Genomic DNA, 57,671 nt, shown 5'->3' with positions numbered 1-57,671 from the left:
CCGTCGACCACTTCGTTGTGTAAAGTGTCTACGAAGTTTTCCTCCACCAATTTTTCGAATTGCATCAATTGCTCATCATCAACCTCATCAATACCTTCTTCGTATTTATGCCAATTGAAATCTTCAAGAAATTGTTTCGGGTTTTCTTGTTGTTCAGAAGTAGCTGCTTTTTGAGTTTGCTCCTCTGAATTTGCAACAGATTGTTGCTCGTTTGTTTGTTTATCTTCAGCCATATGCTGATTAAAAATTTGTATTCTGTTTGTCCAGGAAACTCAAGCAAACTCACAGAAGAGATTAAATTGTTTAAAATCAACCTTTTAAATGTTTCCTGTATTGCGTATAAAAGGATTGCAAAAATACAGCTATTTTTTGATAATCAAAAGTTTAGGGAAAGATTTTAAAGATTAATCTTCGACTTCTATTTCTTTAACTTTTACAGCTTGTGCTTTTGCTACCACTCCTCCCCCTATTTGTTCAGCGACATAATAAGTGATTTGAGCTCCAAATAGAAAAATGACCACTGAGTAATACACCCAAATAAGAAGGATAACTAGGGAACCCGCTGCACCATAAGTAGAACTTAGGTCGTTTGTACTCATATACAGACCTATAAGGAATTTCCCAGCAATAAATAAGATCGCTGTTATGATGGCACCAGTCCACGTATCTTTCCATCGAACATTAGCATCTGGTAGAATTTTATACATCAACGCAAAAATGACAATAAGAATAAGTTGAGATGTTATAATCTGAACAATAGAAATCAATTCGATATTAAGGTCAGGAAAAACACCGTCTAATTTTCCAAAGGTGTAGGAGACTATGGCATCCAACACAAGGGAAACGACCAATATAAAACCTATAGAGAGGACAACAGAAAAGCTCAAAAGCCTATCGATAGCAAGTTTTAACCAACCTCTATTTGGTTTCGGTTTGATATGCCAAATATGATTAATGGCTTTTTGAAGGCTAATAAAAACAGTAGTTGCACTAAAAATAAGTATTAAAATCGCTACAGTCGCAGATATGGCACTATCTGAATTTAGAGCAAAATTTTCTAAGATGTTTTCTAGGGTTTGCCTAGACTCCTCACCTGCCAGATTGGTGATTTGAGCAAAAAGCTGTTCTTTAATTTCCGCTCTTTGATATAGGCTTGCGCCAAGGTTAAGGATAATGATCAGAAAAGCAGGTAAACTAAAGATGGTGTAAAATGCTGTTCCTGCCGCAAAATTCAAAGACTCATTAGACGTAAAATCCTTTATAGCATCTACTAAAATTTTAGGATACTTTAATTTTAAAAAAGATTTTATTTTTTTATTCATTTAATATTGATCGATGCTAATTAGCAAAAGAAAAATCTATCTTATACTTTGCGCATTTGGTTTTATAAAATTAATACTACTAAATTAAGTTTATAATGTCGTATACATAAATTGAATTATAATACGACGTTGCTCAGCATATGTTTTTGATTGATTGAAGTTAAAAATAGTTAGTATAGCCTTAGTTACGGTAATTATTTTTGATAAAAAGCAAGCTAAAATAAACGATTCATTGCGACATTATTGGTTTAAGTAGGTATAAGATGCGAAGGTAAATCTCTTTCACCCAATTTGTTACTTTTAAATTCCTTATTTTTCTATAAAATAACTAATCTCTTCTATGTATTTTAGTGAACATAAAAACATGCTCTAGTATGCCTTTATCTAGTTCAGACAGGTGTATGCCGCGTCTCTGCATTACTAGTTCTGTAACTTCAAACACCTTCTCCAATTTATAAGTCATGGTCCCTTGACTTCCACCCCAACTAAAGCTAGGAATAAAATTACGTGGAAATCCAGATCCAAAAATATTGGCACTCACGCCAACAATAGTTCCGGTATTAAACATCATATTGATACTGCATTTGGAATGGTCTCCCATTATCAATCCACAAAACTGAAGCCCAGTGTCTTTAAACCTAGAGCTTTGGTAATCCCATAATTTTACATTTGTATAATTATTTTTGAGGTTGGATGTGTTGGTATCTGCGCCGAGGTTACACCATTCACCAATAACAGAATTACCTAAAAATCCATCATGACCTTTATTAGAATAGCCCAGAATCATTGAATTACTTACCTCTCCACCTACTTTGGAATGTGGACCCACAGTAGTTCCTGTATAAATTTTAGCTCCCATTTTTATAGTGGAATGTTCACAAAGTGCAAAGGGTCCTCTAATGGCTGAATTCTCCATTACCTCTGCGTTTTTACCGATATAAATTGGGCCTTCTGTTGCGTTTAGTGTACCATTATAAAGCGTTGCTCCTTCTTCTATAAAAATGTGTTCCTTGTTGAAACAGGTCACCGTATCTGGGATAGGCTGTGAAGTTCTCCCTTCAGTCAATAATTTAAAATCTGAACGTATCGCAGTATGGTTTTTTGAAAACAGGTCCGTAACAGTTTCAATACAATTTACGTCAAAATCGACTTGGACGACTTTAAAAGTAGACAGGTCAATACTTTCTTCCTTCTTCAATAAATAGGCAAGAACAATGCCTTTGTGTTTTAAAACTTGACCGAATTCCAAGTTTTTAATAGCCGTTAACAATGCTTCTGAAGGTAAATATCGAGAGTTTATATACAGGTTTTCACTCTCTACATGTTCCGTGTATTTTGGGGCCAAATAGGCTTCAGTTTTATATGAAATTGAGGTCTTTAAGTAGTGTTCCCATTTTTCTTTAAGGGTAAGAATTCCCAAACGAAGCTCCGATACTGGTCTAGTATAAGTTAAGGGTAAAAACTGTTGATGAAGGTGATCGTCAAAGAGAATATAATTCATAGGAAGAAGGTTTTAAACCAAGTTAAGAAATCGTTTGAGCCTGAGATTAAAAATAACTAAATTAGCTGTCCAAATAAAATTAAAATTATGTCAGTAGCCAAAAAGCAATATAAGAGAATTACTGTAAAGTCTTTAATAGAAATGAAAGCGAATGCTGAGAAAATTTCAATGTTGACTTCTTATGATTTTACCATGGCCCAAATTGTGGACCAGGCAGGAATTGATGTTATTTTGGTTGGTGATTCTGCTTCCAACGTGATGGCTGGTCATGAAACTACTTTACCAATAACCTTAGACCAAATGATCTATCATGCTTCTGGAGTAATTCGCGGGGTTAAAAGAGCTTTGGTAGTCGTAGACCTTCCTTTTGGAAGTTATCAAAGTGATCCTAAAGAGGCATTGCGCTCTTCCATAAGAATCATGAAGGAAAGTGGAGCTCATGCTGTCAAAATGGAAGGAGGCAGTGAAATAAAAGATTCCATAAAACGTATTTTGAAAGCGGGGGTTCCCGTGATGGGTCATCTTGGGTTAACCCCACAATCTATTTATAAATTTGGCACTTATACCGTAAGAGCTAAAGAAGAGTATGAAGCTCAAAAACTGAAAGAAGATGCTTTAATGCTGGAAAGGGTAGGCTGTTTTGCGATAGTTCTTGAAAAAGTTCCTGCCAAATTAGCTAAAGAAGTTGCTGAAAGTGTTCAGGTCCCTGTTATTGGCATTGGCGCAGGAGCAGGTGTCGACGGCCAAGTTCTCGTTCTACACGACATGTTGGGCATGAATAAAGAATTCAGTCCTCGATTTTTGCGTCGTTATGCCGATTTAAATACGGTAATGACAGACGCTATCCAACAGTATAACAGCGATGTAAAAGCTGCAAAGTTTCCTAGCGATCAAGAACAGTATTAGCTTTAGTTTTTTAAAAAGGGTATCCTATAGCAAAGTTGAGCACTGGGCTTGAAGCATCAAAATTCCAAGATGCAGTTGGTTCTTTTATAGGAGATGCTAAATCTAGCCTTATCACAAAGCCTTGGATATCTACTCTTAACCCAAAACCTACTCCAGCTCCCAACTCATTGATGAAACTTGAAGAAAACCTTCCTCCTGGAAGAGCTTCGTTCTCCTGCATAAGCCATACGTTTCCTGCATCTGCAAAAAAGGCGCCGTTAAGATATTCAGTTATAGGAAACCTATATTCCAAGTTGGCTTCCAATTTAATATCTCCAGATTGGTCGAAAAAGGAGTTAGACCCATCCTCTGGAGAATAGGTTCCCGGTCCTAAAGAGCGTATTCTAAAAGCTCTGACACTATAAGGACCTCCAGAAAAAAATTGTTTTACAAAAGGTAAAGATTGAGTGGTTCCTAAGGGTTGACCGACTCCACCAAAAATTCTACCTACCAGTTTTTGACGATCATTATCCAACTTCAAATGGTATCTGAGTTCTAAATCGGCTTTGATGTAGTGCGCATATTCTAAACCTAGAAAAGTATTTTTGCCTTGTTCATTTTCGGACCCTAAAAAGTTTAAACCGTTGCCTGCCATATCGTAGTTTGCTCCAAAATAAAGACCTCCACTTTTAGATTGATCCACAATTTCGTCGTAAGTAAAGTTATAGGTTAACCCAGCAATAAACTGTTGATCGAAACTTCGTCTCAAAAATGGATTTTCATCTAAGATTTGATCAAATTCATCTGAGGTTTTACCCAAGCTCACATATTGAATATTAATAGGTCTTAATTCGTGAGTAACATAGGTGTTTCCTTCCCACAAATAGCCAAAGGATGAGGAAACAGAATTTAACGTATAAAGCTGAGTCCTGTTTAAATGATCCAAACTAAGACTAACTTTGGTTTTGGGAATAGCATATTCAAAACTCTCACTAAGATCTATCGGAAAAATTAATCTTGGAAACAAAATTGAGGCATTTAGACCTAGTTGAATACTGCTTAATCCTTGATCATCAGTTTTACCAAAAAATTGCTGCTCGTATCCGCCACTAGCCGATAACCGGAGTAGTTCTCCTCCTTTAAAGAGATTTCTATTGGAGTACACCACACTTAAGTTTGGTCCAGAAAAATTATTAGACTTAGTGACTGCCTGTAATTCCAACCTTAATGATCTCTTATTCAAAGGAGATAAGTAGATATCTGCTTTTAGATGCCTGTTCCCCACATTATCTTCAACCGTATCTGTTTCTGTATAATTGATATTCACAAATTTATAGGTCTGTATAGAAGATAATCGCCTACTGGTATATTTGGAAGTTTTAGGATTGTAAGCCTTATCTGGCTCAATCAAAATATAAGGCTCCAAGCGCTTTGGTTTAAAAAAAACGCTGTCCTGAATAAAATTATAACCCATATAATTTGTAGTATCTTTTATCTCTGTTTCACTGGACAGCGAACGATTGGGGTAGATATTAACCTCATCGACAACATAAGGAACCAATGATTTTTTGGGAACTTTAGTTTTAAGTCTCAAAAATAAGTCGAAGCTTCGTTGATCGTACCGATTTGTATCTGCTTCAAAAATTAAAAAATCTGAATTAAAATTATAGTACCCCCGTTGCTTCAAATATAAATCTATCCTATCTCGTTCTGCCTTTAGTTGAGTCAAATCAAAAAGACCATTTTCTTTTATAATAGAGCTTTGTAATGAGGATTGTATGTCCTTGTATATAGTTAGGGTATCCTCTAAAGTCTTTTGGAGTGAATAAGACTTCAATCGGTAGGGTTTTACTAAATCAATACTATACTTCACCGATGTAGACCTATCTGTAGAATCTCTTTCTACAGTAGAGGTAACCTTACTTCCAAAATAACCACTATTCTGTAATCGATTAGTAAGAATATTTTCATCTGCATCAATATCAAAAGATTCAAAATAATATGGATCCTCTCCTATCTGTTTATTGAGAAACTTATTAATAAAACCAGGGTTTTCTCTTTGGGCTTTAAAATGGTAATAGAGACCTGGACGCATCCCCAAAAACTTGGAGTTAGTATTTCTTTCTATTGCTGAATTTAACTTCGATTTTAATTCGGATATCTCCTTATCCTCCTCCGTATTAACTTCTATTTCTGCTCCTGTAAACAAAGTTTTGTCTTCAGGTAAAAACTTATTAACACTACATGAGGAAGTCAACACTACAAGAAGAATGAAGTATAGATATAATAATAGTGTTGATTTTTTTCTGAGCATAGTCATTTTTACTGTTTATCGGGTTCTTGGTCTTTAACCTCTTCTTCTTTATTTTTTACTCTTTTATTTTCGACAGACTTTGCCTTTAAAGATTTCCTGTAGGCTTCATCCCAAAGTACTTTAAACTTATTAAACTCTCTGGTAAAAATTAGAGCAATACCACTTACAAAGACTTGACCATCGATAACATTTTCATACTCGCTTTTTCTGAAGCCTCGTAATTTCCATCGCCCATCTTCTGTCAATAAATACTCTATACTTACATTTCCTAGAGCAGCTTGACTTTCCCCTGGCCTTTGGCTACCTTGAACGTTCATTTGGCTCCCTGCCTCCACTACTAGCCTATCATCCAATAATTTCTTTTGGGCTGTAACATCAAGGTCGGTCCTTCCCGTGGCATCACTACCTTGATAATCTGTATAACTATTGAGATCAAAATTGAGATTTATACCTGTATTCCCCGTCAGTTTATCGGAAAAGGTATTGAGTTGATCGGACAAAGCTTGGTTTAGATTGTCTCTAGCCATAGATGTAGCACCCCCTTGGCTTCCATCACTGCCAGATTCTGGATAAAATTTATTAAGCACCAGTAACGAGAAGACCTGTTTGTTGAGTTTATCCTCTTGTTGATTGATTTGTGATATTCTACCGTATACAGAACCATTTATGGCACCCTGGCTCTCCTCGGGCATGTCTAGTTGAAAAGATAAGTCTGGCGACATCAATTCTCCTCCTACAGCCATATACACCATAAAAGGAAGTTGCTGTTTGTATCGATTTTGTATGATTGCATTTTCTCCAGCAGTTTGTGAAGCCATTAGGGAACTTGCAGACGTTTCGATATTGTAAATAGCTCTCAAATCTAAATCCGCATTATAAGGATTGCCATTCCAAGAAATAGAACTTGAGGGAGCTATTTCAAATTTTCTCTTCACAATATTGTAAAAGTTGAGTTCTACGCTCCCTTCAGAAACTTCATATTTTCCAACCAAATTCATATCCCCATTTCTAGCAATATCAAATTTAAAATCACCACCCCCTTTTATACTTACATTATCATCAGTTCTTTTATTGATGACTACTTTGACTCTAGATTTCTTCTGAATTTTAATAGTGCTCTTTAACTCAATTCCAGAAATAACAGCATCTGTAGCATCTTCTTTTTGCTGTGTTAGAATATCGTCTGGATTTTCTTTATTTACAAAAATCACTATACCATCGCGTTCTACTATAGAAGCCCGAGATTCTGGAACTATATATGTTAGATCCGACTTCCCATCTACCGTTAGGTTGAGATCGACCTTAGGAAAATCCAAGTCGCCACTAAGCTTTGCAGTGGCGTCAAATATGAGTTTACCGAAGTATAAATCGTTGTCCTCACTGGTAGAATTTAAAATTTGGAAGTTTTTAACATCAAAGCTTAAATTGAATTTTGGATTTGTGAACTCTTCCAAGCCCACACTGCCATTGGCTGTAAATTTATTCCCATCTTCATCCTGAATAGTGAAATTGGATAGACTCACTTTTCCATTCTTTAGATCGATTCTTTCATCTTTAAGTTTGAATATAGTATTCAATGTCTTGGGATTGAATTGAGCATCTTTAAAGGCTAAGAAACCAGCATAGTTTATATTATCCAGTTTACCATTAATCTTGAACTCTCCTTCAACTTTCCCTTCTGTATCTTTCAAATAGTCTGGAGTAAATTGTTCAATAATATTAAGTTCGAGTTTATTGAGAACAAAATCGAAGTCAACATTGGACTCCTTGGCGTCGGTATGATAAAGACCGTCCATATTAAAATCTATACCGCCATCCTTTAAGCTGACATTAAGCTCATAATCTTCTTCAGACCTTGCTTCCGCTTGAAGATTAAAATTACCTATCGGGACTTGAATGATCTTAAAGTCTTCAATTTTTAAGTTAGAAAGCAAACCTTTAGAAGTAAATGGCTCAATGATAATAAACTTACCACTCAACTTCCCGCTTGCCAAAGTTTCATCTGGATTTAAGTAGCTGGTAATACTAGACAATTTGAAATTTTTAAAATCGATACCTACATTGGTTTTTTCCACATCAAAATTATCATCGATGACAATTTCTTGTGCATCTCTACTCAGCTTAAAATCAGCTATTTTTAGACTGTCTTGCTGATAAACGATTTCATTGTTTTCTAATATAGACCATGAGGATCCATTTAAAATTAAATTTTCTGGAGACACAGACAAACGGTAAAGACCATTCTCTTCAAAATCGATATGTACTGTAGAATTGAAAAAATCTTTTTCGTCTTTAAAGGCCTTAAGGTCTAAATCCAATTTTTTATCCAAAAATTTACCTGAAATCTCAGTTGCAGCAATATCTAAAGGCCCAGCAAGAATATTATCGAAATTCAAATTGAACTCGGCAGTCGTTTCTTCAGAATTAAAATCAAAAGTAAGTCCTTGAATTTCGTTCCCCTGATAATTGATATGGGGCAAATTCAGATTGGCTGTTAATTTCTCGTTGCTCTCGTTAAAATTAATTGTAGATCTCAAGGTGTCCATTTCTTGGATACCTTCTAGAAAGATATCGGAGAGTATGGGGGACTCTATAAAAGACAGATTAAGTTTCAGTTTTACAGGTTTTTTTGGGTTCTCCATTAATAAGGAATCTTTAGCATAGCTTTCGAAATGATTCCCCAATGCTTTTGAAATTCGATTTATACTTGCGTTAGCCTCTAAACTTCCATTTAAGAATTGGCTAGATATATCTGCAGTGGTTTTTGTAGAATCCACTGCAGATGTAAATTCAAAATTCCCTAAATAGTATGGCTTCTGGTCATAAACAACTAAGCCATCTTTCAATTGTGCATCGAATTCAAATTGAGTGGAATTTCCTTCAAATTGGATATTGGCTAAAACTTTTGCTCTTAGGTCCTTTTCTGTAAGCCCCAGATTTTGAGTTCTTATTCCCTCTAAATCAAAGACAATATCAACTTTTGAAGAAATGGAGTCCAACTCTAACTCTGAAACGAACTCCATTTGAAGATTTTCATCACTGTAGTCAAACTTTACATCACCTTTACCTTTTTTAAGCACGCCTTCGATATTTAATCCTGAAAAGGTGTAAGTATTCCAACGGATGCTGTCAATAGTGGAAGTTAACTCCGCAGTAAGATCATTTATGGTTTGGCCTTGGCCTTTAGAGGATAGCCTTAAAGAAAGATTGCCCACGTCTGGATTTTGCAATAATTCACCAAGCTTTAAAGAGTTAACCTCTAGATCTATTGCATATTTTAAAAGGGGCTCACTTTGGAAATTACCATTGAGTTTGATAATTCCTTCTGGGATGACAAATTGACTGTTTGTTGAAAATCCTTTAGACTCTTTTTTTAAACTTCCCTTTAATAAGACCCTTTTAGGGATCGAAATTCCTAACTCTTTAGCTGAAATGAATTTAGAAATATCAGCTTGAGAAGATTGTGCCGTATACCTTTCAAAATTAAAGCTCAATTGATCAATGTCCGTTACATTCTCTAAGGTTCCAGCTAGCTTCACTCGCGTATCCTTTCCCCAGTTGAGGTCAAAAGTTGAAATAGTCATCGCCTTTGGACTCCCGTTTACTTCAAAATTTCCTTTAAAATTGTGACTGGCCAGTGCTTTAATTTGAGCATTGGATTTCAATTCTGGTGAAAACAGATAAGCATCTGTAACATTTAATTGTAAATCGGAAACCTTAAGATTAAAAGTAGATTGTAAGGGATCGTCAATTAAGGCTTGGATTGAAGCGTAATTCAAGATTAAATCCGCATAAACTAAACTTTTATTGACTTCGAGTTTTAAATCATTGAGTTCAATTTCATTTGAATTTAAGTTAGCATCCACTCTAAATTCCTTTAATTCAATTCCACTTTCTTCCTTAAATTGAAAATTATCAAGACTAAAACTGAGTTTTTCTTCTTCAGAAAGTAGAATGGATTCGGCATTGAAATTCAAATCTTTAATTGAAATAGCTTCTGCAGAAAATTCACCTTTAACGGGCTGTTTTCCATTTTGAAGGAAGCTTATATTATTATTCACAAAATCAACTTCATCAACTTCCACAGTCCATTTTGGCCATGAAAACAATTCATTGGGTTTTGGGGGCGTTTCAGTAAGCTCAACCTTAGATTCAGAAAGATTTGAATTCACTTCCAAAGCAAACTGACTGTCTCGTAACACAAGATTTTGAAGTGAAATAGTTTGCAGATTTAAATTGGCGTCTAAATTTGATAAGGCAAATTCATCCAAAAAGACGTCAGCCTTGGTGTCTTCAGGAATAGAATTATACTTCAAATCGACTTTTTTTATACTTAAATCATCAACAATAATCCAAGGCAGAGCCGACTCCTCTTGAGTATTCTCGCTTACCAAGGGTTTGAATTGGTCGTAAGTAATACTCGTATTCTCCAAATTGAGTTCAGACAAATGAAACTTCATCGTTTCTAGATCAATTGATTTACTCTTTAAAGAAAATTTGCCTAAGATGAGCTCTGTATCAATCCCTGTTACCTCATCTTGATAGGACAATTGAAATTCTTCAAAAGAAACAACTCCTATAGAAATATCCAAAGGGGCTGCTTTCTTCTTATTTGTTGGTTTCTCTTCTGAAGATGACGCAAAAGCATCGATAATAAATTGAAAATTAAAGCCTTCAACAGTGTCTTTTCGACTCACATTGGCTTTTAAGCCTTTCCAATCCACTAAATCAACTTTAAATTGGTTCCCAAAAACAATTGGGTAAATAGGAACATCTGCTTCTAGATACCTTGAATAGATAAGAGTATCCTGAGACGTATCTTCCAAAAGAAGATCTTCTAAAGTTAAGTTTCCAGAAAACGTCAGATAGAGTTTACCTATTTCAAATTTAGCATCGATTTTCTCACTCACATAGTGAGTCACTTTCTCAATAATAATGTCTTGCCCCCAAGGGCTTCTCACAAACAAGATAAGTAGAATAAAAAGGATAAGAATAGATAGAACTATTCTAGCAAAAATTCGGAGAATTTTTTTAAGTAAGGGTTTTGAAGTTGAGATTTTCGAAGTCACTGTATAAAATAATTGCCAAATTTAAAATATCAAGTGATTCTTGGGTCGCTTATTCCATTTAATTTTAGGTGAATAGCTTAATTTATACTTTGAAGCAAAATTTAAAACAGAGTATACGAAATCGATTAAGAAATATAAGATTGGTTTTGTATTTTAGCAGTTCAACCAATATTGCCCAATTCATGGATATAAAATTTAATAAAAACGAGGATCACAACAAGCTTTTAGTTTCTGACTTAAGAAGCAGGTTTGCTAAAGTAAGTTTAGGTGGTGGTGAAAAAAAGATAGAAAAACACCACAGTAAAGGAAAAATGACTGCCCGAGAACGTATAGATTTTCTTCTAGACGATGCTAAAGACTGTATTGAAATAGGAGCCTTTGCTGGAGACGGAATGTACGAAGATCATGGGGGTTGTCCTGGTGGCGGCGTTGTGGTTAAAATTGGCAAAGTTTCAGGCAAGAAGGTCATAGTTGTAGCCAACGATGCAACAGTAAAAGCAGGTGCTTGGTTTCCTATTACAGGAAAAAAGAATTTGAGAGCTCAAGAAATTTCAATTGAAAATAGACTGCCAATTATTTATTTAGTAGATAGCGCTGGAGTTTACCTCCCCATGCAAGATGAAATTTTTCCAGACAAAGAGCATTTTGGAAGAATCTTTAGGAACAATGCGGTGATGAGTAGCATGGGAATCACGCAAATTTCTGCGGTGATGGGAAGCTGTGTTGCTGGCGGGGCTTATTTACCCATTATGAGCGATGAGGCAATGATTGTAGATAAAACAGGTAGTATTTTCTTAGCCGGGAGTTATCTTGTAAAAGCAGCTATTGGTGAAAGTGTCGATAACGAAACCTTAGGCGGAGCAACAACACACTGCGAAATTAGTGGAGTTACAGATTACAAAGCTAAAGATGACAAAGATGCACTCACAAAAATTAAAAGAATTGTTGATAAAATTGGTGATTTCGATAAGGCTGGTTTTAACCGAAAAACACCAAAGAAACCAAAATTAAATCCGAAAGAAATCTATGGTTTGCTTCCTGCTAAAAGAAGTGACCAATACGATATGACGCCTATAATAGAACGTCTTGTAGACGATTCAGAATTCGATGAGTATAAAGCCGGCTACGGCCAAACTATCATAACAGGATACGCCAGAATTGACGGCTGGGCCGTTGGTATTGTTGCCAACCAAAGGAAGCTAGTGAAAACTAAAAGTGGGGAGATGCAATTTGGAGGTGTGATCTATAGCGATTCTGCCGACAAGGCTACACGATTTATAGCCAATTGTAATCAGAAGAAAATTCCCTTAGTATTTGTCCAAGATGTGACTGGATTTATGGTAGGGAGCAAAAGTGAACATGGTGGAATTATAAAAGACGGTGCCAAAATGGTAAATGCGGTGAGTAATTCTGTAGTGCCAAAATTTACAGTCATCATTGGTAATTCTTATGGCGCAGGAAATTATGCCATGTGTGGAAAAGCTTATGATCCAAGATTAATTTTTGCATGGCCGAGTGCAGAATTGGCTGTGATGAGTGGAAACTCCGCAGCTAAAGTCCTATTATCTATCGAAACCTCTCGACTAAAAGCTAAAGGAGAGAAAATTACCGAAGAGAAAGAAAAGGAACTTTACGATAAAATTAAAAATGATTACGATACCCAAACAAGTCCATACTATGCTGCGGCAAGACTATGGACAGATGCCGTCATTGAGCCTTTAGACACTAGAAAGTGGATTTCGAATGGAATAGAAATCGCCAACCACTCCCCTATTACTAAAGATTTTAATTTAGGGGTGATTCAGACTTAATTCTTCTAAAATTTTTAAACAAAAAAGGCGCTACGATTATTACCGGTAGCGCCTTTTTTATGGATTTTATTTAAAGATTTACTCCACTACAAATCTTTCGGTGAATAATTTTGACTCGGTGTTTACTTTTAAAATATAGAGTCCTGAACTTAGATTATTGATTCCTATATTTAATAAGTCATTTTCACTTTTGATTAAAGTGTCAAAAACTAACTGACCGTTCATATTAAATATTTTCATAGATGTATTTTCATCTATAGATAATCCAAGTAATTCCAAAGAAATAAAACGAGAAGCTGGATTTGGATAAACTGTAATATTTCCATCTGGATTTATGTTAGAAATTGTTAAGAAAACAGTTCCTTCATAGGCACCAAGATAAGTCTCTACATCTTCTCTGAGATTACCCAATATATCCTGGTCGATTTCTTCCAGTCTAGGTACAATATAGTCTAGAGGATTATCTACATCAGGTGAAATACTAAAATCATTTGATGCTATATCTTGAAACACAGGAGAAAAGCTTACGCTATTTTCATTGGTTTCAGAAAAACTAATAAATTCTGCTAGGTCATTCGTGAATTGCTCAGTTTCTCCCAATCGACGACCGATACTACCTAGGAAACCATTCACACCATCTGCAAATAAAAGGTTGTAATCTGATACCAAAAAACCTCTGTCACTATTACCGTCTACTAAAGCATAAGACCTATACGCTTCATCTTCAGTTGAAATAGAATTTGTAATAATATTATTGAACACTTCTGCTGGAGGTTGACCAGAAGATCCGCTTCTTAACTGTATTCCTGCGGAAGGATAGCTCACGGCCTCCTCCGCTTCCAATACTATAGTGTTATGTAATAACCTTGTTAAACCTACATTTCCATCTTGTTCGAAAACCCAAACTCCAAATAAATATAAACTAGGATCTGATGTTGAAGCTGTGAAATTACTCCTCACAAGTCCAGAAATTTTATTATTGGCAATTACTGTTGAATCTCCGGAAATAGTACTTACTTTCATTCCATAAGTAGAACCTATAGTTCCTTCATATTCCACATAGTTTATTGTATTCTGACTAATTTCTCCTGAGCCTGAGTCAATACTTATAGCGCTTGTGCTCACAGGAAGAACAGGAGAAGCATTTAAGTTGGTAATACTTTCAAAAACATTATTTTGGATTAACATATCCTTATTTCCTAGAGTATTAATCCCAAAAGAACCACTACTTAAATCGTGACCTAAGCTTGTATTACTTCCGAATGAACTATTTATAATTTGATTATTTGTGTCTTCAAAATCAACTCTTCCGAAAAAGTCCGCGGAAGCTAAAATTTGAATACCACTACCAGAATTGTCTATAGAAACATTGTCAATAAGGTTATTGCTATTAGTAGCCTCTTGGCTACTTGCATCAGAGACAAAGCGAATTCCTCGTGTTGAAGTTAGTGGTCTTGCACCATTTGCCCCTAAAAAAATAGAACAATCTCTTACGATATTAAATGAGCATCCCTCAGAAGAGGATCCTACAAAACTAAAACCTCTTTCCAGTTCGTTGCCTGCATCACTTATATCTCTAATATTTAAATTCTCGAATGTAATGTAACTTAAGGCATTAATCGTAAAAGCGGCATCTGTTGAAGAGGAAGTTCCAATAATTTCAAAAAAAACTGAATCTGGTTCTGCTGTAATAATTAAAGGTGAAGTCTCAGAAAGCCCTGGTATTGACTCTAAAGTCAATATATCGGAATAAGTTCCTGGAACTATTGTAAAAGTAGCACCTCCATCTCCAACACCTTCTGCTTGTAGGTCAACTATCATTTGAGTAAAAGTTTCATAGTCAGAATTTAAATCTCCAACTGTAAATTCTCCTGTTAAGCCTTGTGCTGAGGAGATAAAACTTCCTAAAAGGAATAAATAAAAGTAAAAATATCTCATGGTTATAAATTTATGATTTTCTAAAGCTAAATATTACTCGCTTAAGGTATAACATAGGGTTTATTAAATAATTCATAAAATATCCGAGCATTGTTTAGGATTTAGCTTTGTTATTTGCTTATTTTCCGATAATGTACAAGAAATAATTCGGCAGATTCATTTCAGCCCAACACCCTTAAAGTCTCTCATGAAGAAAGCCAACTTATTTTAATGAAAAGACTTTAATATCAGCATTACATAAAATCATCATTTCGAAAGATTAAAACCAGTGGCAATAGTTGAAGCTAATAAATATTAGAAAAGCAAAAAATCTAATTCAATGTTAGCTCAGCTAAGATGTTATCCACAAACTGAAAAGCCAATCACACAAACAGCACAATTTTTTTTTCACTAAAGAAAACGCAAGGTAAATAGAGCTATTTTTTTTCCATAACGATAAAAAAAAATGAAATTATATGGGAAACAGTGATGAAAATTAATATATTTAAAATTATGTTAAGAGTTTCAAACCAATAGAAAAAATATGGAGCTAATCCAAAATAATCCTTATCGAATTGCAGGTATTCTGTCAAACTTTACTGAACGAGAATTACAGAAGCAAAAAGCCAAAACTAGAGCCTACTCAAAGGTTGGAAAAGAAACTAAATCTGAATATGATTTCCAAATTCTTGATAATATTACAAGAACAGAAGAGTCAATAAATAAAGCTTTTTCTCATATTCAGCAAAACCAAGACAAGGTAAACTTCGCTTTATTTTGGTTTTTAAATGCAAATCCTTTTGACAATGCGGCAATTGCATATCTTAAAAAAGGTAATGAAGACAAAGCAGTAGAGATTTGGGAAAAGGTAACCCTAAATAAGGAAGTAAATTCTAAAAACTTCTCTGCGTTCAACAATTTGGGAACTTACAAATTATTAAGCCAAGACCATATAAAACAAGGCATTGAAGCCAAGATCAAACTAATTGAATCTGACTACTTTGAAAACTTTGTTCATTCTGTAGCTGATAAAACATTTACGATTGACAATGAAAAACAAATTGAAATATTGGTTGATGAATTGCTAATGCAATTCAAAAACCAATATTCTAGTTCTGAAACATTGCAATTATTTAGCAATTGTAACGGTTCAACACAAAAATATCTTTCAAAAAAATTCACAGAAGAACCAATACATGAAATTGAAAGCAAAATTGAAATTAACAAAAAGAAACGCAAAGGAAACAGAAGCGGTGCTTATGAATTTGGTTCAAGGCTTTTCACAAATACAAAAGAGAACTTATCTCTTCTTAAGTCCATACTTGGAACAAATGACCTAAAATACAAAGCAGTTGCAGACCAGTTAGCAAATGAAATATTGCAATGTGGAATTGATTATTTCAATGAAAGTAAAAAAAATAATTCGATTGTAAACTATCTTGAATCAGCTAAAAAGCTAATAAAATTAGCTGATTCAATTAAGGTAGGTAAATTAACCGAAGAGAGAATCCAGGATAGTCTTACTTCAATTGAAGAACTTGAAGATTCGGAAATTAAACAACTTATACAACTATTTCATTCGATTAAAAATGCATTCAGAACTAATGGTGATCTGATTTTACTGAATGTGAATAAATTAATTTCGGAAGACATTGATTTAAAAGCAGGAAAGAAGGGGTTAAATATTAAAGCAATTAATGAAAATATTGAAAACTGTATTGACTGGGAAAAAGCTAATAACTTAGTTATTGATGCACTGGATGAAAAAAAAATATTTAATTTAAAATATAATACAAAAAAGAAGCTAAAAGACGAATTAATAGGATTGATTAAATGGTATGAAAGGTGTAGCCAAGTTAAATCTGATATTAGTGATATTATAGAAAAATATAATAATTTAAAACCTAAAATACCTTTTCAAATATTATCATCAGAAATCATTAATATTTATAATAACCCATTTTATTATAAATATTTAGATGATATTAAGATAGTGCTGAAATTAGAAGTGTTTGAGAGTTCAATAATTGACTTTAATGTTAACAAAAAAACAAAATTTGATCTCTTAAATAAACTTTTAGAAGATGCTGATTTGCCAAAGATAAATATTTATGACAGTCATAGTTCTTATGATCTATCTCCTGCTCCTGTCGACAATGTTAAAGTTTATAATAGGGCTAAAAACAACTTAAAATATAAATTAAAAATTCCTGGTACTGAAATTAAGTATTACCATAAAGAATCAATAAAACTAAATGAAGGCCTGACAGAAGTAGTTCTTCCATGTTATAAATGTAACAAGATAAATGAAAACATGTTTGAAGTCATAGAGGCACCATCAGCAAAAATTCGCAGAGAATTATTAGTTGCTGAAGATGATTTAGAGTTAATTAATCAAGCGGATTTTTTTGCTACAGAAATTGAGTCTGCTGAAAAAGGAATGAATGTAATTAAAATATTTAAGTTTTTCAGACCGAAAGCTGAAAAAATCGCACAAATTAAATCGCAACAAAATAAAATTGAACAACTTATAGAGAAGTCAAAAAAAGAAAAAAAGAAAAACTCAAGAGGAAAAGATTTATAAATTAAAGATGGAGCTTTCAGTATCAAAATATTAACAATGAAAAAAACACTACTAATAATTACGTTTCTAGGAGCCACAAGCCTTTTTGCTCAACAGCAACAAGATTCTATTTTAGAGAATAAAATCAGAAAAATTGAAGCCCAAGTCAATAAACAAGAACAAGATATAAAACAAATATCTTTAGAATTGGAAAAAGATTATTGGACGTATAGAGGAGTCAAAAAAGAAACGCAAAAAAAGATCACCCAGCAAAAAAAAACAATTGATAGTTTAAAGCAACTTATCAATATGAGTAACCAAAAGTTGGTGCTAGTTAACGATAATCTCGACTCTAAAATTAAACAAACAGATGAAACAGTGTTTTCCAACAATTCAAAAATATCTGAACTCGATAATAGTTTAGATAAAAATCAATTATATTGGATTATTGCCACTTTAGGTACTCTTTTATTAGGCGGTTTATTATTTTGGTTATTGGGAAAACGTATCAAGACAAGCAAAACAGATGTTGAAACTCAAATAAAGAACACAAAAACGGCATTAGAAGAAGAAAGCGTGAAGTTGGATAATAAGTTAGTGGAAGTTTTGGAAACTCAATTAAAACTAAAGCATGAAGAAAGCAAATCACAACCAAGTATTTCAAATAAAAAAGCAGACCATTCTTTGGCTTTAAAAGTAGCTGACGAAATCATACGAATTCAGAAGAATTTAAGCCGAATGGACGAAAGTACAAAAGGATTAAAGCAGTTGAATTCTTCTGTCCAGCGTATTCAAGATAACTTTGCAGCTAACGGTTATGAGTTGGTCGAAATGATTGGTAAAGAATATAATGAAGGAATGAAAGTTACAGCAAATTTTGTTCCAAGTGAAAACATAGAAACAGGGAACGAAATTATTACACGAATCATAAAGCCCCAAGTAAATTATAAAGGCACTATGATTCAATCAGCTCAAATTGAAGTAAGCATAGGAGAATAAAAAAACATCAAATGGCTAGAACAAAAATAGACTACGGAATTGATTTAGGAACTACAAATTCCGCAATTTCTAGAATGGAAAATGGAGAAGCAACCATTAAAAAAACAGACACATTAAAAGACACAATGCCTTCTTGTGTTTACATTAATAAAAAGAAAGCAATACAAGTAGGAGATAGTTCATATAACGCTTTAGAAAGAGACCAATTAAGAGCAATGCTCAATTGGGATAACTCAAAATCAAATGCATACATCGAGTTTAAAAGAACAATGGGAAGTGATAAATCATACTCAAGTTCAAATCTTGGAAAAGATTTAACTTCAGAAGAATTATCAGCCGAAGTTTTAAAGACTTTAAAATCTTTTGTAAAGGATGAAAAGGTAAATTCTATCGTTATTACAGTTCCTGCAGCTTTTAAAAACAATCAGAAAGAAGCAACAAGAGAAGCAGCAAAATTAGCAGGTTTTGACCATATCGAATTATTACAAGAACCTGTTGCAGCAGCAATGGCTTACGGATTAGATTCTGACAAAAAAGATGGTTTTTGGCTTGTTTTTGATTTTGGCGGTGGAACTTTTGATGCAGCACTTTTAAAAGTTGAAGAAGGCATTATGAAAGTGAGAGATACCGAAGGAGATAATTATCTTGGTGGTAAAAATTTAGATTATGCAATTGTTGATGAAATTATAATTCCATATCTAAAGGAAAATAATGCAATAGACTCTATTTTATCTGACGATACTAAAAAACAGATTCTGCGAAACGCAATGAAATTTTATGCTGAAAAAACTAAAATTCAACTTTCTTTTAACGATACGCATAATATTCTTTCTGAGCTTGGAGATATTCCTGGAGAAGATGATGAAGGAGTTGAGTTTGAATTAGACATTACAGTTACACAGGAAATTATCTCACAAGTTCTTTCACCTATTTTTCAAAAAACAATTGATGTTAGTAAAAACCTTTTAGGAAGAAATAATTTAAAAGGCTCGTCATTAGATTCATTAATACTCGTTGGTGGACCAACATTTTCGCCTGTGTTACGAAAAATGTTAGAAACTCAAATTTGTAAACCAGATACGAGTGCTGACCCAATGACAGTAGTATCGAAAGGTGCCGCCTTATATGCTTCTACAGTTGATGTTTCGGAAGAAGTAAGAGAGCAAACAAAGGATAAAACTAAGATTCAGTTAAAAATTGCCAATGAATCTTCAACAGTAGAAACAGAAGAGTTTGTATCAATCAAAATTTTAGCAGACAAAACAGAAGGCGATATCCCTGAAAAAGTACTTACAGAAGTTACAAGAGGTGATAAGGCTTGGTCAAGTGGAAAAGTAGAAATAAATACTATTGGTGATGTTATTGAAATTCAACTGAGCGAAGGTAAAACCAACGTTTTTAATGTTGTTCTTTATGATGATAAGGGTAATATTCTAGAATGTGAACCAAGTTCATTTAATGTTATTCAAGGTTCAAAAATAGGTAGTGCAACATTAGCTTATAATTTTGGAATAGAACTAAAGGATCGAGCAACAGGCAAGATTAAGTTTAGGACAGTAAATAATTTAGAAAAAAACATGTCCATTCCAGCTGTGGGTACAAAAAATGGTTTAAAAACGCAAAAACAAATACGTCCAGGAATGGACACTGACTTTATAAGAATACCTGTTTATGAAGGAGGACACGATGCAGAAGGAACTAGAGCTATATATAATGAGCATGTAACAGATATAAAAATCAGCGGAGCAGATATACCTTCTTTATTACCTGAAAATAGTGATGTAGATTTAACCGTAAATATTGATAGGTCTGAAAAAATTACAGTTACTGCCTATTTTCCTTACTTGGATTTTTCATATGAAGTAACTGTTGAAAGGACTATTTCATCTATTGAAACTGATTGGTTGGCAAACGAAATTAGAAAAGCTAAAGGCAGTATTGCTGAACTGAAGCAAGATGAAAATTCTAATAATGACAAACTTCAACAAATTGAAAATGAATTAAAGCAGATAGAAAAGTCGTTTAAGAACAATGAGAATGATATTGATGGCAAACAAGAAGTTTTAACTAATTTAAGAAAGTCATTAAAAGAGATTGATTTATTAAACGAAACAACGGAATGGCCAAAATTAGAAGAGGAACTCAAAGAAGAGTTTTACAGATTAGAAAAAGTCAACAATGATTTAGGAAATGATAAAACCACTCAAATTGTTAATGAGTTTCGGGTACAATTAGAAGAGGTTATAAAAGCAAAAGACGTAAAACTTGGTAATGTTTTATTTGAAGACATCAATAGTTTCTTTATTCAATTAACATTAATCTATCAGCTTATCAATTTTATTAGAAGTCATAACGAGCATTTCGGTTCCTATAACTGGAAAGATAGCGGAAGAGCAAGAACTCTTTTAAACAGAGGCTTACAAGTTATAGGAGAAAATCCAGCTATAGATGAACTACATCCTGTGGTTATTTCATTAATAGACTTGTTGCCTAATGTCGAAAGACCAAGTGGTGATGATTCAGTTTTAATTGGGAAAAAATAATTATGAAGAAAAAGAAAAGAAAAATGCTTGATGAGTTCTATAATTATAAATACTGGAGAGACATACAAAGAAATCAACTGTCCATAAGTAGTAATATATTTTTCACATTTAATGTAGTGATTTTAGGTTTTGTTGTAGATTATTTGGCAAATGATGACAATCATTGTGGGATGAATTTAGTAATCAAGAATCTTTTTTTGGTAGCCATGGTTTTTCTCATATTGTCAATCGTCAGTTATGTGATTTTTAATATATTAAGATTAATTGATTATAGAAATACTGCACAAATTATACTTAGAGAAAAGTCAAATCACTATGTTAGTGCTAAAACAAAATATATGGGGCAAATAAATTGGATCCTGTTTATTTGCCAAATAACATTATCCGTTTTAGGCCTTTTAATTATTCTTTTCTCTTTCTATCAAATAATATTTAGAGACTAAAACAAAAAAAAAATGAAAATAGCCATACTAGGATGGGGATCATTGATTTGGAGCCCTACGACTTTACAGTACAACAAAGAAATAGGTTGGGATAAAGAAGGTCCAAAACTTCCTATAGAGTTTTCCAGAATTTCTCAAGATGGGAGATTAACTCTTGTTTTGGATAAAAATGCTGATAATGTTCAGACGTTTTTTACAACTTCATCATACCAAAAATTAGATGAAGCGGTTTTGAATTTGGCTGAAAGGGAGAGGTGTAGTACTAGAAAAATAGGTTATTATGAAAAGATTAGTGGTGAATTTAATCCGCATGATTTTTTATATAAAGAGAATATTAAAGAGTGGATGAATTCAAAAGATTTTGATGCTGCAATATGGACAAATTTAGGGAAAAAATTTAAGGATGAAATTGGGTTTTCCCACAACGCTGAAAATGTCATCAAATATTTAGAAAACTTACCGGAAAAAGTAAAAAATACTGCCGAAGAATACATTAGAAAAACTCCAGGAAATATTAAAACTCCAATAAGGCAGGTAATTATAGATAGGTTAAAGTGGACTGAAGTACAATTAAAACCTTAAATGAATAGAAATAAACACATATTACAAAAAGGTCAAACGATTGGCGATAAATATAAGGTAACGTTCTTCCTTAAAAAAGGAAGTTATGCGGAAACCTACCGTGTAAAAGACCAAGAAGGAAAAAACCAGTTATTGAAGCTGTTTTCCTATTCCAAACTGGATAGAACGCAGTTTAATGAAAATGGATATATCCTTGAAATTGAACTTTTAAGGAAAATCAAACATCCAAATTTGGTCAAGTATCGTGATAATGGAGATTTACTTATTGAAAATCAAAAATATGCTTTTGTAGTTCTTGATTTTATAAGTGGCGAAACATTGGCCGATAAAATGAAACGAGACCATACTTTTAATCCTTATGAAGCTAAAGATATAATTTCAGGTGTTTTAAATGGATTGAATTACTTGCATAATCTCGAAAATCCAATCATACACAATGATATTACAAACCTGAATATTATGACTGATTTGTCAGGAAAAGTAACTATTCCGAAAATCATTGATTTTGGTTATGCACGATATTTAAGTCAATCAAACAAAGACTTTTTAAAAAATGGATTAAATCCATTTTATCAAGCTAACGAAAGTTTCAACAAGGTGTTTTCTGTGCAAAGTGATGTGTTTTCTGTTGGAGCCTTATACTATCATTTATTATTTGGTTTACCTCCTTGGTTTGTAGAAATATCAAAATACAAATCGGACAAAATAAAGTTAGAAGATGCTGTTTTGGAAGAACGTAAGAAACCGCTGAAGTTTGAAAAAAATATAGATGAACAAACACAAAACATCATAACCAAAGCTTTACAACCAAATTCAGAAAACCGTTTTAAGAGTATAAAAGAATTTATTCAAGCTATTAATGGAGAATTAGAAGTTCAACAACTTTCAGTTACACAAGAAAAATCAATACCAAAACTCAAAGAAATAAAAAACGGGCAAGGATTTTCAGCAATTGCAGGAATGCAAGAGTTAAAAGACACGATACAATTAGATGTTATTGATGCTTTAAACGAAAAAGAGCGATATGCTGAATATGGTTTGACTATTCCAAACGGAATGTTGTTGTATGGTCCACCAGGCTGTGGAAAAACATTTTTTGCAGAAAGAATGGCAGAAGAGGTCGGATTTAACTTCTATCAAATAAAACCTTCTGATATTCAAAGTAAATTTGTAAATGAATCACAGGAAAAAATTAAAAATCTTTTTAATAAGGCTCGTGAAAATGCACCGAGTATTGTCTTTATTGATGAATTAGATGCTGTTGTTCCAAATAGGGATAACTCAAACGTAAATCATATGAACACGAGCGCTGTTAACGAATTTTTAGCACAAATGAATAATTGTGGAGATGATGGTGTTTTTGTAATTGGAGCAACAAATAGACCAAATTCAATTGACCCAGCAATTTTGAGAGCAGGTCGTTTGGATAAAGTAATATATTTGCCACCACCAGACTTTGAAGCTCGTGAATTAATGTTTAAATTATATTTAGAAAAACGACCTAGAGAAGTTGGTTTAGATTATTCAGTTTTCGCAAAATCAACAGAAAACTATGTTTCAAGCGATATAAAATTCCTATGTGACGAAGCTTCAAGAAAAGCACTAAAAATGAAGTCGAGAATTTCAAAAGAAACCTTATTAGAAACTATTACTAATAATCGACCTTCAATTTTTCTTAAAGAATTAAACAGTTACATAGCAATAAAGGCAAAAATGGAAGGATTAGCAGAAAACACAAAAGAACGACCAAGTATTGGTTTTAAAAACAATTAATATGGAAACAATAAACTTTGACCAGTTATTATTAAAGACTGCGTTTTCCTGTATGGCTTGTGATGGCGATATTGATAAACGTGAAGTAAAATTGATAAAGCGATTACACAAGGAAAAAAAGACTTTTGGTGAAATTAATATTAATTCAGAAATGGAAAATTTATTAATAGCCATAAATAGAGACGGTCAACAATTTTTAAAAGATTATTTTAATCAACTTACTACTTCTGTATTATCAGAAGCCAACGAACTAAAATTAATTGAAGTTGCAATTGAAACCATTAAAGCTGATAATAAAATTGAGTATAGTGAAATTAAATTTTTCAAGGTTATTCGTTCAAAATTAAAGATTGCAAACAAACCCATTTTAGAAAAAAACCCAGACTTTGAGGACTATTTAGAACAAGACATTATTAGCGATTCCTATTTAGCGAGACTTCAAGAAGACTTTTTTGACACACATATCTCAAATGAATTTGAACTTATAAGCGAAATTGATGCTGAAACACTCGACAGCTTTAAACAAAACAATGAAGAATAGCGAAACAATAATAAAAATTGTTTTAGCAATAGTACTGTTTTTATGTCTATTGAATATGCCGTATGGATTTTATCAATTAGTCCGTTTTATGGCATTAATCGGATTTGGAATTTTGGCGTATAAAGCAAAAGAACAGAATAAGAATACGGAAATGATTATTTACGGAGGACTTGCACTACTCTTTCAACCATTTTTTAAAATCGCACTTGGAAGAGAAATGTGGAATATTGTGGACGTGATTGTCGGAATTGGACTTATTGCAAGTTTGTTTATGAATAGAACAAAAAGCCAACGCTAAAAGCCATACACAAATATTTAAAAAAAATTTCTTCTTCTATTTACTGCTAAATATTGTAATTTCGAGTATATATTAATTTCAACTGAGGTGTGGTTTATAAAAAACGCAATTACAAGAAAAAATTTAATGGCGCTTACAGGGCTTTTTCTTTGTTTTTTCTTGGTTATTCACCTGTTAGGTAATTTACAATTACTTCTAGCACCCGATAAAGCGCAGTTACAATACAATTTATATAGTGATTTTCTATCCAATAATATTTTAATCAAAATTATTTCATACGTCTTGTATGCTAGTATTTTGGCGCATACTATCGATTCAATTTACCTAACTATTAAAGCCAAAAAAGCGTCGGGTTCTCCGTATGTAAGAGATAGGAGAAATAGAGCAAGCAAATGGTATGCTAGACAAATGATGCTTCTTGGCACAATTGTATTTGCCTTTTTAGTCATTCACTTGAAAAACTTTTGGTTCACTTATAAATTTGGTATACTACCTGCCGACGCTAATGGAAATAAAGATTTATACGGATTGGTGGTAAATTCATTTCAAGACTTATGGTATGTTATTTTTTATAGCATAGCTATTTTAGCTTTAGGTTTTCATCTATTACATGGTTTCTTTAGTGCTTTTAGAAGTTTAGGATTATACCATCCAACCTACGATAAACTTGTAAAATCAATAGGTGTTTTATTTGCCTTGGCTATAACGGCTGGTTATGTCATTATTCCTTTTTATATCTACTTAAATCTATAATTATGGCAAAAGAAATTCATGCAAATATTCCTGAGGGAGATTTAAAAGATAAATGGAGCAATTACAAAGCACAAGCAAAACTTGTAAGTCCTAATAACCGAAAAAAGTTGGAAATAATTGTTGTTGGTACAGGATTGGCCGGTGCCTCGGCAGCAGCATCTTTGGCCGAAATGGGTTACAAGATTAAAAGTTTTTGTTTTCAAGATTCTCCTAGGCGGGCGCACTCTGTTGCAGCCCAAGGTGGAGTAAATGCGATGAAAAACTATCAAAATGATGGCGATAGCGTCTACAGAATGTTTCATGATACTTTGAAAGGGGGTGATTTTAGGTCTAGAGAAGCTAACACGTATCGCTTGGCAGAATGTTCGGCTAGTTTAATAGATCAAGCAGTTGCACAAGGGGTACCATTTGGAAGAGAATATAGTGGTTATCTTAAAAACAGGTCGTTTGGTGGCGTTCAAGTTTCCAGGACTTTTTACGCTCGTGGACAAACAGGACAACAGCTACTTTTAGGGGCTTATCAAGCATTAATGCGGCAAAAAGAAATAGGAAGTGTAAAGCTTTACACCCGGCATGAAATGTTAGATTTAGTAACCATCGATAATAAAGCTAAGGGCATTATTGCCAGGAATTTAGATACAGGTGAAATTGAACGTCATGGAGCTCATGCCGTTATTTTGGCAACTGGAGGTTTCGGGAAAATTTATTATTTATCTACTTTGGCTATGGGATGCAATGCTTCTGCAATATGGCGAGCTCATAAAAAAGGAGCTTTGATGGCCAACCCAAGTTGGACACAAATTCATCCTACTTGTTTACCTCAAAGCGGTCCTTACCAATCCAAACTAACTTTGATGTCCGAATCTTTAAGAAACGATGGACGAATATGGGTGCCAAAAGCAACTAACGATAAAAAATCACCTATAGAAATACCTGAAGACGAACGAGATTATTACCTTGAACGTAAATATCCTGCTTTCGGAAACTTAGCTCCTCGCGATATTGCTTCTAGAGCGGCAAAAGAACAAATTGATATTGGAAAAGGAGTTGGCCCTTTACGAAATGCCGTCTATTTAGATTTTGCTCACGCCATCACCGAATACGGAAAAGATGTAATTGCCGAACGCTATGGTAACCTATTTGATATGTATCAAAAAATAACTGGTATTAATGCTTATGAAGAACCCATGAAAATTTCTCCCTCTGCTCACTTTTCGATGGGCGGACTTTGGGTCGATTATGATTTGATGACCACAATCCCGGGGCTTTTTGCTATAGGTGAGGCTAATTTTTCAGATCATGGCGCAAATAGATTGGGAGCCAATTCGCTACTGCAAGCCTGTGTAGATGGCTACTATATTGCCCCTTGTACCTTACAAAATTATTTATCTGATCAAATTCAAGTTGAAAAAACTCAAATTAACCATCCAGCTTTTCAAGAAGCTGAAAGGCTCGCAAAAAAGCAATTAGAAAACTTTGTTGAATCAAAAGGAAACAAAACCGCGGAGGAGTTTCACCGTGAGATTGGAAAAATATTATACGATAAATGCGGGTTATCGCGATCTGAACAAGAATTAAAAAAAGCAATTTTACAAATTCAAAATTTGCGAGAAGAATTTCAACAAAACTTACTCGTTCCAGGTGACGCTCACGAGATTAATAGTGAATTAGAAAAGGCTGGAAGAGTGAGTGATTATATGGAATTAGCAGAATTAATGTGTGTAGATGCTTTAGAGCGAAATGAATCTTGTGGAGCACATTTTAGAGAAGAATTCCAAACCGAAGATGGAGAAGCTGAACGCAATGACGATGATTATGCTTATTCAGCAGCTTGGGAATGGAGCGGAAAAGCTTCAAAACCAATTTTAAATAAAGAACCCCTTCATTTTACATATGTTCAACCTTCAAAACGAAGCTATAAATAGAAGTACTTATGAAAATACATTTGAAGATATGGCGACAAAAAGATCAAAAAGCTAAAGGCAAATTAGAATCCTATTCATTAAATGAAGTAGATGCAAAAATGTCTTTTCTTGAAATGTTAGATATGCTCAATTTGCAACTAGCCAAAAAAGGTGAGCGTCCAGTCGAATTTGATCACGATTGCCGTGAAGGAATTTGTGGTCAATGCGGTGTTATGATTAATGGGATTGCACATGGCCCATTAAAAAAGACCACTACTTGTCAACTACATATGCGCTCTTTTAAAAATGGTGATACTATATATGTAGAACCCTTTAAATCAAAAGCCTTTCCTATTATAAGAGATTTAAAAGTAGATCGTTCTAGTTTTGATGAAATTATTGCTGCTGGCGGGTATATTTCTGTCAATACTGGTCAAGCACCTGAAGCTAACAGTATACCAATTACTCATGAGGAAGCAGAATCCGCTTTTAATTCTGCGGCCTGTATAGGATGTGGAGCTTGTGTAGCCACTTGTAAAAATGCTAGTGCTGCACTATTTACGTCGGCAAAAATTACACAGTTTGCGAATTTACCACAAGGAAAAAAGGAAAGTAAGCAAAGAACCGTAAATATGGTAAATCGGATGGAAGAACTCGATTTTGGACATTGTACAAATACAGAAGCTTGCCAGGTAGAATGTCCTCAAGATATTTCTGTACTTAATATTGCTCGCATGAATTATGAATATAATAAAGCAAAATTGACAAAATAAAACACAGGATTTTAAAAATGAAAATCAGTCAATTATTGCTTTTTTCGGTAAAACTCCAAGCTTTAAAAAGTAAAATTTAATCTAAAAATTTCGGATATATTTGAATTTATCCATTAGTAATCAACAAATAAATATCTTAATACATGAACTCAACGCCTAAAAACCTTCAAGTTATTTTTGAAGATAATCACCTTATTGTCATCAACAAACGGCCTGGTGATATTGTGCAAGGAGACAAGACTGGGGATATGCCCTTAAGCGAAGTAGTGAAATTGTATTTAAAAGAGAAGTATAATAAACCTGGAGAGGCGTACTTAGGAGTTGTGCATCGGCTAGATAGACCAACGAGTGGCATTGTGGTATTTTCAAAAACCTCTAAAGCACTTTCAAGGTTAAATAAAGCTTTCGCCAATAGAGATACGCATAAAGTCTACTGGGCAATAGTCAAAAATAAACCTAAATCAGATTCAGCTAGGCTGGTGCATTATCTCAAACGCAATACCAAGCAAAATAAATCCTATGCCCATATCAAACCTGTAGAAGATTCTAAAGAAGCTGTCCTCAGCTATCAAAGGATTCAATCTTTAGATAATTACCATGTGTTGGAAATCACTTTGGAAACCGGCAGACACCATCAAATAAGAAGTCAATTATCTGCTATAGGTTGTCCGATAAAAGGAGATTTAAAGTATGGATTTGACAGGAGCAATAAAGATGCTAGTATTCATCTACACGCCAAAAAATTGACGATTACTCATCCAGTCCGCAAGGAAGATATCAGTTTTGAAGCTAAATTACCAGATGAAGTCTTATGGAACAGTTGCAAGGCATAATTCATTTGTGAACACTTATATTTGAACAAAATTTATCCGATGAAGAAAAACATTGCCGTTGCGATGGGAGGCTATTCCAGTGAAGCTGAAATTTCCTTAAAAAGTGGTGAAGTAGTTTATAAGCACCTTACAAAAAATGAAAATTACAGGGTTTACAGAGCTCAAATCTTAAAAAATGGCTGGACCATAAAAACAGATGTAGGTGAAGAAATCCCTATCGATAAATCCAATTTTTCGGTAACTATACATGGAGAAACGATTCACTTCGACTGTGTATTTAATACGATTCATGGGACACCAGGAGAGGATGGTCTCTTTCAAGGTTATCTACAAACGCTTGAAATTCCACAAACGGCTTGCGACTACTACCAAGCGGCTCTTACTTTTAATAAAAGAGATTGTATTTCTGTGCTTAAAGCTTATGGAATTAAAACTGCAAGAAACGTATACGTCAATAAGGGAGATGATATAGATCCCTCAGCAATAGTGGAGCATGTTGGGTTACCTTGCTTTGTTAAGGCTAACAGAGCAGGAAGTAGCTATGGCATATCAAAAGTGAAACACGAGGATGATATCCTAACCGCTCTAGAACACTCTTTTAAAGAAGATGATGAAGTTATTATTGAGTCTTTTTTGGACGGAATCGAAGTTAGTGTTGGAGTTATCAATATCAAAGGGAACATACTAGCGCTTCCTGTGACAGAGATTATCTCTGAAAATGAATTCTTTGACTTTGAAGCTAAATATTTAGGAAAATCTAAGGAGATCACACCCGCCAATATAAGTGAAGCTCAAACTAAGGACGTAAAAGATCAAGCGGTGAGGATTTTTAAATTATTAAAACTTAAAGGCCTTACCAGATCCGAGTTTATTTTTCATAATAACGAACCTCACTTTTTGGAGTGCAATGCTTGCCCTGGACTAACGGAAGCAAGCATTCTGCCTCAACAAGCTAAAGCAGCGGGAATCTCACTTCAGGAATTATTTACCAATGCTGTTGAAGTTGCTATTGAAAATTTTGAAAGTTAGTTGACTTTTAAGTAATTTACACTAAATTCTAATTATGAAACGTGCCGTTTTTCCAGGATCTTTCGATCCCATTACTATAGGCCACTACGATATCATTATGAGAGGGCTAACCCTTTTTGATGAAATTATACTAGCTGTTGGCGTTAATGCTGAAAAAAAATATATGTTCACACTTCAAAAACGCAAATCTTTTCTTGAAGAGACTTTTAAAGATGAACCCCGAATTAAAGTAGATACTTATAGCGGTCTAACTGTCAACTACTGTAAAGAAATAAATGCTGACTTTATCCTTCGGGGGTTAAGAAATCCCGCTGACTTTGAATTTGAAAAAGCCATTGCTCACACCAATAGGAAACTTGAGAAAATTGAAACTATATTCTTACTCACCTCAAGCGGAAAAAGCTTTATCTCGTCTTCTATCGTTAGAGATATCATTAGAAATAATGGCGATTATTCCGGTTTTGTTCCAGATTCTGTTATCGTCAAATCTTAACTTATGAAACGCATACTACTTACCTTTACACTTTTAATACCTGTTTTAGGGGTATCCCAAACTCATCCAAGTCTTGAATCGTATGGGCCTGTTTATGACATTGAAGATCCAGATTTTAAAGTCGATCTCAATCAAGAATTTAAAGCTGTGTTTGATGTGGCTAGTATATCTGACTCTAAAGAAAATCGAAATCGTAAATTTGAAACTGTAGCTCGGTATTTAAGGCTTCATCAAGCAAAAGAATTAGAAGATAATTCAGTTAAAGCAGCTTTAGTGGTTCATGGCTCTGCGATTTTTGACTTGCTCACTCATGAGGAATATTCAAAACACCACAAGCAGGAAAATCTTCAAAATCCTAATTATGATCTATTAAGTACTCTCACTGAACATAATGTTGAAATTATCCTATGCGGACAAACTTCAAAACACAGATCCATCTCTAAAAATGGGTTACACCCTGATGTCAAAATTGCTTTATCGGCGATGTCTGCACTTATCCAACTTCAAAATGAAGGGTACGCCCTTATTAATTTTTAAAATCAACTCTTATGAAAATACTACTTACTAGTTTACTCCTTTTATGTGCCTTAAATCTATTTTCACAAATGGATAAGCAGCTTTTAAAAGACATTGAATCTATTGAAGATCAAGTCATCGAATGGAGGCATGATTTTCATGAGAATCCTGAATTATCTAACAGAGAATTCGAAACTGCTAAGAAAATCGCTGAACATTTAAAAAGTTTAGGATTGGAAGTACAAACGGAAGTCGCCTATACTGGTGTTGTTGCCACTCTTAAGGGCGATCAACCTGGAAAAGTGGTGGCTTTAAGGGCAGATATAGATGCTTTACCCGTCACAGAACGCAATGACTTACCTTATAAAAGCGAGGTGAAAACCACCTTTTTAGGAACTGAAACTGGGGTGATGCACGCTTGTGGCCACGATACGCATACCGCTATTTTAATGGGAGTTGCTGAAGTCCTTTCAAAAAATAAACATCTGATAAACGGTAGTGTAAAATTTATTTTTCAACCTGCAGAAGAAGGTCCACCACCAGGAGAACAAGGAGGAGCTAAACTGATGATAAAAGAAGGTGTTTTAAAGAATCCTGAAGTAGATGCCATTTTTGGTCTTCATATTAATTCATCCACTCCTGTAGGAACCATACGCTATAAACCTGGAGGAACTATGGCAGCTGTAGAACGTTTTGTTATTCATGTAAAAGGAGAAGGCACTCACGGTTCTGCCCCATGGACAGGCGTAGATCCCATTTTAATCTCTGCAAAAATAATTGATGGTTTACAAACCATCATAAGTCGTGAAGCCAAATTAGTTGACGAGCCTGCGGTAATTACAGTTGGTAAAATCACTTCGGGAACCCGATTCAACATTATACCAGAAACTTCAGAAATGATTGGAACTGTGAGAACATTGGATGCAGATATGAGAACAATGGTCATAAAACGTATGACTGAAATGGTCCCTGCCATCGCTAAGGCTTATGGTGGAGATGCTGAGATTGAGTTCCAAAACAATACGGCAGTGACTTACAATGATTTGGAATTGACAGCCCAAATGTTACCCACTCTTCAAAATATTGCTGGAGATGATAAGGTAGAGCTTATAAAAGCTAGAACAGGCGGAGAGGATTTCTCTTTCTTTCAAGAGGAAATTCCTGGATTTTACTTTTTCCTTGGCGGCATGACTCCTGGGAATCAAACCCCTTATCCGCATCACACTCCAGATTTTAAGGTAGATGATGCTGGTATGCTTTTGGGAGTAAAAACCATGTCACAACTTGCTATCGATTACCTTAATAACTAATCCAAACGTGTTTTAGAAGGCATAGTTAAGTGAAAAGCTACCGAAATAATTTCTAGGCTCGCCGGGATAAAAGTATCTCGGCTCGTTTCCCCCAAATGCTCCAGCATTGGTGACAATGCTTGACGCATATTTTTCGTTGAATGCATTATTGATTCCAAAACTTATCCTTGCTGAAATTTTATCAAATACAGGAAATTTGTATTCTAATTTTACATTAGAAAAAGCATAAGACTCAGCGTATTCTGTATTGGCATCATTCACGGGGATTTCTGATACAGCATTGGTTTGAAAATAAAAATAGAGACGATTATTAATTTGAGCATCCACTCCAAAACTGAATTGTTGTGAAGGAACTCCTGTGAGATCATTTCCAGAAAAAGAGTCGCCTTGATCTTCAAATTCATTGAATTCGTAGAAGTTAAAGCTTCCTGTCACATAAGGTTGAAGCTGAAGCCAAGACCCATAATCTAGATTGGACTTAAAGGAAAACTCAACTCCTGGATGTGAGGTTGAACCTGCGTTGATGCCCACAAATCTATCTTCTGCCACACGTCTGGCTACGAGTAAGTTTTCAACATCCATGTAATACGCATTAACCTCGGTATATAATTTATCCTCAAACCAACGGGCTTTGTAGCCTACTTCATAATTCCATCCCGTTTCTGGCTCGAGATCTGTATTAAAAACGCCCTCTTCCGTTAAACTCTGTTCTACAGTTGGCACAGAAAATCCCCGACTTACAGACGCTGATACTTTTTGATTTTCTGCTAGTGAATAGGTAGTCACTACATTAGGTAACCATACTTGATCGTAGCTATACTCTCCAGTTTGTGAGTTTTGTGAATTAGAGAGCTTATCTTCAATCTCATAATTTGTTTTATTTGTAGCCAGACCTAATTTTAAGTTTAATTTTCTAGAGAGTAAAACATTCAGGGTTGAAAAAGCCTCTATGTATTGCCGATTCTGATCCAAATCTGATAGTATAGTTCCCTGTAAATAACCTTGACCATTGTTGTCTCGGTATCTATTTTCGAAAGTTGAAACTTCATAATCATCTCTTAAAAATTCACCTCCTAGAGTTAACTGAGCTGAATTACCAAGTAAAGCAAACTCAAACTCACTGGTATGTCTAATCCCTATTCCAACATTATTATTTTCCAAAACATCAAAAGGCCTAGGTTCAAACGCCTCTCTAAAGTTGGTAAAAACCGATGTGTTTTGTGTGATATTTGAAGCTAATTCTGTCGTTAAGTTAACGCCAAAAATACCACGTGTATAAGACTCGAAGCCTTGAGCCTGTCCCCACGTAAACGCTGCCTGAGTAGGATCTTCCTCAAAACTGGATCTACTTAAAGAACTAGGTATAAACCCCTTTAATTGAATGACTTGACCCACAAATTGAAGTCTGGAATGCGTACTAAGTTGTGCTTCAGAGTTTAGAAAATAAGACTCTCGCTGGTAGTTGCTATTGTCTCTAAATCCACCAGCACTGAGGTTGTTATAGGTTAAGTTGATTTTCTTATTTCCATCCGAAAGATTGATAGAATAGTTTTGTTTTAAAAGATCGAAGCTTCCCACTAAAAATTCAGACTCTAGATAGTTTTTATCTTTTAAGACTGATTTTAGCTGAATAACCCCGCCTAATCCTGCTCCAAATTCAGTGGCTTGTGGTCCTTTAATCACTTTCACTTCAGAAATGGTCGTAAGATCTATATCGTGCAAAATAGAGGTTCCATTAGCGGTGCTCAAGGGAATATTATTGTAATAAAGCTTAAGCCGGTTGGTTTCAAATTGGGCCCTTGCTCCTATACCCCGTATATTAATTTTGGTGGTATTGATTCCTCCTTGCTGCATGTACACTCCAGGAATTTTATTAAGAATTGGAGTGATTGTCGTTTGGTTGGACTGTAATAACTCTTCTTGATTAAGCAAAGACACATTGGCGTCTTGCTGGTAATCCCTCTCCATTTCAACCGAAGTCTTCAATTTAACTTCCTGTAGAGAGGTGGTATCTTTTTGAGTTTGTGAAAAAATTATTCCTGAATATAAAAATAGGATGATGGTAAGATATCTCAAGTGTGTTTTTTTTTAGCCCCAAAAGTAGTTATATAGATGAAAATTTATTCTAAAGAAATACTAATGTTGACATATTGTCTCTTATTGAGTGTCGTTCTCCTCATTTTCAGCTTAAGCGATTCCAAAGCCATCAATTCTGAAGTCAATCGAATCAAAGTTTAGCCTTTCTTATAAAAGGTCTGGTGGCGACTCCACCTCCACTTTCTTAGAGGTAATAGACTTTGATGAATCTTAGAAAAAAGCGGGTTTACTTATGGCATGAATTTGAATACGCCAGTTATTTTTAAATCAATCACATTCAAAACCAATTTTTGTAAAAAAACAACCCCTAGGATGTCTTAAAAATAATGACCAGAAAATTGTTATCTTTAAATGTCACTATTTTTAGGGTTAACATTGTACCACATTACCCAAATGACTTCCATTCTCTAAATACTTTCCTTTTAAATAAACCACATTAAAAAATCATTCCGTATTCCTAATGGTTGGGAATACGGAATGATTTTTGTACATTTGCTTCAATATTAAATAAGTTAATTGAGGTTCTATGACAGAATTAACATATACAGTTAATAATATAGCAGTAATACAAAAATTTATCGATGAAACCAAGAAAAGAATTTCGGATGGTGTTGATATAACCTTTACGGGAAAAGCAAGTTCTGAATTGGGAGATTTAGTGCTTGAATTCGATATTGATGCTACTGATATTGAGTCTGCAGTTATGGATTTAACAACAGATAATTATTACAGAGGAATTGACCCGTCAGGAAGAGCTGATTTTAACGTGTGTGCATTTTGTACATCTGTAGGAGAGGATACTGTGGAGATTTATTTAAAGTACGGACTGGAAGTCAAGGGGTTACAGATATTACTTTTTTCGAATCACATACCTAACTATCCAATGACTCAACCTTTTAAAAACTAATATTATGGAAGCTAAAAAAGTATTAACAAGAGAAAATAAGCCTACTAGTGAACTATATAATTCTATTGAGAAAACATTTAAAGGAATAAAACTAGAATATACTGAAGTGTATTATTTAGATTATGAAGTAAATGAGGATACTGGTAAAATTAATAAAACCAAAAAGGTAAAATATTATACTAAAAATCAAATAGACCGCAATATGAAAGCACTCAAAAATGCTTATCTTATTGCAAAAGGAGCGGCTTCACCAAGTGAAATAATTAGTTTTAGGAAAAGGTATAGAATCCCTGCATCTACATTTAGTATTGTATTAGGTTTTAGTAAAAACACTATTTCTAATATTGAAAATGAGGGAATTACTTCTTTATCTAGTGGTAGATTAATAAAGATGTGTTTGAATAATAAAGATATTATATATCAATACATTCAATTATGTGACTCTATTGATGATGATAAAAAAGAGGAACTTTCCAAAAGACTAATGGAAGAAAGTATATAAAATAACTAGCCATAACAACTAAGCATATGGCGTGCCGATAGGCCAACACTTCGACAGGCCTGCCAAGGCAATACAAACAGGCTCAGTGGAGTCCGCTATATGATTTGTTGACTGATCCGGGATTGCTGGTAAGGGGGAATTCGATGAGTTGGCAGGAACCTTACAAGAGGAGAAGGTCTTTTTTAGAGTGCTTTGCATCCCTTTTTATTCAGTTGGTTATCTAAATTAAGGTGCTTTTTAGGTAGATCAATCCTTTTTTTGTGTGAGAATCTGCTGTTTTTTATCATATTTCTTCAGTTTGGGCACTGGTAAGTCAAGGCTCTTTTTAGAACCGTTTTTTTTTTAATGTTTGCATTCCAGTTTATCCTTTATAATTTTTTTGTAATCCTTTGGAGGACCGCGACTGTCAAAGGTAAAAAGTGTGATCAAGGTTTCCTTTTTACAACTCGGACAACAGCGATGTAAGGATTTCTGTTGAGTAGCAAAGGTTACAATGTGTGCCAAGTTTTTATCTCTTAATTGAAGTTGTAATAGCGGTAACTTTTCTTTTTTCCAACTGCTACTCAAAAATCCATAATGCCTTATTCGAGTAAAGCCTTTGGAAAGAATATGGAGTTGAAAACGCCTTATAAACTCCTTAGTGTAGGGTAATAGTGTGGTTTTTTGCTTCCCTTTTCTATAGTCTTTTAAACTAAATGTAATCCTCCTTTTTTCTTTATCAATCGACAAGATATGGTGGTTATTTATCGCTATTTTATTTGCCTCGTTACAAATTTAAATTGCTTTTAAGTGATAATTTGTAACGGGTTGAATGTACCTACCTAAATATTCAATCACATGTTCTGGTTTTCCAAAAGGAGGTTTGGCATATACCACCCACTCTTTTTTGAACAACTTATCATATAAAGATTGTGGTAATTGGGGAAGTGCCTTTCGTAATTTCTACAACAAAATAGCCTACAGAAAAGGAAGGGCTGTTTCTACTACTGCAAGAAAATTAGCCACTAAACTTTGGAATATGCTCTACAAAAGACAACATTATAATCCTCTTACTGTTTATGGTTATCTTGACCAAAAAAGAAAGAGAAATGTCATAGAACTTCAAAAACAAATTGCTAATATAGATGCAAGAATGAGTGACATTAAGCTTGCCTGAATACCTGTAAAAACAAGGTGTGAACAAAACGCTACTCAAAATACAAAAAACTGCGTAAGTCATATTTTGTACATATATTTGTACTTTATTAAATACAATATTATGCAAATAACAACTGTTTCTGATTTTAGAAAAGATATTAAGACCTACTTAGACCGAGTTGTAAAGAACTACGAGACTTTAATTATAAATCGCGGAAAAGATTCTGGAATTGTAGTTATGTCTCTGCAAGAATATAATTCTTTAATGGCTACAAATCACGAATTGTCATCTCGAAAGAATGAATTAAGACTAGATTCTGCAATTGACAAGCTAAAGAACGGATTGACTTTCAACAAAGACTTAATCGAAAATTAAATGAAGTTTATATTTGTGGATGAGTCTTGGGAGGACTATTTGTACTGGCAAAAAACAGATAAAAAAAAGCTGAAGAAAATAAATGAACTCCTGAAAGACATCTCTCGCACTCCTTTTGACGGAATAGGAAAGCCTGAACCTTTAAAACATAAATACGCAGGATTTTGGTCAAGACGAACTGATAGTGAACATAGACTGATTTACCAATATGAAGAAGGAGAAATATTAATTGCGAAATGTAGATTTCATTACGACTGAAAAAAGTACTTCAGGCAACAACTAAGAATATGGAGTGCCGATAGATAGGCCAACACTTCGACAGGCAGGCCCAGTGGAGTCCGCTATATGATTTGTTGACTGATTCGGGATTGCTGGTAAAGGGGAATTCGATGAGTTGGCAAGAACCTTACAACAGGAGAAGGTTGATTTTAGAGTGGTTTTATCCCTTTTTATTCAGTTGGTTATCTTAAGGAGTTGCTTTTAAGGGTGATTGCTTTTTATTGTGTTTTCCTTCTATCTATCTAGGTATAACGGAAATTTTCAACTTTATAACCAATGGTGAACCAATGGTGAACCAATGGTGAACCAATGGTTTTGCAACTGGCGATATGCCAACTGTCCTTGGGTTAATGCATCCTAAAATCGAATGGAAAAAAGCTGAAAATAATTCGCTTGCAGATGGCAATCCCTACTTTGGTCCTGATGCAATTTTAAAAGGGGTGTTTGCCCGTCTTAGAACGCTTCACGTATAAGTTTAGAGCGTTGTTTACTAGGTGATTTATCCGGTATCGGTAGTTATTTGCACGAATTTTTTCAAGTAGGTTAATGAAGCACCTTAGCCGTTTATTTATAACTTAAAATATCGTTGCCCCAACTAGGGTATGTGAATATGGTGCTCTTAAGGTCCTCCATGTTCATGCCTGCTTTTATGGCTATTGCAAACATATTAATTTGGTCACTTGCCGCTGCTCCCATGATGTGAGCACCCAGAATTGCTTCTGTTTCTTTTTCTAGAATGATTTTATACTGGTAACCGTCACTTTTAATACGGCGGACATTAAACCAGTTGCTTGCATCATTTTCTAAAACCGTGATTTTGTGACCTTGCTGTAATGCTTGTTTTTCGGTAAGACCTATCGTTGCGAGTTGCGGTATCGTAAAAACAGCGCTAGGAATTGAAGGTAATTGTAGTTCTTCTTTTTTCCCTAAAATATTATTTGCAACTATGGTTGCCTGTAAACCGCTTAGCGGTGTTAAGGGCAAGCCCATAGACGACACATCGCCGCAGGCATAGATGTGCGGTTGTGAAATACTTTGCATAAACTCGTTAACCACAACACCTGTTTTAGATGTGACTACGCCTGCAAGTTCTAGCTTTAACGATTTAACTGCCGGTATACGACCAGAGGTATTAAAGACCTCACTTGCGGTTACCTGATGTATGCCGTCTTCTTTACCATAATTAACGACATAACGACCATTTATCGTTTCTACGGACGATGCTCGTGCGTTAAGAATAATATCAACGCCCAAGTCTTCGGTTATTTTTTGTAATTTTAATGTGACAGATTCTTCAAAATTCTTTAAAATGCGATTGCCTGTTTCTATAATGGCCACCTTAGAGCCAGCTCTAGCGAGCATGTGGCCAAATTCTAAGGCTATGTAACCGCCTCCTATAAAAACCACCTTTTCTGGTGCTTTTAGCAGTTTAAAAAAATCGTCATATTCCTTTAGAAACGCGGCACCAGGAATAGTTAAGGGTCGCGTAATTAAACCCGTAGCAATTACAAAGGTTTTTGCGTATATATCGGTTTTGTTTAGGGTAACCGTGTGCGGGTTTTTAAAAATAGCCTCACCGCGGTAACAGGCAATGCCGTCATCCTGCAGCTGTTTCTCTGTTTTTGCAGGGATACCTTGTGTGTATTTCTTTGCATACTGGTGTATTTGTCCAAAATCTAGCACCGGCATAGTTGCGATTCCGTAACCATGCAGTTTGCTGGCATGCTCGTAAGCCTCTATGGGTGCGAGCATGATTTTTTTAGGGTCGCAGCCTCGCTGCGAGCAGGTTCCCCCATATTCTCGAGTATCTATAATAGCGACTGCTAGCCCAGCCTGCGCGCAATTTCTCGCAACTACCTTACCTGCGATACCGGTTCCGAACACAAAAACATCATATTTTTTCATAATTTTAAAGCTACATAAAGTTATGGTTATAAACTGTGAAAGAAATCTCAAAACTTATATGTAACAGACTGTGCGACTTATCATTGTAACTCTATTTTAAGAACAACAACTACATTGGGTTACTCACTCATTAATGAAGCAAATAAAAACTCCAGCGCTATGGCTGGCTTGAGAGGTAGATTAATTATCTCCGAGATTTCACCGTTTATTAAAGCATGCTTTTAATGTTAATACTTTTAAGACCATAAAAAATCACTAAGTTTATACTAACAATAAAATGGGGATATCACAACTTGTTGAATTATCCTTACGTTGTGCCACATTTAAAAAAAATTATTGCATTTATTTAAGGATAATTAGAATAAAAAATATATTTTGATATCATTAACTCAGATAAATATAGCATGAAAGCAATAACAAAATTAATGTCCGTTTTCTTCATAAGTATAGCTTTATTTGCTTGCAGTAATGAAGAAAAATCATCTGAAGATGAAAACTTAAATTTCAAATTAGAATCACCAAACGGTAATATATTGGCTAAATCAACAGAACAATTGAAAGAAATTATAATTAATAATTCTAATATTATTAATATAAATGATTTGACTATAAGCAATGTAAGATATAATGAAAATGAAACAGGTTCGTTTGCAATAGTAGATTTTTTAAATAAAGATTCAAATAGCTCGATGTTCGTGCCACTATTAGTGAATGAAAATTATTCACTTTTTATAGATAATGATAATATATATTTAAATAAATTAGATAAGAAATCTTCAATTGAAAATATTGATGAGTCTAAAATTTTAAACATTAAGAGCCAAACATTAAATGCTGACTTATCTTCAAGAGTATCTTATGTATGTAATGGTAGTTGTTGTGGATGGTCTCAACCTGGACCTGACCATTACAATTGTGGATGTCCGGATGCAAGTTTGATTTTAACTACTAGCGATGGTTGTCAAATACAAGTACTTTTAAAAAAAAATTATTAGTCGTTTAATAGTTCTTAAAATTCTATTTATGAAAATCATTTCAGATTTTTGTGAATGGAATTTTTTTAATTTATTAGTAATTGAAATCAAATCTATAATTGTTAAAAAAAACGTGGCACAATAACTAAGCATATGGCGTGCCGATAGCCCAACGCTATATGATTTGTTGACTGATCCGGTATTTTTAAATAACGGGTAATTCGATGAGTTGGCAAGAACCTTACAAGAGGATAAGGTAGTTTTTAGAGTGCTTTGCATACCTTTTTATTCAGTTGGTTATCTAAAGGATGTCCTTTTTGGGGAGATTGCATTTTGTTATAATTTCTTCTACCTATCTAGGTAAAATGGGAAATTTAAACTTGATAACCTACGGTTAAACCAACAGTGAAACCAAAGGTTTTTTTTTGCAAACCTGTTAATCTCCTAATCCAAGGTGATTGTAGAGCAATTTGAAACCATTAATCAACTAATGATTTTCCTATTATAGTAGCCATAAAACAGAATTTTAATAGGTGTTTGGTGGCTATTCTTTGAGCATTTATAATAGAATGTACTTTACTATTGTGATTTAAGATTTGTGTTAATAACCCTCCAGATTTCACCGTTTATTAAAGCATGCTTTTAATGTTAATACTTTTAAGACCATAAAAAAATCACTAAGTTTATACCATCAATAAAATAAGTATAACACAACTTGTTGAATTATCCTTACGTTGGTGGCAAGTTTAACATTATGCCTGTATTCAAACAGTTATAAAATATATTTTTAATCAGTAGTGTCCGGTAAAAAAAAGAGAAGCCACGAATGACTTCTCCTTAGAAATCGTAATTTGGAGTTGCAAAACAATAAATACGATGGCTAAAAGTAATTATTTTTCGGGTAAATCTGTTTTCGGACAGCTGATTTCTTTAATTGATGATAAAACAATAAAAGAAGAGGTCAAGAAGTGTGATTCTGACCGATATGTAAAGAAGTTTATGACCAGGGACCACTTGATAAGTATGTTGTTCTGTTCCTTTGCCAAGTGTAATTCATTAAGGGAGGTTTCTGGAGCAATGCTTGGTCTCTCTGGTAAGACAGCACATTTTAAACTAAACCATATTCCAAAAAGGAGCACTCTTTCTGATGCAAATAAAACCAGAAAGGTCGAATTTTTTGAAAATATATATCATAGAATGTTGGAGCAATATGGTAAGGTTTTATCGGACAGCCGGATTAAAGAAGTTTTAGATAAACAGGTGAAAATTGTGGATAGCAGCACAATTAGCCTTTTCAAGGACATTTTAAAATGTGTAGGGAGAACCCCAAAAGATGGCAAAAGGAAAGGTGGGATCAAAGTACATTCTGTTATAAATGCGGATGAAACAGTGCCCAACCTAGTATGGTTCAGCCCTGCGGCAACACACGATCATAATTTCCTGGAAAAGCTCAAATGTGATGATAATAGCATTTATGTATTTGACAAAGGGTACAATGATTATAAGGCTTTTGAGAATTTTACAGATCACGGGACAGTGTTTGTGACCAGAATAAAGAATAATGCAGATTACAAAGAAATTGAGGCACTAGCAGTGGAAGATTTTATACACAGCGGGGTCCTACAGGATGATATTATAGAGGTTGTGGTAAAGGGAAAGGATAGTGATAGAACACTTAAGTTGAGGAAGGTGAGGTTTTATGATAGGAAAAACAAACGGGAATTTGAATTCCTAACAAATCTATTCGAGCTCAGGGCCGATTTGATTGCTGCCCTCTATAAAATAAGGTGGCAGATAGAGACCTTGTTCAAACAGTTAAAACAGAACTTCCCTTTGAAATATTTTTTAGGGGATAATGAAAACGCTATTAAAATACAGATATACTGTGTATTGATAGTCAACTTATTGATCACTGTGATAAAGAAGAAACTAAAAAGGAGCTGGTCATTTTCAAACCTTGTCAGCTTTTGTAAGATTCATCTTTTTAACTATATAAACCTGATGAGTTTTTTAGAAAACCCAGAAAAAGATTGGATTATAACGAAAACTGAAAGTGAACAATTATCCTTTTTTTGATACCTTATTTTCAAAATTATGAGATCCAGAAACTCATATGACTGATTATCAAATAAATACAAATGGTAAATCCTGGAAATTAGTTTTTACCGGACATTAATGATTTTTAATATTAATACAACAAATTATTTAGAATGAAGAAAACATTTTTAATCTCATTTATTCTTATAAGTGCATTTAACTATGCACAAAACAGCATCCAAGGAAAAATAATTGATGCCGAAACCAAATTAGAGCTACCTTATGTCAATATTGGAATACCAAAAACTAATATTGGCACTGTTTCTAATAAAGATGGATATTTTAATCTTCGTTTAAATAAAAATGTAAAACCGAATGATAGTTTGCAATTTTCATTTATTGGTTATGAATCAAAATTGATAAAGATTTCATCTTTTTCAAATAGTAAGGTTAAGATTGAAATGACACCACATATTGACCAATTATCAGAAGTTGTTTTATCTAGTAAAAAGCCAAAAAGGAAAATATTAGGAAGAAACCACAAAGGAACTGGAACTATGTGGTACAATTTCTATATAGCGGGAGAAAAACAAGATGACAGATTAGGGAAAGAAGTTGGTATGAGATTTAACTTAAAAGGAGATTATCGTGTTAACAGTTTAAATTTTTATATAGGACAGAATGAATATAATTCAATAAAGTTTAGATTGAATGTATACCGAATAGAAAATAATGAACCTCTTGAATTATTAAACGATAAAAATATTATTTTTGATGTGGAAAATATTCAATCAGATTGGTTTAAAGTTGATTTAAGACGTTATGATATTTATTTAAAAGAAGAGTTAGGAAGTTTTGCCGTTACTATTCAGTGGTTGGAAAGTAAAAAGAAAACTACCCAAAGTAAGTTTTTTTCAATCCCAGGTAGTATAAATCCATTAGATACACAGTATTACAGAGAAAAAGGAATGTCTCAATGGAAATCTGCTAATAGAAATTTAAGTTTTTATTTAGAAGTTGACCGTTATTAGTATAATATTTGGAAAAAATGTTAATAATTGAATTAACAAATAAGCTAACAACTAAAAACCAGCCACCAACATCGGTTAAGCGCAAATAGCGGGCATTTGAGTAAAAAGTATTATTTTAGACACCAAGTAACAAACAACAAAGCCGAAAAGAACGCGTCCCTACTCCACGCTACTTGCCTTAACCAAGACCGTTGTGCGCCAGCTAAAAAAAACCAATGAAAATACAAATAAATAAAGGAGAAATTAAGAGGATAATAGAAAGTTTTAAAAAAGAAAACGAAGATTTAGGTAAGATTATCTATCCTATTTTGGAAAAGTATGAGCTTGAAAAAAAGGAGGTTTTAGAAATTTGCCAAATTGGAAAATTTGTTCATAAAATTGACACTAACATTCGGATAACGGATAAACCAAAACCACCAAGTCCTGACTTCATAATCGAATACAAAAATGAATTAATTGGACTCGAACATACCCAGGTTTTAACTGAAGATGCGAGTAGATATTTTAAAATAAAAACATTATTAGCTTACGCAGAAAAGGAATTTGAAAAAAAATATCCAAACACAAATGTTTACGCACAGATTTCGATACAAAATGACGAACTGAATTATAAGCAGAGCGAAAAGGCACAATTAGCCGAAGAAATAGTTGATATGGTTCATTCAAAACTACAGGAAATGGAATTTGATTTACCAGAATATATTACTCAAATAAAAACAAGTAAACATTCAAAAGTTTCATTCAGTTATAAAGAGGAAAATTGGCAGGCAGGATATTTAAGCAAAGAAAGATTACAAGAAGAAGTTTTAAAAAAAGAACATAAATTATTACGAATGAAAAAGTACTTATTATATACAGCTTTGATTTTAAGTGCTGTTACATTAATTTCAAATATTGTTGAATTCGATTTTAATAATTTAAATAATAATTCTTTTGCACCTCTAATATCGAGTTTCTTTTTTTCTGTAGTTTTTATAATTTTGATAAGAGATAAAAAAAATCAAATAGAAAAAGAAAATAATCATTAAAAAAACAACGAAATGCCAACAAGGTACTGTGGCGAAAAACAAGTAAAAATCTCATTAATTTTTAACTAGAGTACTCTTATATTCTTTATTATATATCAACCCTGACTTTGAAATTGCAAAGGCTTGTTTTAAGAGCTTATTACATACCATAACTAATGCTAATTTCTTACTCTTTCCTTTTGCTACTATCCGCTCGTAAAGATCTCTACAAGCCTTGTTGTACCTGCCTGCTGGCAGGCAGGTTTACAAGCATTAAAACTGCACATAAATAATAAATTACGAAGTTTTTGATTGTCTATTTTACTTATTCGAGGTCGTCTTTTTACACTGCTAACACTTTGCCTAATGACTGGTGTTAGATCTGCGTAACTACATAATTCTGCTGCACTTGTGAACCGATCAAAACCAACAGTGAAACCAAAGGTTTTTTTTTGCAAACCTGTCGTTCTTCTAATGCAAGTTGATTAATTAGCCGTTGAAGGCCTTTGATTAGCTATATAATGGTACTATAATATGTATTTGAAGGTTATTCTTTAAGTATTTTATTAGAAATCAAACTTTAGAAGTATATAATTTATTTCTAGCTTTAGCTTGCTTACGAATCCAGAAGTGTCGAAACTGCTGGGATTTTCTATCTGTGATTTGTTTACTAAATTAGTTGCTTAAACACGCAATAAACTATATACCAAACATTACCTGCAAGCACAAAACAGCCTCTAGAATTAATAATAAACAAATATGAAAAATTCAATTAAATTGTTAGCCATTCTATTTCTAATCATATCATTTATTTCGTGTAAAACAGGACCTGAAAAAAAAATCAACTCAGGAAAGAGAATATACTCCTATTGACAAAAAAATATTTGAAGAAATAAAAGCAATGGATAAAGTGTTCTTTGACGCATATAACAACTGTGATTTGGAAAAACAGGCTTTGATTTACTCTGATAATATTGAGTTTTTTCACGATAAAGGAGGTTTAATGACCTCCAAAAAAGAAATTATTGAAGGAACGAAACGGAATATTTGCGGGAAAGTTACTAGAGAACTAATAGATGGAAGTCTTGAAGTTTATCCAATTAATAATTATGGTGCAGTACAAATAGGATATCATAAATTTTATAATAACCAAGAACCTAATACTGAATCAATACCAAGTAAATTTATTACAATGTGGCATAATGATAATGGGGATTGGAAAATGGCTAAAGTTATAAGTTTGCATTAAATGCAATAAGCTGAAATCTGAATAAAGCCACCAGGTACTAAAAAACTGAAGTAAAAAACAAATCTTTTCTACTTTAATTTGGAACACTAGTAGTCTAGGATCATGGATTCATAAAACTGATTCTTTGAGCTTTTTTAATTGATTTTTTCTATTTATTTAGGCAACCCAGAAACCTTCGACTTCATAGCCAACGATAATACCAACGTGTTTTTACTCCTATACCCCGAATGTTAATTTTGGTGGTATTGATCCCTCCTTGTTGCATGTAAACCTCAGGAATTTTATTAAGAATTGAAGTGATTGTCGTTTGGTTGGACTGTCATAACTCTTCTTGATTAAGCAAAGACACATTTGCATCTTGCTCGTAATCCCCCTCCGTTTCAACCGAAGTCTTCAATTTAACTTCCTTTAGAGAAGTTGTATCTTTTTGAGTTTGTGAAAAAATTATTCCTGAATATAAAAATATGATGATGGTAAGAGGTCTCAAGTGTGTATTTTTAACCTAAAAATAATTATATAAATGAAAGTTTATTCTAAAGACATACTAATGTTCAAATATGGTCTCTTATTGAGTGTCGTTCTACTCATTTTCAGCTGTAGCGATTCCAAGCCGGTCAATTCTGAAGCAACCGAATCGAATTTTAGCCTTGCTTATGAAAGGTCTGGTGGCGACTCCACCTCCACTTACCAAGAAGTAATAGACTTTTACGAATCTTTAGCAGGGAAAGATGATCGGGTAAGTATAGAGTCCATTTATGAAACCGACAGTGGCGAGCCGCTTCACTTGGTAAGTTTCAAGCCAAAAGATGTCCAAGAAAATCCTTTGAAGGTCTTGATTAATAATGGCATTCACCCTGGTGAGTCTGACGGTATTGATGCAACTATGCTCCTATTTAAGGAGTTTTCAAATAATGTGTCCACCTTGCCAACCACTATAGAAATTTATACCATTCCCATTTACAATGTAGGAGGCGCCCTCAATAGAAATTCCAATTCAAGGACCAATCAAAATGGCCCTAAAGCCCACGGGTTTCGTGGTAATGCTAAAAACTACGATTTGAACCGGGACTTTATAAAGTCGGATACCAAAAACAGTAAAGCTTTCTACAGTATTTTCCATCAAGTGAATCCTGATGTTTTTGTCGATACACACGTGAGTAATGGTGCAGATTACCAGTATACATTAACTCATCTTTTCACTCAACACAACAAGTTGGGAGGTGCTCTTGGGCGACATCTCGAAAATGAATTTATTCCAAAGGTCGAGGCTGGTCTTAAAGCTGAGGATTGGGATATTACGCCCTATGTCAACGTATCCAATACAAGTCCAGAAAGAGGATTTTCGCAATTCAACGATAGTCCAAGGTATTCTACTGGCTACACCACTTTATGGAACACCTTAGGTCTAATGATCGAAACTCACATGCTAAAACCTTATAAGCAAAGAGTGGAAGGGACTTTGGAGATGCTTAAAACGCTTGTGAATGTGTCTCATCAACAAAAAGAAAGTATACAATTGGCCAGAGATGAAAATTTTAAAGCATTTGCTAATGCTCAAGTATACCCCATTAACTTTGAAGTAGATTCTTCAAAAACCAGCACATACAATTTTTTAGGTTACGAAGTTGAAAGCTCAACCAGTGAAGTCACTAAGCTGCCTAGAATCAAATTCAGAAGAGATCAACCTTTTGAAAGAGAAGTGACTTATTATAATTATTTTAAGCAAAGTGATTCCATTTTAATTCCTGAAGCCTATATTATCCCCAAACAGTGGAGTAAAGTGATAGAGCTTTTGAAATGGAACAACATAAGCTATGAGCGTTTTGCGGAGGATACCATAGTAAGCGTTGAAAAATATAGGATTATAGATTATAAGACACGTACTTCTGCCTATGAAGGCCATTATCTACATTCTGAGACTAAAGTAGAAGCTGAAAGTATTGACAAAACGTATCAACAAGGCGATGTTTTGGTAAAAACCAATCAACCAGGGATACGCTATATCATTGAAACTTTAGAACCGGCGGCTGTAGATTCGTTTTTCAATTGGAATTTCTTTGATATTATCTTGCAACAAAAAGAAGGCTTTTCGCCTTATGTGTTTGAAGATTTAGCTGTTGAAATTTTGGAAAACAACCCCAAGCTCCAAGCTGAGTTTGAAAATAAGCAAAATACAGATTCCGAATTTGCAAACAATTGGTATCAACAATTGGATTGGATCCACAAACATTCAAAATATTATGAAAAAGCGCATTTAACTTATCCTATCGTTAGGGTGCTGAAGTAAGTATTCTTTCGGGAATAACAATTTGATGTTGGCATAAGATTTTAAAAGAGCTTTTTGGGATTTTTCAAAATTTTTCCACTTAGCTTTTTTGATGCCCTCGGAAGCTTCAGGTATAAGTTCCCCCTCGAAGTCGGTTTTCATCTCATACCAATGAGTCTCTTTCAACTTATATTTTCCCTTACGATTGATGATATGATAGGTGGTTTGCAAAAATCTAACAATCTCCAAGCCTTGTACTTGAGTTTCTTCTTCGACTTCCCGGATAGCAGTTTCCTCGATATTCTCACCCTTTTCGGCCTTTCCCTTAGGCAAATCCCACTTTTTATTGCGATAAATAAATAAAATTTCTTTTTTAGAATTATAGACCAAACCACCTCCAGCAACAATTACTTTCAATTTCTTCTTAAGATGCTTTAAAAGCTTATGCTCTTTCTTATGGTAAAGGTTGATATAGTGGAGTTCTCCAGTTTCAACCTTATGGATAAGCTTTTTGATTTTAGCCTTTTTAATGTTTATATTAATATAGTGTGAACCTGTATTTTCTTGAGTAGATAATATTATTGGCACGTCATTCACGAAAACTTTATACATTTGTAAACATGATTTTAAATGAAAGCACAGCACATAAGACCGCAGAACTATTGCTGCAAATTAACGCAATAAAATTAAACCCACAAGAACCTTTTATTTGGGCAAGTGGTTTGAAATCGCCTATATATTGCGATAATCGAATTATTCTATCCTATCCTCCTATCAGAAATTTTATCGTTTCTGAATTGGCAAAGCCCATAGAAACCATTTTCGGCAAACCCGATGTCATTGCGGGTGTTGCGACTGGTGCCATAGGAATTGGTGCTATTATAGCGAATTATCTAGGCTTACCATTTGTATATGTAAGGCCTGAGCCCAAAAAACACGGTAGAAAAAATCAAATTGAAGGTAAATTGGATCCGCATGCCAATGTGGTGGTTATTGAAGATCTCATTAGCACAGGCAAAAGTAGTTTGAACGCTATAAAAGCTTTAAAAGAGGAAGGTCAAGCCCATATTAAAGGGATGATGGCTATCTTTTCTTATGGGTTTGATGAAGCAGAAGCCAGATTTAAAGAAGAACGTATCGACGTTTACACGCTTGGTAATTATGATATCCTACTTGAAGAAGCTTACAAAACCAATTATCTAAATAAAGAAGAACTTGAATTATTAAAAACCTGGCGAAAAGATCCCGCCAATTGGAACCTATAAACCATGCATCTAGAAAGCGAAAAAGTAAGTATTGCTAAAAGTCAGAAAGAGACTTTTGAATTTTTGAAAAATGTAGAAAACTTTAAAAAATTAATGCCTGAAAGTATTGAAAAATTTGAAATGCTTTCAACCGATAGCTTCCTTTTTCAACTTAAAGGAATGCCCACCATAAAATTAAAACTAGAGAAGACAGAGCCAAATCACCTGGTGCTTTTGACTGCTGCAAGTGATAAACTCCCTTTCACCTTAAGGGGAGAAATTGAAGAAGTAAACGAAAGAGAATCTTCAGTTCAACTTATTTTTGAAGGTGAGTTCAATAGCATGATGGCTATGATGATTAAAAATCCTATCAAAAAATTCATTACCACCTTAAGCGAAAATCTTAAAGACATTTAAACTTTAAAATGTTACTTATTATAGAGCCTTGAGCTATTAATCTGTACATTTATTATTAAATAAATACTAGCTATAATTAAAATATTGACCTAAATTTAAGCTGTAATCATATTCTTTATGGAGAAAGAAAGACTAGAGGCACTTTACAGTTATAATATACTAGATTCTGTAAAGGACAAAAGCTTTGATAGGCTAGTAGAAATAGCTGCTAAGGTTTGTGACTGTTCCTTCGCTCACATCGCTTTTATTGAAAAAGATAGACTTTGGATTAAAGCTAACTTCAATTTTGAAGCCAAAGATATTTCAAGACATAATTCATTTTGTGATATTACCATCAAAAATCCTGAGGTTTTAAACATCATCCCTGATGTTTCCAAAAATAAAGACCCAAAAAATAAAGCTACTATATTAAATAATCCTGATGTAAAATTTTACGCAGGTAAGGCTATTTTAGATCATAATGGGTATGCACTTGGTACATTAAGTGTATTTGACTCAAAGCCGAAAGAGCTCACTGAAGCTCAAAAAGACATTCTTGAGAAATTATCTCAAGAGGTTATGGATAAAATAATCTCCCACAAAAAACAGGTCGAATTAATAAAACTGAATGAAAGTATTTCTGACGGGAAATACCGTTTTCAAACCCTTTTAAACAATACGGGGGATATGGTTTTCCTTCTGGATGCTGAGCTAAAATTTTTAGAGTTTTACGGCAAGGAAGATAATCTTTTACTAAATAAACAAACGTTTATTGGTAAAAGAATAGATGATATTGACCTTGATCACCAACTGGTGAGTCGATTAAAACTAGCGGTTGAGACCAGCAAACAATACAATTCAAGCATTCCTGTTGAATATAATTTATTTGCCAATAATTCTCTAAAATGGTTCAATATGAATGTGACCGTTGTGCAGCGTAAGAACTCAGAAACAGAGGTTTTATGCGTTATACGAGAGGTTACAGACCGAAAAAATGCAGAGAAAGAATTAAGACTGATCAATACTTTATTTAGCGAAGCAGAAAGCTTAGCACGAATTGGAGGTTGGCATTATGATGTCAAGAAAGAAAAGTTATTCTGGACCCCTTACCTTAAAGAAATCGCTGAAATTGAAAGTCATGAACAGCCAGACCTAGAAGGAGCTCTCTCCTTCTTTAAAAGCGGAGAAAGTGCTGAACGCATGGCCGAAAGAGTCCAAGATTGCATTCATTACCATACTTCTTACACTGGAGAGTTTGAAGCACTTACTGCAAAAGAAAGATCTATATGGGCTTTAGTCAATATAAAGCCAGAGATAATTGACGGAGTATGCGTAGGAGTGTATGGGTCTTTTCAAGATATAACCGATGTAAAAAATACCAAAGAAAAGCTCAAGAAAGAAAGAAGTAGACTTAATAATATAATTAACGCTACTAATCTTGGTACTTGGGAGTGGAATGTGCAAACAGGAGAAGCTCTATTTAACAATAGGTTTGTAGAGATGCTTGGGTATACCCCTCACGAAATCTCTCTTAACAATTCTATAGATGTATGGAATAAAGCTACTCATCCAGATGATTTAACTAAGAGTAATAAAGCTTTAGAAGAGCATTTTGATGGTAAAAGTGATTTCTATAAAATGGATTTGCGCTTAAAGCACAAATTAGGACATTGGATTTGGGTGCTCGATAAAGGAAGAGTAATTTCATGGACTGAAGACGGCAAACCAGAATGGATGTTTGGAACACATCATGATATAACGGATAAAAAGGTTTTAGAAAAAGACCTTAAACAAAATGTCCAACAGTTTAAAAATATTTTTGAATTGTCTCCAGTAGGTATAGTGATTACAGACTTCGAAAGTGGTAAATTTCTGGATGTCAATAGAGCAATGCAACAGATGATTGGTTATGCCGAATATGAAATTCTAGGCATGAAAATCTGGTCTATAACACAAGAAATGGAAGTTGTTAAAAAAGATCGCCAAGCCATTCAAAATTTGAAGGACTTAAAAAAGATAGGCCCTTTAGAAAAAGTTCTTAGAACTAAATCTGGAGAATTAATAACCGTAATGATCAATGGCCTTATCCATTTTGATAAGAATGGAAATAGGATTGTCATTTCAACTTTACAAGACATTACAGAACAAAAACGCTTTGAGAAAAAACTTGAGAAGTCTAAAGTTGAAGCTGTAAAGGCGAGTCAGGCCAAATCTGAGTTTGTTGCCAATATGAGTCATGAAATTAGAACACCCTTAAATGGCGTTATTGGTTTTTCTGACCTTTTGATGAAAACTCCTTTAAATGAGGTACAGCATCAATACATGAAAACAGTGTTCCAATCTGCAAATACACTCTTGGACTTGATCAACGATGTTTTGGATTTTTCAAAAATTGAATCTGGAAAGCTTCAGCTGGATACAGAAAAAACTAGCTTAACTAAACTAGTCAACGAAGTAGTGGATCTTACTAAGTACGATGCTCATAAAAAAGGCCTTGAATTCGTTTTAGTTATAGAAGATAAGGTTCCAGATTATATTTGGATAGACGGGGTTAGGGTTAAACAAATCCTGATGAATTTGATAAATAATGCTATTAAATTCACCCATAGTGGTTATGTGAAACTCAAGGTGCACTTCAAAAACAATGCTAATCACTTAACGAGTATTACCTTCTCTGTAGAAGATACAGGCATTGGGATTGCAAAAGGAAATCAAAAAAAGATTTTTAATGCCTTTATACAAGAAGACGCTTCTGTTACCAAGAAATATGGCGGGACAGGTCTAGGCTTATCGATATCTGGACAGATTTTAGGCTTGATGAACAGCAAATTGAAACTAAGGAGCAAGCTTGGAATAGGGAGTGAATTCTATTTTGATGTATCGGTTAAGTCAGAAAATAAGGATAAAGTCAGACTACCTCTGCCTAAAGACATAAATAGAGTCCTTGTTATTGGTGATGTAAATGAACATTTTGAATCTATAGAAGATTACCTGAAGCCATTTAACATTCAGACTGAAAATGCAGAAGATCTAGACCATGCTTCTCAGAAAATGATGGACTATTCCCCTCAAATCATATTTATAAATCACATGGTTTCGGGAGTAAGTAGCTCCGATATAATCTCGAAATTAAAAACTCATAAAGCTTCAAAATCTGTGCGTTTCGTTTTACTGAAAAGTTCCAATGCAGAAGAAGAAGGTATTGATTATCAAGCTTTGGGTTTTAACCAATGTATTAATAAACCCATAAAACGAAAATCTTTATTCAATGCTATCAGAAAAATCGATAACCCCGAGGTTATTGATAAACAGATAAGCAAAGTAGATATCAGTTTTGATAAAGAGACTCGCCTTAAATTTTTAATCGCGGAAGATAATTTAATCAATATGGAATTGATTAAATCCTATCTTAAAAATATATATTATAATGTAAAGATTTACGAAGCTGAAGATGGCCAAGTTGCCTTAAATTTATTTAAGACTCATCAACCAGATTTTGTTTTTTCAGATATACAGATGCCAAATATGAATGGCTACGAACTTACGAAAGCCATCAGAAAGGATAAAAATGGTAAACAGGTGCCTATTATTGCTATAACGGCAGGAACGGTAAAAGGAACTAAAGAAAAATGTTTAGAATCTGGTATGGACGATTATATTTCAAAACCCATCCTTCAAGAATCTATAAAAAATATCATTTACGAATACTCCCCAAAGATTCAAAAACAAAAAACCGAGAAGCTCATTACTAAATCCCCTTTAAAAGATTCTGAAAAGGTAAATTCAACCTCTTTTAATAAAGACTATTTAATGGAAGCTATTGGTCATAAAGAAGAGTTTTATAACGAGTTGATTAAATTGGCAATTGAAACCCTGTCTGAAGATCTAGCAGAATTAAAAGCTATCCATTCTCAAAAAGATGAAAAACGACTAAAACAACTAGCTCATAAGGTTAAAGGAACTGCACTTAATCTAGGGGTTGGGAATTTATCGGAGTGTGCATTGAATGTCGAAAAATCAACTTTTCCCAAGGCCTCAAACATTTCTGAGGGATGTGATAGGCTTTCTGATGAAATTAAAAATTTACTCGATACTTTAACTGTATCCTCCTCCTAAAACGTACACATTTACAATAATAGGCTCAAGGAACAGTAATCATAAAAGCTTAAACAGAGCATAAAGCCTATAAAGTTTTGCTAAAAAATTAGCGATAATGTTTTTTCTAAACTTATGTTTGTAAAAAATAAGATATAAATGGAGAAAGTCAAAATCAGTCTAGAAGATGTAGCCAATTTAGATTTTACGACTATTATTTGGATTGCAGCCCCTTTGATGTTTAGTTTAGTAGCTTTAGAATCCTATTTCAGCTATAAACAAAATAAAAAGCTATACGAAGGGAAGGATTTTATGTCCTCTACATTTATTGGAGTAGTGAATATTCTTTTAAATGGTGTGATGAAATTGGGTGTTTTTGGTTTCTTCATTTTCTTTTATAATCTTACTCCTTTTCATATACCACACACTTGGTGGTCATATATTCTTTGTTTTATTGCTTTGGATTTTGTGAGGTATTGGTCACATAGAATTGCCCATGAACAACGTTTTTGGTGGTCTACACACGTAGTACATCACAATTCTGAATATTATAACCTTTCTACCTCTTTTAGATTATCATGGACACAAAACCTTAAAATCATTTTCTTTTTACCAGTGATTTTGATGGGATTTCATCCTTTCGTATTTTTAGTGGTACATCAAATAGAAGTTTTGTATCAATTCTGGATTCACACAGAGTATATCAAAAAATTACCAAAACCTATTGAATTCATCTTTACAACGCCTTCTCACCATAGAGTTCACCATTCTAAAAATGAAAAGTATTTGGATAAAAATTACGGATCAACCTTAATTATTTGGGATAGATTATTTGGTACTTTCGAGGAAGAAGTCGAAAAGCCAATCTACGGTATTACTAAGCCTATTAATACCTACAATCCCTTTACGCTAGTATTTCACGAATGGATTGCATTATTTAAAGACTTAACCAAAGTTAAATCTATTAAAGAAGCTTACAGAACCGCTTTTGGAAGTCCTGTGGATTATCATAAATCCGAACTTAAAAAAATGGAAATTAGAAGTGAAGAAGTTCTTAAAAAATAATTGCATAAAATCCTTTAGAATAGATTTGATGTTGAGTGTTTTCCTATAGTTTTACGGAAAACACTCATCACATGAAATACCTTTTTACCCTTGTCTTATTAGTTTGTCTTTTTAAATTAAGTAATGCTCAAGATTTACAATCTCCAAGTGAATTTTTAGGTTACCCAATAGGATCTGAATTTACGCGGCATCACCAAGTCATTGACTACTTTAACTATCTTTCACAAAATAGCCCACTAGCTACTTTTTCTTCCTATGGTCAAACCAACGAACGAAGAACCTTAAGCTATGCTGTAATTACTTCAGAAGAGAATCATCATAATCTTGAGGGTATACGAAAAAACAATTTAAAACAAACTGGTATTTTGGAAGGTGACTCCTCTCCAGAAATTGCAATTGTTTGGTTGAGTTATAATGTGCATGGTAACGAGGCCTCTAGTGCAGAAGCTTCCATGGTCACTGCTTTTGAGCTTATGACCAATCAGAAAAACGTGTTGAACAACACAGTAGTTATTATAGATCCAACTGTAAATCCAGATGGTAGAGATCGATACGTTAACTGGTACAACCAAGTGAAATCTTCACCTTACACAGCATATCAAGATGCTATTGAGCATAGCGAACCTTGGCCTGGAGGAAGACCCAATCATTATCTTTTCGATTTAAATAGAGACTGGATGTGGGCTACCCAAATAGAAACCCAACAACGCCTTGAGATTTATAACCAATGGATGCCACATGTTCACGTAGATTTTCATGAACAAAGTATTAACAGCCCTTATTATTTTGCACCAGCAGCAAAACCTTTTCACAAGACTATTACCGATTTTCAAAAAGAATTTCAGACCCAAATTGGGAAAAACAACGCTAAAGCATTTGATGATAAGGCTTGGTCGTATTTCACAAGAGAGCGGTTCGATTTATTCTACCCCAGTTACGGAGATACCTACCCCACTTTCAACGGAGCTATAGGTATGACTTATGAACAAGCAGGAAGTGGCCAAGCTGGTCTTGGTGTACATACCGATGAAGGTTACGAGCTTACCTTAAAAGATCGGATAAAGCACCATGTGCAAAGTGGGCTATCCACCGTAAAAACATCTTCTGAAAATGCTAAAAAACTTAATTCTGAATTTAAAACCTATTTTAAAAATACTGTAGATTTTGATTACTATGTCCTTGTTGGTGAAAAGAGTAAACTAAATACATTGACCAAATTATTTGATCAACATGACTATGAGTACCAGTTCTCTAAAGAAGAAAAACTAAAGGGTAAACCTATTTACAGCACTGCAAAAATGTCTTTTGATGCTGACCAGGCTTTAGTTGTACCGGCTAATCAACCCAAGTCTAAAATGCTAAAAGTCCTATTGGAAGTGGACCCAGAGTTGAGCACTCCCCTCACCTACGATATCACTTCTTGGAATCTTGCCTTAGCTCATGGAGTGGAGGCTTATACAGTAAGCGGTAACATCAACACTCAACCAAAAGAAAACCCTTATTCTCAAAAATCTGTTGAAACGGGAACTGTAGGCTACATTGCCAAATGGAAGAGTATGACCGATGCTAAATTTTTAGCAGAATTACTCCAAAACAAGATTAACGTAAGAGCTACAACGAAACCCTTTAAAATCGAAAATAAATCTTATGATAGAGGTAGCCTGATTTTGACGAAGACCAATAACAGAGATTCCAATTTTGATTCTCTGGTTATGGAACTCGCTAACAAGTATCATATTAAATTAGCAGCTACTCAAACTAGTTTTTCAGATTCAGGAACAGATTTTGGCTCTCCAGATATCAAGAAAATAAACACGCAGCGCATTGCTGTTTTAAGGGGTGATGAAGTCTCATCTTTGAGTTATGGGTCTATTTGGCATTTTTTTGAACAAGAACTGAATTATCCTATTATTTCTATTGATGCTCAGCAACTTAAGAAGATAAATTTAAAGGATTACGATATTTTGATCCTACCGAGTGGATCTTATTCTAAAATTTTTAACAAAAAGAAGTTATCTTCTCTGTCCGATTGGATTAAAAATGGAGGGAAACTTATAGCTATGAGCAGTGCTTTATCCACTTTTGAAGGAAAAAAAGGATTTGGGCTAGAAAAAATGAAAGTTGAAAAAGACTCCACCCAAAATAATCTTATAGCATACGCAGAAAGAGAAAGAGAACGTACCAAAGATAACATCACTGGTGCTATCTTTAATATAAAGGTAGATAACACACATCCTTTAGCCTTCGGATATGATGATTCCTACGCCACTTTAAAAACGAGTTCTGCAGCTTACAAATACCTCAACAAGGGTTTTAATGTCGCCTATATTGAAGATACTCCTGAACGCTTAAGTGGTTTTGCTGGCGAGAAGGCTTTAGAAAAGATTTCTAAATCTCTAGTTTTTGGTGAACAACGCCTAGGTCGTGGAAGTATTATCTACATGGTAGACGATGTCATGTTCCGCTCGTTTTGGGAAAATGGCAAACTCTTTTTCGTTAACGCTCTGTTTATGGTTAATAATAGGAGTCAAACTTTTAAATAATCACAGACTTAGTTTAATTTCAAATTGCTGTAGTTTGCCGTGATGTTAAAAATTTGAGAGGTCTTTTTTGGAGTGGTATTGGTATAGATTACATCTTCAAAACTTTTGGTCATTTTAAAGTCGAACTCTGAGTTAAGTTGAATCTTGGAGTTAGACGATTTGGCGTAAAACCTAAAGTTTTTATCACTTGGCAGCTTCAAATCTGCACTGGATTTTTCCAGATAAATATCTATAAGTGAAAAGCCATCGTCTACCCTATCGATATGTAAATTTCCATAGGTGCCTTTAATAATGGCTTGGTTTTGAATAGAACCGATCTTTAACTCAGACATTTTAGAAATAACATTTAATTGGTCTACTTTCTTTAAATCGACTTCCTTGGAATAATT

The 57,671-nt window shown here is 34.0% G+C and carries 46 protein-coding genes and 2 pseudogenes (2 of these 48 only partly in view); 35 read left to right on the top strand and 13 right to left on the bottom strand.

Translation table 11 applies throughout. From position 1 onward, the window contains the following. The 3 genes from rpsA to PGOND44_RS03670 form a co-directional block, all read right to left on the bottom strand. Nucleotides 1-233 carry the 5' portion of a 30S ribosomal protein S1 gene (gene rpsA, locus PGOND44_RS03680; protein WP_003436818.1) on the bottom strand. 1,597 nt of this gene lie to the left of the window's left edge, so 233 of the gene's 1,830 nt are visible here — the first part of the coding sequence; it begins with the start codon at nucleotides 231-233; the stop codon falls past the left edge of the window. Between the two features lie 171 nt (nucleotides 234-404). Then, entirely contained in the window at nucleotides 405-1,322 is a 918-nt protein-coding gene (locus PGOND44_RS03675; protein ID WP_003436816.1) for a YihY/virulence factor BrkB family protein, read from the bottom strand. 328 nt (nucleotides 1,323-1,650) lie between these two features. After that, nucleotides 1,651-2,823, bottom strand: a complete 1,173-nt coding sequence (locus PGOND44_RS03670) for a GlmU family protein (protein ID WP_003436814.1) — start codon at nucleotides 2,821-2,823, stop codon at nucleotides 1,651-1,653. Nucleotides 2,824-2,910: 87 nt separating this feature from the next. Between PGOND44_RS03670 and panB the strand changes: the two genes are divergently transcribed. Next, complete coding sequence (gene panB, locus PGOND44_RS03665) at nucleotides 2,911-3,729, top strand: 3-methyl-2-oxobutanoate hydroxymethyltransferase (protein ID WP_003436812.1); 819 nt, start codon at nucleotides 2,911-2,913, stop codon at nucleotides 3,727-3,729. A gap of 10 nt (nucleotides 3,730-3,739) precedes the next feature. On the opposite strand, the gene tamL is transcribed toward panB, so the two are convergent. Together tamL and PGOND44_RS03655 are read right to left on the bottom strand one after the other, a co-directional pair. Next, nucleotides 3,740-6,022, bottom strand: coding sequence for a translocation and assembly module lipoprotein TamL (gene tamL, locus PGOND44_RS03660; protein ID WP_003436799.1), 2,283 nt, complete (start codon nucleotides 6,020-6,022; stop codon nucleotides 3,740-3,742). An 8-nt stretch (nucleotides 6,023-6,030) separates the two neighbouring features. Further along, nucleotides 6,031-11,091, bottom strand: coding sequence for a translocation/assembly module TamB domain-containing protein (locus PGOND44_RS03655; protein WP_003436796.1), 5,061 nt, complete (start codon nucleotides 11,089-11,091; stop codon nucleotides 6,031-6,033). Between the two features lie 182 nt (nucleotides 11,092-11,273). Between PGOND44_RS03655 and PGOND44_RS03650 the strand changes: the two genes are divergently transcribed. Next, on the top strand, nucleotides 11,274-12,902 hold the full coding sequence (locus tag PGOND44_RS03650; RefSeq protein WP_040555740.1) for an acyl-CoA carboxylase subunit beta: 1,629 nt from the start codon (nucleotides 11,274-11,276) through the stop codon (nucleotides 12,900-12,902). A gap of 78 nt (nucleotides 12,903-12,980) precedes the next feature. On the opposite strand, the gene PGOND44_RS03645 is transcribed toward PGOND44_RS03650, so the two are convergent. Next, a complete protein-coding gene (locus PGOND44_RS03645) occupies nucleotides 12,981-14,840 on the bottom strand; it encodes a T9SS type A sorting domain-containing protein (RefSeq protein WP_003436786.1) in 1,860 nt (619 codons plus the stop codon). Nucleotides 14,841-15,363: 523 nt separating this feature from the next. Here PGOND44_RS03645 and PGOND44_RS03640 point away from each other — a divergent pair. The 16 genes from PGOND44_RS03640 (at nucleotide 15,364) to PGOND44_RS03565 (ending at nucleotide 32,172) form a co-directional block, all read left to right on the top strand. Next, nucleotides 15,364-17,403, top strand: a complete 2,040-nt coding sequence (locus PGOND44_RS03640; RefSeq protein WP_003436784.1) for a hypothetical protein — start codon at nucleotides 15,364-15,366, stop codon at nucleotides 17,401-17,403. Nucleotides 17,404-17,439: 36 nt separating this feature from the next. Next, nucleotides 17,440-18,381: a glycyl radical enzyme family protein gene (locus PGOND44_RS03635; protein WP_003436781.1), complete on the top strand. Its 942-nt coding sequence runs from the start codon at nucleotides 17,440-17,442 to the stop codon at nucleotides 18,379-18,381. A gap of 11 nt (nucleotides 18,382-18,392) precedes the next feature. Next, nucleotides 18,393-20,924 carry an Hsp70 family protein gene (locus PGOND44_RS03630; RefSeq protein WP_003436780.1) on the top strand — a complete coding sequence of 844 codons (2,532 nt, stop codon included), beginning with the start codon at nucleotides 18,393-18,395 and terminating at the stop codon, nucleotides 20,922-20,924. A 2-nt stretch (nucleotides 20,925-20,926) separates the two neighbouring features. Beyond that, a complete protein-coding gene (locus tag PGOND44_RS03625; RefSeq protein WP_003436779.1) occupies nucleotides 20,927-21,367 on the top strand; it encodes a hypothetical protein in 441 nt (146 codons plus the stop codon). A 12-nt stretch (nucleotides 21,368-21,379) separates the two neighbouring features. Further along, nucleotides 21,380-21,949 (top strand): hypothetical protein, encoded by a 570-nt coding sequence (locus PGOND44_RS14950; RefSeq protein WP_003436778.1) that lies wholly within the window; start codon nucleotides 21,380-21,382, stop codon nucleotides 21,947-21,949. Then, a complete protein-coding gene (locus PGOND44_RS03615; RefSeq protein ID WP_003436777.1) occupies nucleotides 21,950-23,722 on the top strand; it encodes an AAA family ATPase in 1,773 nt (590 codons plus the stop codon). It begins immediately after the preceding gene. Between the two features lies 1 nt (nucleotide 23,723). Next, the gene (locus PGOND44_RS03610) at nucleotides 23,724-24,263 is read left to right on the top strand and encodes a PX domain-containing protein (protein WP_040555739.1); all 540 of its coding nucleotides are present in this window, start codon (nucleotides 23,724-23,726) and stop codon (nucleotides 24,261-24,263) included. Next, complete coding sequence (locus PGOND44_RS03605; protein WP_003436775.1) at nucleotides 24,253-24,561, top strand: DUF6804 family protein; 309 nt, start codon at nucleotides 24,253-24,255, stop codon at nucleotides 24,559-24,561. Before PGOND44_RS03610 ends, PGOND44_RS03605 begins: the two co-directional genes overlap by 11 nt. 96 nt (nucleotides 24,562-24,657) lie before the next feature. Then, nucleotides 24,658-25,314, top strand: coding sequence for a succinate dehydrogenase cytochrome b subunit (locus tag PGOND44_RS03600; protein ID WP_040555770.1), 657 nt, complete (start codon nucleotides 24,658-24,660; stop codon nucleotides 25,312-25,314). A gap of 2 nt (nucleotides 25,315-25,316) precedes the next feature. Next, entirely contained in the window at nucleotides 25,317-27,239 is a 1,923-nt protein-coding gene (locus PGOND44_RS03595; protein ID WP_003436773.1) for a fumarate reductase/succinate dehydrogenase flavoprotein subunit, read from the top strand. 8 nt (nucleotides 27,240-27,247) lie between these two features. After that, nucleotides 27,248-27,991, top strand: coding sequence for a succinate dehydrogenase/fumarate reductase iron-sulfur subunit (locus tag PGOND44_RS03590; protein ID WP_003436771.1), 744 nt, complete (start codon nucleotides 27,248-27,250; stop codon nucleotides 27,989-27,991). Between the two features lie 143 nt (nucleotides 27,992-28,134). Then, the gene (locus PGOND44_RS03585; RefSeq protein WP_003436769.1) at nucleotides 28,135-28,824 is read left to right on the top strand and encodes an RluA family pseudouridine synthase; all 690 of its coding nucleotides are present in this window, start codon (nucleotides 28,135-28,137) and stop codon (nucleotides 28,822-28,824) included. 39 nt (nucleotides 28,825-28,863) lie between these two features. Beyond that, nucleotides 28,864-29,853 (top strand): D-alanine--D-alanine ligase, encoded by a 990-nt coding sequence (locus tag PGOND44_RS03580; protein ID WP_003436768.1) that lies wholly within the window; start codon nucleotides 28,864-28,866, stop codon nucleotides 29,851-29,853. Between the two features lie 34 nt (nucleotides 29,854-29,887). Then, the gene (gene coaD / locus PGOND44_RS03575) at nucleotides 29,888-30,346 is read left to right on the top strand and encodes a pantetheine-phosphate adenylyltransferase (protein ID WP_003436766.1); all 459 of its coding nucleotides are present in this window, start codon (nucleotides 29,888-29,890) and stop codon (nucleotides 30,344-30,346) included. 3 nt (nucleotides 30,347-30,349) lie between these two features. After that, on the top strand, nucleotides 30,350-30,883 hold the full coding sequence (locus tag PGOND44_RS03570; RefSeq protein ID WP_003436765.1) for a DsrE family protein: 534 nt from the start codon (nucleotides 30,350-30,352) through the stop codon (nucleotides 30,881-30,883). Nucleotides 30,884-30,894: 11 nt separating this feature from the next. Next, nucleotides 30,895-32,172 carry an amidohydrolase gene (locus tag PGOND44_RS03565; protein WP_003436764.1) on the top strand — a complete coding sequence of 426 codons (1,278 nt, stop codon included), beginning with the start codon at nucleotides 30,895-30,897 and terminating at the stop codon, nucleotides 32,170-32,172. A gap of 12 nt (nucleotides 32,173-32,184) precedes the next feature. Here the strand turns inward: PGOND44_RS03565 and PGOND44_RS03560 are convergent, their stop codons facing one another. Beyond that, a complete protein-coding gene (locus PGOND44_RS03560) occupies nucleotides 32,185-34,248 on the bottom strand; it encodes a TonB-dependent receptor family protein (protein WP_003436763.1) in 2,064 nt (687 codons plus the stop codon). A gap of 547 nt (nucleotides 34,249-34,795) precedes the next feature. Here PGOND44_RS03560 and PGOND44_RS03555 point away from each other — a divergent pair. Both PGOND44_RS03555 and PGOND44_RS03550 read left to right on the top strand, forming a co-directional pair. Next, nucleotides 34,796-35,176 (top strand): hypothetical protein, encoded by a 381-nt coding sequence (locus PGOND44_RS03555; RefSeq protein WP_003436762.1) that lies wholly within the window; start codon nucleotides 34,796-34,798, stop codon nucleotides 35,174-35,176. Nucleotides 35,177-35,180: 4 nt separating this feature from the next. Beyond that, the gene (locus PGOND44_RS03550; RefSeq protein WP_003436761.1) at nucleotides 35,181-35,678 is read left to right on the top strand and encodes a hypothetical protein; all 498 of its coding nucleotides are present in this window, start codon (nucleotides 35,181-35,183) and stop codon (nucleotides 35,676-35,678) included. A gap of 342 nt (nucleotides 35,679-36,020) precedes the next feature. Here PGOND44_RS03550 and PGOND44_RS15760 read toward each other — a convergent pair. Continuing rightward, a pseudogene (locus tag PGOND44_RS15760) lies at nucleotides 36,021-36,572 on the bottom strand (transposase); the annotation flags it as partial. Here PGOND44_RS15760 and PGOND44_RS15810 point away from each other — a divergent pair. The 4 genes from PGOND44_RS15810 to PGOND44_RS03530 all read left to right on the top strand — a co-directional run bounded on the left by PGOND44_RS15810 (nucleotide 36,490) and on the right by PGOND44_RS03530 (nucleotide 37,943). Further along, entirely contained in the window at nucleotides 36,490-36,834 is a 345-nt protein-coding gene (locus PGOND44_RS15810) for a hypothetical protein (RefSeq protein ID WP_040555737.1), read from the top strand. The pseudogene PGOND44_RS15760 and the gene PGOND44_RS15810 sit on opposite strands and share 83 nt — an antisense overlap. Before the next feature lie 102 nt (nucleotides 36,835-36,936). Next, entirely contained in the window at nucleotides 36,937-37,191 is a 255-nt protein-coding gene (locus PGOND44_RS03540) for a type II toxin-antitoxin system Phd/YefM family antitoxin (protein ID WP_003436760.1), read from the top strand. Beyond that, nucleotides 37,192-37,449 (top strand): Txe/YoeB family addiction module toxin, encoded by a 258-nt coding sequence (locus PGOND44_RS03535; RefSeq protein WP_003436759.1) that lies wholly within the window; start codon nucleotides 37,192-37,194, stop codon nucleotides 37,447-37,449. It begins immediately after the preceding gene. Between the two features lie 350 nt (nucleotides 37,450-37,799). After that, complete coding sequence (locus PGOND44_RS03530) at nucleotides 37,800-37,943, top strand: hypothetical protein (protein ID WP_003436758.1); 144 nt, start codon at nucleotides 37,800-37,802, stop codon at nucleotides 37,941-37,943. 91 nt (nucleotides 37,944-38,034) lie between these two features. Here PGOND44_RS03530 and PGOND44_RS03525 read toward each other — a convergent pair whose 3' ends face one another. Next, nucleotides 38,035-39,375, bottom strand: a complete 1,341-nt coding sequence (locus PGOND44_RS03525) for a dihydrolipoyl dehydrogenase family protein (protein WP_003436754.1) — start codon at nucleotides 39,373-39,375, stop codon at nucleotides 38,035-38,037. A 404-nt stretch (nucleotides 39,376-39,779) separates the two neighbouring features. Here PGOND44_RS03525 and PGOND44_RS03520 point away from each other — a divergent pair, with 404 nt between their 5' ends. The 4 genes from PGOND44_RS03520 (at nucleotide 39,780) to PGOND44_RS03505 (ending at nucleotide 44,445) form a co-directional block, all read left to right on the top strand. Beyond that, nucleotides 39,780-40,370: a hypothetical protein gene (locus PGOND44_RS03520; RefSeq protein WP_003436753.1), complete on the top strand. Its 591-nt coding sequence runs from the start codon at nucleotides 39,780-39,782 to the stop codon at nucleotides 40,368-40,370. An 855-nt stretch (nucleotides 40,371-41,225) separates the two neighbouring features. Next, complete coding sequence (locus tag PGOND44_RS03515; RefSeq protein ID WP_003436752.1) at nucleotides 41,226-42,425, top strand: IS4 family transposase; 1,200 nt, start codon at nucleotides 41,226-41,228, stop codon at nucleotides 42,423-42,425. Between the two features lie 134 nt (nucleotides 42,426-42,559). Further along, complete coding sequence (locus tag PGOND44_RS03510; protein WP_003436751.1) at nucleotides 42,560-43,417, top strand: carboxypeptidase-like regulatory domain-containing protein; 858 nt, start codon at nucleotides 42,560-42,562, stop codon at nucleotides 43,415-43,417. Nucleotides 43,418-43,632: 215 nt separating this feature from the next. Beyond that, nucleotides 43,633-44,445: a hypothetical protein gene (locus PGOND44_RS03505; protein WP_003436750.1), complete on the top strand. Its 813-nt coding sequence runs from the start codon at nucleotides 43,633-43,635 to the stop codon at nucleotides 44,443-44,445. Nucleotides 44,446-44,499: 54 nt separating this feature from the next. On the opposite strand, the pseudogene PGOND44_RS15205 reads toward PGOND44_RS03505, so the two are convergent. Further along, nucleotides 44,500-44,858, bottom strand: a pseudogene (locus PGOND44_RS15205) (transposase); the annotation flags it as partial. 467 nt (nucleotides 44,859-45,325) lie between these two features. Here PGOND44_RS15205 and PGOND44_RS03500 point away from each other — a divergent pair. Continuing rightward, complete coding sequence (locus PGOND44_RS03500; RefSeq protein ID WP_003436748.1) at nucleotides 45,326-45,673, top strand: nuclear transport factor 2 family protein; 348 nt, start codon at nucleotides 45,326-45,328, stop codon at nucleotides 45,671-45,673. 319 nt (nucleotides 45,674-45,992) lie between these two features. On the opposite strand, the gene PGOND44_RS15750 is transcribed toward PGOND44_RS03500, so the two are convergent. Then, nucleotides 45,993-46,160 carry a hypothetical protein gene (locus tag PGOND44_RS15750; protein WP_201764728.1) on the bottom strand — a complete coding sequence of 56 codons (168 nt, stop codon included), beginning with the start codon at nucleotides 46,158-46,160 and terminating at the stop codon, nucleotides 45,993-45,995. 33 nt (nucleotides 46,161-46,193) lie between these two features. Between PGOND44_RS15750 and PGOND44_RS03495 the strand changes: the two genes are divergently transcribed. Next, nucleotides 46,194-47,960 (top strand): M14 family metallopeptidase, encoded by a 1,767-nt coding sequence (locus tag PGOND44_RS03495; protein WP_003436745.1) that lies wholly within the window; start codon nucleotides 46,194-46,196, stop codon nucleotides 47,958-47,960. Here the strand turns inward: PGOND44_RS03495 and PGOND44_RS03490 are convergent. After that, nucleotides 47,928-48,551, bottom strand: a complete 624-nt coding sequence (locus tag PGOND44_RS03490) for an NUDIX hydrolase (protein ID WP_003436740.1) — start codon at nucleotides 48,549-48,551, stop codon at nucleotides 47,928-47,930. The genes PGOND44_RS03495 and PGOND44_RS03490 overlap by 33 nt on opposite strands. A gap of 8 nt (nucleotides 48,552-48,559) precedes the next feature. Between PGOND44_RS03490 and pyrE the strand changes: the two genes are divergently transcribed. The 5 genes from pyrE (at nucleotide 48,560) to PGOND44_RS03465 (ending at nucleotide 57,282) form a co-directional block, all read left to right on the top strand. Next, complete coding sequence (gene pyrE / locus PGOND44_RS03485) at nucleotides 48,560-49,204, top strand: orotate phosphoribosyltransferase (RefSeq protein WP_003436729.1); 645 nt, start codon at nucleotides 48,560-48,562, stop codon at nucleotides 49,202-49,204. Between the two features lie 3 nt (nucleotides 49,205-49,207). Next, nucleotides 49,208-49,600, top strand: a complete 393-nt coding sequence (locus PGOND44_RS03480; protein ID WP_003436726.1) for a hypothetical protein — start codon at nucleotides 49,208-49,210, stop codon at nucleotides 49,598-49,600. Between the two features lie 117 nt (nucleotides 49,601-49,717). Further along, complete coding sequence (locus tag PGOND44_RS03475; RefSeq protein WP_003436723.1) at nucleotides 49,718-53,695, top strand: PAS domain S-box protein; 3,978 nt, start codon at nucleotides 49,718-49,720, stop codon at nucleotides 53,693-53,695. A gap of 138 nt (nucleotides 53,696-53,833) precedes the next feature. Next, the gene (locus PGOND44_RS03470) at nucleotides 53,834-54,739 is read left to right on the top strand and encodes a sterol desaturase family protein (RefSeq protein ID WP_003436721.1); all 906 of its coding nucleotides are present in this window, start codon (nucleotides 53,834-53,836) and stop codon (nucleotides 54,737-54,739) included. Nucleotides 54,740-54,810: 71 nt separating this feature from the next. Further along, nucleotides 54,811-57,282, top strand: a complete 2,472-nt coding sequence (locus tag PGOND44_RS03465; protein WP_003436718.1) for a M14 family metallopeptidase — start codon at nucleotides 54,811-54,813, stop codon at nucleotides 57,280-57,282. An 8-nt stretch (nucleotides 57,283-57,290) separates the two neighbouring features. On the opposite strand, the gene PGOND44_RS03460 is transcribed toward PGOND44_RS03465, so the two are convergent. Next, nucleotides 57,291-57,671: the final stretch of a hypothetical protein gene (locus PGOND44_RS03460; protein WP_003436715.1), read on the bottom strand. Its footprint extends 924 nt past the window's final position; the window shows 381 of its 1,305 coding nt (coding positions 925-1,305); the start codon falls outside the window, past its right edge — the gene reads right to left on this strand; the stop codon is at nucleotides 57,291-57,293.

The organism is Psychroflexus gondwanensis ACAM 44 (genome assembly GCF_000355905.1).
Classification (GTDB): domain Bacteria; phylum Bacteroidota; class Bacteroidia; order Flavobacteriales; family Flavobacteriaceae; genus Psychroflexus; species Psychroflexus gondwanensis.
Note: the sequence above shows the minus strand (reverse complement) of the source record. Positions and strands in the feature narration are given on the sequence as shown.

Excerpts from the sequence above, each read along its gene's own strand:
- PGOND44_RS03555 (WP_003436762.1), top strand. The coding sequence starts at position 34,796 with ATGACAGAATTAACATATACAGTTAATAATATAGCAGTAATACAAAAA.
- pyrE (WP_003436729.1), top strand. The coding sequence starts at position 48,560 with ATGATTTTAAATGAAAGCACAGCACATAAGACCGCAGAACTATTGCTG.
- PGOND44_RS03540 (WP_003436760.1), top strand. The coding sequence starts at position 36,937 with ATGCAAATAACAACTGTTTCTGATTTTAGAAAAGATATTAAGACCTAC.
- PGOND44_RS03610 (WP_040555739.1), top strand. The coding sequence starts at position 23,724 with ATGGAAACAATAAACTTTGACCAGTTATTATTAAAGACTGCGTTTTCC.
- PGOND44_RS03490 (WP_003436740.1), bottom strand. The coding sequence starts at position 48,551 with ATGTATAAAGTTTTCGTGAATGACGTGCCAATAATATTATCTACTCAA.
- PGOND44_RS15810 (WP_040555737.1), top strand. The coding sequence starts at position 36,490 with ATGTACCTACCTAAATATTCAATCACATGTTCTGGTTTTCCAAAAGGA.
- PGOND44_RS03475 (WP_003436723.1), top strand. The coding sequence starts at position 49,718 with ATGGAGAAAGAAAGACTAGAGGCACTTTACAGTTATAATATACTAGAT.
- PGOND44_RS03670 (WP_003436814.1), bottom strand. The coding sequence starts at position 2,823 with ATGAATTATATTCTCTTTGACGATCACCTTCATCAACAGTTTTTACCC.
- PGOND44_RS03625 (WP_003436779.1), top strand. The coding sequence starts at position 20,927 with ATGAAGAAAAAGAAAAGAAAAATGCTTGATGAGTTCTATAATTATAAA.
- PGOND44_RS03570 (WP_003436765.1), top strand. The coding sequence starts at position 30,350 with ATGAAACGCATACTACTTACCTTTACACTTTTAATACCTGTTTTAGGG.
- PGOND44_RS03635 (WP_003436781.1), top strand. The coding sequence starts at position 17,440 with ATGAAAAAAACACTACTAATAATTACGTTTCTAGGAGCCACAAGCCTT.
- PGOND44_RS03640 (WP_003436784.1), top strand. The coding sequence starts at position 15,364 with ATGGAGCTAATCCAAAATAATCCTTATCGAATTGCAGGTATTCTGTCA.
- PGOND44_RS03530 (WP_003436758.1), top strand. The coding sequence starts at position 37,800 with ATGCCAACTGTCCTTGGGTTAATGCATCCTAAAATCGAATGGAAAAAA.
- PGOND44_RS03480 (WP_003436726.1), top strand. The coding sequence starts at position 49,208 with ATGCATCTAGAAAGCGAAAAAGTAAGTATTGCTAAAAGTCAGAAAGAG.
- PGOND44_RS03515 (WP_003436752.1), top strand. The coding sequence starts at position 41,226 with ATGGCTAAAAGTAATTATTTTTCGGGTAAATCTGTTTTCGGACAGCTG.
- PGOND44_RS03645 (WP_003436786.1), bottom strand. The coding sequence starts at position 14,840 with ATGAGATATTTTTACTTTTATTTATTCCTTTTAGGAAGTTTTATCTCC.
- PGOND44_RS03615 (WP_003436777.1), top strand. The coding sequence starts at position 21,950 with ATGAATAGAAATAAACACATATTACAAAAAGGTCAAACGATTGGCGAT.
- PGOND44_RS03650 (WP_040555740.1), top strand. The coding sequence starts at position 11,274 with ATGGATATAAAATTTAATAAAAACGAGGATCACAACAAGCTTTTAGTT.
- PGOND44_RS03525 (WP_003436754.1), bottom strand. The coding sequence starts at position 39,375 with ATGAAAAAATATGATGTTTTTGTGTTCGGAACCGGTATCGCAGGTAAG.
- PGOND44_RS03585 (WP_003436769.1), top strand. The coding sequence starts at position 28,135 with ATGAACTCAACGCCTAAAAACCTTCAAGTTATTTTTGAAGATAATCAC.
- PGOND44_RS03630 (WP_003436780.1), top strand. The coding sequence starts at position 18,393 with ATGGCTAGAACAAAAATAGACTACGGAATTGATTTAGGAACTACAAAT.
- PGOND44_RS03465 (WP_003436718.1), top strand. The coding sequence starts at position 54,811 with ATGAAATACCTTTTTACCCTTGTCTTATTAGTTTGTCTTTTTAAATTA.
- PGOND44_RS03595 (WP_003436773.1), top strand. The coding sequence starts at position 25,317 with ATGGCAAAAGAAATTCATGCAAATATTCCTGAGGGAGATTTAAAAGAT.
- PGOND44_RS03565 (WP_003436764.1), top strand. The coding sequence starts at position 30,895 with ATGAAAATACTACTTACTAGTTTACTCCTTTTATGTGCCTTAAATCTA.
- PGOND44_RS03580 (WP_003436768.1), top strand. The coding sequence starts at position 28,864 with ATGAAGAAAAACATTGCCGTTGCGATGGGAGGCTATTCCAGTGAAGCT.
- PGOND44_RS03590 (WP_003436771.1), top strand. The coding sequence starts at position 27,248 with ATGAAAATACATTTGAAGATATGGCGACAAAAAGATCAAAAAGCTAAA.
- coaD (WP_003436766.1), top strand. The coding sequence starts at position 29,888 with ATGAAACGTGCCGTTTTTCCAGGATCTTTCGATCCCATTACTATAGGC.
- PGOND44_RS03470 (WP_003436721.1), top strand. The coding sequence starts at position 53,834 with ATGGAGAAAGTCAAAATCAGTCTAGAAGATGTAGCCAATTTAGATTTT.
- PGOND44_RS14950 (WP_003436778.1), top strand. The coding sequence starts at position 21,380 with ATGAAAATAGCCATACTAGGATGGGGATCATTGATTTGGAGCCCTACG.
- tamL (WP_003436799.1), bottom strand. The coding sequence starts at position 6,022 with ATGCTCAGAAAAAAATCAACACTATTATTATATCTATACTTCATTCTT.
- PGOND44_RS03675 (WP_003436816.1), bottom strand. The coding sequence starts at position 1,322 with ATGAATAAAAAAATAAAATCTTTTTTAAAATTAAAGTATCCTAAAATT.
- PGOND44_RS03505 (WP_003436750.1), top strand. The coding sequence starts at position 43,633 with ATGAAAATACAAATAAATAAAGGAGAAATTAAGAGGATAATAGAAAGT.
- PGOND44_RS03605 (WP_003436775.1), top strand. The coding sequence starts at position 24,253 with ATGAAGAATAGCGAAACAATAATAAAAATTGTTTTAGCAATAGTACTG.
- PGOND44_RS03510 (WP_003436751.1), top strand. The coding sequence starts at position 42,560 with ATGAAGAAAACATTTTTAATCTCATTTATTCTTATAAGTGCATTTAAC.
- PGOND44_RS03495 (WP_003436745.1), top strand. The coding sequence starts at position 46,194 with ATGAAAGTTTATTCTAAAGACATACTAATGTTCAAATATGGTCTCTTA.
- PGOND44_RS03535 (WP_003436759.1), top strand. The coding sequence starts at position 37,192 with ATGAAGTTTATATTTGTGGATGAGTCTTGGGAGGACTATTTGTACTGG.
- PGOND44_RS03500 (WP_003436748.1), top strand. The coding sequence starts at position 45,326 with ATGGATAAAGTGTTCTTTGACGCATATAACAACTGTGATTTGGAAAAA.
- PGOND44_RS03520 (WP_003436753.1), top strand. The coding sequence starts at position 39,780 with ATGAAAGCAATAACAAAATTAATGTCCGTTTTCTTCATAAGTATAGCT.
- PGOND44_RS03550 (WP_003436761.1), top strand. The coding sequence starts at position 35,181 with ATGGAAGCTAAAAAAGTATTAACAAGAGAAAATAAGCCTACTAGTGAA.
- panB (WP_003436812.1), top strand. The coding sequence starts at position 2,911 with ATGTCAGTAGCCAAAAAGCAATATAAGAGAATTACTGTAAAGTCTTTA.